The sequence below is a fragment of the Streptomyces sp. NPDC048389 genome (assembly GCF_040706335.1).
Classification (GTDB): Bacteria; Actinomycetota; Actinomycetes; order Streptomycetales; family Streptomycetaceae; genus Streptomyces.
This window is the reverse complement of record NZ_JBEZKP010000022.1, coordinates 57672-100165: the sequence shown is the minus strand read 5'-3', so window position 1 is coordinate 100165 and position 42494 is coordinate 57672. Positions and strand designations below refer to the sequence as shown.

The window sequence follows — 42494 nt, the reverse complement described above, 5'->3', positions numbered from 1 at the left end:
CGAGGTGCCGGCGGGCGTGGGCGCGCAGCTCGGCGCACTGCTGCTCGAGCTCGGCGGCGTGGAGCTCGCGCTGCCGCTCCACCAGGGCGGCCATGTCCGCGGAGAGGCGGGAGGCGGGCACGTCCCACTGCTCGGGCGTGCGGGGCGGGATACCGATCGTCGTCATCACCGGTCACCACCGGCATGCGCCTGGGCGAGCGTCGACACTGCCGGCGCCTCGGCCTCGGCGGGGAGGGGCTGCCCGGTCGTGGCGTGGAGCTCGGCCCACTGGCTGGCGGTGTAGAACTGGCAGGCGCCGATGCGGATGTGGACGCCGTCCCGCTCGAAGTCGGCGGAGACGTGGCGCTCGAACTCGTCGGTCCAGGAGGTGCGGCCGTCCTCGGTTGTGAGGACGACGCCGAAGTGCGCGGCCCAGACCTCGGCGTCGGTCACGGTGGCCGGCTGCAGGCGGACGTACGGCGCGTTCCAGGACGGGTGGTTCGTCTCAAGGCGTACGTCGATCAGTCCGGGCAGGGTGTCGGCCTGCGCGAGGAGCTGCGGCAGGACCTGCCGGATACGCTCCGCGCCCTTGGACATGGCGTCCAGCGCGGCGGCCTGCAAGGTGCTCGTCCGGCTAGGTTCGGTACTCTCAGTGCTCACGGTGATCCTCATTTCTGTTGGTGAGGTGTGCCGTAGGGGCTGTCGCGGACCGTGCCGGGTCCGGACGGCCCCGCTCCTTTGTCAGGCCGCGGCCGGCCTGTTCTTCGCGCGGGCCTTCGCCGACTTGAGGCCCATCTCGGCGAAGTGCTTCTTGCGCAGGTGCTCGGCGACGCGGGCGATCTGCTCGTCCGTTGCGCCGGGGTGGAGCTCGCGCGCCTGCTTCTCAAAGCGGCCGTTCGCCGCGGCTCGCGCCTTCGCCGTCCGGCTCGCCGGGTCGATCGTGTTCGCCCAGCTGGCGTGAGCGCCGAGACGGGCGCGCATCGTGCGGACCTCGGGGTCCATGGGGGTCCCTCCTTCGATCATCACCATCCCCGAACAGGGATGAGATTGGCGTGAAAAGTGCTCGCCGTCGGACGTCTACGGCCTCCGCGATGCGGTTGGCTTCGTCGCTCTCGACGGTCGGGCGCTCCTCGTTGATGAGGCGTTGGATCTTGGTGCTGGAGAGGCCGGTGGCCTCGGCGAGGCTCCGCACCGAGTGACTGACCCCGGCCGACCCGGGGTGCTTCATCAGCCGCTGGAGCAGCTGACCGTCATTGATGCGATACCTGCTGTCGCCCACGTGTGGGTTCCTCCTGTCATCCCTGTTCGGGGATGGGGATAGCTAAGCATAGCGTTGCTCATGTGTCCACACTCCGTGCAGATGCGCCCCGAAGCGTCAACGCGACGGCTTCTTTTCGGACTCTTTGAGCAGGCCAGGTACCCATACGCGTATGGGGGTGTGGACAATGGTAAGGCGGTTAGGTGGCCCTCACTAGGGTGAAGCCGACACACCCTCCATCGGCCGCGCATCTGGGGAGCATGCGATGACCACTGGACCAGAGATTCGACCCGAGACTCTCGCCAGCCTCGTGGCCTCGGTAGTCGATCACGAAGGTGTCACCTTCGCGCAGCTCTCGGAGCGCGCTGTGGACCCGAAGGAGGGGTACAGGCCGAGCCCCAATGTGCTGTGGAAGGTCGCCCGCCAGAAGGGTGTGAAGGTCAATCCGGAATTGGTCCGGGCGATCGCGGCCGGCCTTCGCCAGCCGCTGGAGCGCGTGCAGGCCGCAGCCGCCTACGAGTTCACCGGCCTAGTTGCCGCCTACGTCGACGGTGGCACGTTGCTGCGGGGGCCGGGAACTGAAGCCGCAGGTACGGCCAAGTCCCGTGCGGTGATTGCCGATTGGGACGAAGAGGAATCCGGCGGGACCCAGGGCAACCATTTGAGTGATTGAAGGGTCCAATATTGTGCGCTGCAACGGTGCACGCAGAGTTCTCGTCTGATCGCTATGTGGAACTCGCGTGAAGGCTTAGAGTGATGTGACCTCGCAGAGTTCGAACGCGTGTGCGGATCCGTAATGCCTGGAATCGTACGTCGCGGGATTGGGGGTCGCATGGCTGAGGTGTGCGTCGAGGAGCGGTCCCTCGACGACGGGGTGGTGATGGTCTACAAGGTCTTCGCCCGACGAGTCCGGATGGCGTTCGACCCCGCACGAACCACAGAGGCCGCAGCGTTGGACCTGCTGCGCCTGCAGCTCCCACGCCTCGACGGCGCGATGAACGTCGTCCACCGCGCCGCCACGTAGCACCCGCAGCCCGTGGGGGCCGGCCGTCCGTCTACAGCCGGTCCCCAGGGCTCAAGGTCTTATGGGCCAGCCGCGCCCGCTCGGCACCCGACGAGGCCGCGTACCGCGACAGCATCTGCCGTGACTTCCACCCGGTGATCCGCATCAGGTCGTCCTCGTTGCCGCCGTTCAGCTTCCACAGGTGAGCGAACGTGTGCCGGAACTGGTGCGGGTGGATGTGCGGGATGCCGGCCTCCTTGCACCGGTTTTCGATCATCGTGCCCACCCCCCAGATCGTCATCCTGCTGCCGCGCTTCACGCTCCACCACAGCGCGTCGTCCTTCTCTAGCGTCTTCTTCCGGTGCTTCCCCAGCGCGCGGAGGTAGCGGTCCACAGCGACCGACGTCGTCCGGCCGAACGGGACCGCCCGCTCCCGCCCGCCCTTGCCCAGGACGTAGAAGACCATCAGGTCCAGGTCGAGATGCCCGACGCTGCGCTCGGTCAGCTCGGACAGACGGACCCCGGTGTCGAGGAACAGCATGATGATCGCCGTGTCCCGGCGCTGCTTGAACGAGGTCCCCTTGCAGATCGCCAGAAGTTTCTTCAGTGCGTCGTCCGGAATGACCGGCACCACCACCTCGCCGACCTCCGGCGGCTTCATCGTCCGCATCGGGGAGCGGGTCAGCTCCTCCTCGTTGACGAGCCAGTTGAAGAACGTCTTCAGCGACCGGAAGTGCTGGTGCGCGTTGCCGGCACTGGTCCGCTTGATGAGGTCCGCGATGTACGCCTGGACGTGCTCGCGGTGCACCTCCTCCAGCGAGGTCGGTGCGGGATGGCCCCCCTCGGAGGCGGGCTGGTAGCCGGCCTTCTCGTCCAGGAGGTAGGCGGCGAACGAGTCGCCGGCGCGGCGGTAGATCCGCTGGGTGTTCTCGGAGAGGTTCTGGGATCGCAATGCGCGGATCCATGAGGCCACTTCGGGGTGGAGGTCGTAGCGCGGTGGCAGGTCCTCGGGCTCGAGGAAGCCGGTGGCGACGTCGGACATGATCCCTCCCTGGTTCGCGTTCGGGTACGCGAATGGCTGCTGCTCCGGGTTGCCGGGCTCGGGTTCCCGGGGGTGTTCTCGAACCGTACGCGCGAAACGGGAAGGGGTCTAGGCGCTTGGCCAAAAGCCTCTGTACCTAGCGCTGGAAAGAAAGAAGACCAGCGTTGCCGCTGGTCAACTGGGGTGTGCGCCCCCGGCAGGACTCGAACCTGCGGCCAAGCGCTTAGAAGGCGCCTGCTCTATCCACTGAGCTACGGGGGCCGGTGTGGCGGCCGGTGGCCTGGAGCCCCACTCGGGTGGTCCGTGACCTTGCCGGACACAAGGATAGGGCTCCGATCCCCTTGGCCCGGTTGCTTCACCTGCGTGGCACGATGTGGAGGTTCGGTGAAGCGAACCCGATAATCGCAGGCAGGTGCGATTCACGCATCGCTTTTGACGTCTCGCGCCACGGGTGTTGTGCACTCGTTATGCCTGCGCCCCACTCGTCCCGTGTGTCCCGTCCGCAGGATCGGCGCGCAGAGATCCCCATACGCTTCAAAAAGCCTCCAAAATTGGGCATTCTTCGCTTGTGGTGACCATGGATGCACGGCCTCAGCTCATCGACGCACTTTCCGCCCTGCGCGACCGTGTCGCCGCCGTGCGTCTGCCGCTTCCCCTCGCGGGAGCGCCGAGGGCGCGGCAGACGCGGACCGAACTGCTCGCTCAGCTCGACGACTATCTCGTGCCCCGCCTCAAAGAACCCGAAGCCCCTCTGCTCGCCGTCATCGGCGGATCCACCGGGGCCGGGAAGTCCACGCTCGTCAACTCCCTTGTGGGGCGGCGGGTCAGCGAGGCCGGGGTGCTGCGGCCCACGACCCGCACGCCGGTGCTGGTGTGCCATCCCGACGACCACCACTGGTTCGCGGGAATGCGGGTGCTGCCCCAGCTCACCCGCGTCTGGCTGCCGCCCCAGGAGGAGGCGGAGGAGGACCATCCGCCGCGCAGGACGGGCGGCGGGGCCGCCCCCGACGAGAAGAAGGCGCTGCGGATCGAGACGGCGTCCTCCCTGCCGCGCGGACTGGCGCTGCTCGACGCGCCGGACATCGACTCCCTCGTCGTGGAGAACCGGCTGCTGGCGGGGGAGTTGATCTGCGCCGCCGACGTGTGGGTGATGGTGACGACGGCCTCCCGTTACGCCGACGCCGTGCCGTGGCATCTGCTGCGTACGGCGAAGGAGTACAACGCCACGCTGGTCACCGTGCTCGACCGAGTGCCGCACCAGGTGATCGAGGAGGTGTCGCGGCAGTACGCGGCGCTGCTGACGAAGGCCGGGCTCGGTGAGGTGCCGCGGTTCACCATCCCCGAGCTGCCCGAGTCGGCCGGCGGCGTGCACGGACTGCTGCCGAACACGGCCGTCGCGGGCCTGTTCTCCTGGCTCGCGCACCGCGCGCAGGACCCGGCGGCGCGTCAGCAGGCCATGGGGCGTACGGCCGGTGGTGTGATCGATTCACTCAATGTGCGGATGCCGGAGCTCGCCGCCGCCGTCGCCGCCCAGTACGCGGCGGCCGTACGGCTCACGGGCGCGGTGGAGGAGGCGTACGAGGCGGAGCGCGAGCGGGTGGGGCGGCAGTTGCGCGCCGGCGCCGTGCTGGCCGGTGACGCGCGGACGCGCTGGCGCGGCTACCCGCGCGACAGTTCGGCCGGCGAGCTGCTGGACTCCCTCGTCGCCGGCCTGTCCGCTCTGCTGCAGTGCGCCGTCGCCGCCGCCGACGAGCAGGTCGAGAACGCCTGGCGGCGTGAGCCCGCTGCCGCCGCCGTCATGCCGAACCGCAGGCGCGACGCGGAGGTGGGGGAGCGGATCGGTATGGCCGTACGGCGCTGGCGGCGGGTCCTGGAGGAGCTCGCGGAGGAAGAGGTGCGGGGCATGGAACGCAACGCCGCTCCCGACCCGGAAACGGTGGCCGCCCTGCTCGCGGCCTCGCTCCTGGGCGGACGGCGGGCGCGCGGCGCGGGCGAGCGGCTCGCCGAGCGGATCGGTGCCCAGAGCGCGCTGCGGCTGCGCGACAAGGGCAGCGAGCTGGCGACGACGTACATCGACGACGTACTGAACAGCGAGCGGGAGCGGCGCCTCGCCCCCCTCGACGGGCTTGAGGTGAGCCCGGAACAGCAGGCCGAGCTGATCGCCGCGCTGTCCCTACTGCAGAAGGAGAGGTGACCGGGTGACCGCCATCACCGACGGCCAGAACGAGACCGGTGACCGCTGGGACGACGGTCTGATCGCCCGCCGGGCCGGCGAGCCGCCGGAGGCCGGCGGGGGAGCGGGCGCGGCGACGGAGGAGGAGGCCGGCGGGGGAGCGGGCGCGGCGGCGGAGGGGGCCGGCGGGGGGCTCGACGGGAGCCACCAGGCCGGCGACGACCACCTGCCCATCGGCGGGACCTACGGCGGCCCGCTGCGCGACCGGCTCAACGCCCTGCGCGAGCTGCTGGGCCTGTCGCAGACCCGACTCGACGGCAAGACCCTCGCGGAGGCCGGGCGCGTGCTCGACGAGGCCGCGGCGCGGCAGCGGCTCTCGTCCCGCCACACCGTCGTCGCCATCGCCGGGGCGACGGGGAGCGGCAAGTCGACGCTGTTCAACGCGCTTGCCGGGGTGCGCATCGCCGAGACCGGGCTGCGCAGGCCGACTACGTCCGCGCCGATCGCCTGCACCTGGTCGGAGGGGGCGGCGGGGCTGCTCGACCGGCTCGCCATCCCCGGCCGGCTGCGGCGCAAGCCGCTCGCTGGCGGAGACGGCGACGAACAGCTGCACGGCCTCGTGCTGGTCGACCTGCCGGACCACGATTCGGCCGTCGTACGGCACCGGGAGCAGGTGGACCGGGTATTGGAGCTGGTCGACGCGGTGATCTGGGTCGTCGACCCGGAGAAGTACGCCGACGCGGCCCTGCACGAACGCTATCTGCGACCGCTCGCCGGACACGCCGAGATCACGTTCGTCGTGCTCAACCAGATCGACCGGCTGCCCGGAGAGGCCGCCGACCAGGTCCTCGACGACCTGCGGCGGCTCCTCGACGAGGACGGCATGGCGCTGGGGGAGCACGGCGATCCGGGGGCCACGGTGCTGGCGGTGTCGGCGCTCACCGGGGAGGGGGTGGGCGAACTGCGTGAGATGGTCGGCGTTTTCGTGCGGGCGCGGAGCGCCGCGGCGCGCAGGCTGTCCGCCGACGTCGACGCTGCGGCGGCGAAGCTGCGGCCCGTGTACGTAGCCGACGGGCGGACCGGTCTGGACGAGCGGGCCCGCGAGGACTTCTCGGCCCGCCTCGCGGAGGCCATCGGCGCGACGGCGGCCGGTGAGGCGGCGGAGCGCGAATGGCGCAGGAACGCGGGCCGGGCGTGCGGCACTCCGTGGTTGCGGCTGTGGCGCTGGTACGAGCGCAAGCGCATGCCGGGGGCCGCGTCGGCGGAGCCTCCGGCGCCCACGGAGGAGGAACCGACCGCCCGCCAGCGGGTCGAGCAGGCGGTCCGCACCGTTGCAGAGGAGGCCGCTCGCGGCCTGCCCGCGCCATGGGCGCAGGCGGTACGGGAAGCGGCCGCGCGGGGGGCCGACGGGCTTGCGGAGGCGTTGGACGAACTGGCGGCGCGTGAGGCCGCCGAGACCAGGGGGCGGCCGCTGCGGCCCGCGTGGTGGCCTGCCGCGGTACTCGCGCAGGCGTCGATGACGCTGCTGCAGATCTTCGGCGGCCTGTGGCTGGTGGGCCAGATCGTCGGCGTGCTGGAGCCGGGGCTCATTCCGCCGGTGCTGGTGATGCTCGGAGGAATCGTGGGCGGGCCGCTGGTGGAGTGGGCGTGCGCGGCGGCGACGAAGGGGCCCGCACAGCGGTACGGGCAGGACGCCCAAAGGCGCCTGCACGAGGCCGCCGCCGGGTGCGGGCGGGCGAAGGTGCTCGATCCGGTCGCGGCGGAGCTGATGCGGTACCGGGAGGTGCGGGAGCAGTACGCGGCGGTCTCCGGTTCGGCGAAACCCGGCCCGGGGGCCGTACCGGGAAGGGCGCGTACCCGTATCGGGTGACGGAGTTGTCCACAGCGGCGGACTCTTCCACAGGCGTCGGCGGGATTCTTCCGTCCGGTCCAGCATGGAGACCGGTCGACAGCGATCGGGAACACGAACCCGGACGGGGAGGTGACCGTCATGAACGACACCATGGTGACGGTGGTGGGGAATGTCGCCACGAATGTGGAGTACCGGGAAACGGCCACGGGAGGTATGGCCCGATTCCGGTTCGCGGTGCCGTCGCGGCGGTGGGACCGCCGCAGCGGCCACTGGACGGACGGGCCGACGAGCTTCTACACGGTCTTCGCCTGGCGGTCGCTCGCGCAGAATCTCACCGGTTCCGTCTCGGTGGGAGAACCGCTCCTCGTGCACGGGCGGCTGAAGGTCCGCGAGGAGGAAGCGGACGGCAGGCGGAGGACGTTCGTCGACATCGACGCGCTGGCGGTGGGCCACGATCTGACCCGCGGGACCTCGGCCTTCCGCCGGGTGGCCAGAAGCCGGCCGGAACCGTCGGAGCGGAGTCCGTCGGAGGAAGGCGGTGGGACCGAGGCCCGTAAGGAGCCCGTCGGCGCTGTCCACTGAGGGAAAGTCAGGTAAACCGAGGCGATTGTGCCGCACGCCGGGACCGGGGGGTGAAAGCGGCGATTGGGGGGTGAACTGGCCTGTGGCGATAACGATTTCGAGTCGGAATGGTTATCTGATGGCACGACCGGGCAGCGGGCCGCGTGCCTTCCATAGGATCCCCTGGTACTCACGGGGCACTTGAGTCTGTTGGCGAGACACTCCCCCACGCCTCGCATGCGAAGGGTCTCGCCCGGAGGGGAATTCTGCTGTGACTGCTGTGTTTTCCGCGTCTGCCGTACGCAGGCGGCGCGCTGTTCGTCGTCTTGCCGCAGTGGCGGCCGCGTCCGGTCTGCTGGGCGCCGGCGCCATCGCCGGAGCCGGTGCGGCGGCCGCCGACGACGCCATTCAGCACCAGGGCGGCGCGGTCGCCACGCTCGACGGCCTGCAGAAGGAGGCGTCCGGCGAAGCGGTGCTGCGCATCGACGGCAAGGACAAGAAGATCGTCGCGGGGCTCTTCTCGATGACCGTCGAAGACGGGGGGCAGCTGCAGACCTACTGCATCGACATCCACAACCCCACCCAGGACCAGGCCAAGTACCTGGAGACGCCGTGGGACCAGACGTCCCTGGGCAGTAACGACCAGGCGGGCAAGATCCGCTGGATTCTGCAGCACTCCTTCCCCCAGGTGAACGACTTCGCGGCGCTGGCCAAGAGCGCCGGCATCAAGGATGCCGAGCTCAACGAGAAGAGCGCCGCAGTGGGCACCCAGGTCGCCATCTGGCGCTTCTCGGACGGCGCGGAGGTCACGGCGGTCGACCCGCAGGCGGAGCAGCTCGCCGACTGGCTGGAGGAGTCTGCGAAGGACCTGGCCGAGCCCGAGGCTTCGCTGACCCTCGAGCCGAACGCGGTCTCCGGCAAGCCGGGCGGGCGACTCGGCCCGGTGACGGTCCGTACCGACGCCGGCCAGGCCACGGTGACCCCGCCGGTCGACGCCGCAGCCAGCGGCATCAAGATCACGGACGAGGCCGGGAAGCCGGTCACCTCTGCCGTCGACGGCAGCAAGCTGTACTTCGACGTGCCCGAGGGTGCCGCCGACGGGACGGCGACCCTGGGCGTCAAGGCGAGCATGTCGGTGCCCGTCGGCCGGGCCTTCGCCAGCGCCTCCAAGAGCCAGACGCAGATCCTGGCCGGGTCCAGCGAGTCCACGGTCTCCGCGACCGCCACGGCGACCTGGGCGAAGCAGGGTGCGATCCCCGCGGTCTCGGTCGAGAAGAACTGCGTCGAGGGCGGTGTCGACGTCACGGCGAGCAACAAGGGTGACGAGCCGTTCAGCTTCTCGCTGGCAGGCATCGAGCACACGATTCCGGCCGGGGAATCCCGTACGGTGACGGTGCCGGTCGCCGAGGACCAGGCGTACGACTTCACGATCACCGGTCCGGGTGGCTTCGAGAAGCACTTCAAGGGCGTGCTCGACTGCAAGACCGCGAGCGCCCCGCCGGAGCCGGGCACCGAGACGCCGTCCTCCCCGTCCTCCGAGCCCAGCCCCGCCTCGGCGGGCGGCAGCTCCGCCGGCGTCGAGGGCGACCTCGCCGCGACGGGTGGCTCCAGCGCCACCCCGATGATCGCGGGCATCGCGATCGCTCTGGTCCTGGCCGGCGGCGGCGCGATCTTCTTCCTCCGCAAGAAGAGGGCGACCGGCGTGTGACGCAGTGCTGCGCACTGTGACAACTGGCTGAGAAGAGGGCCCGGCACGAGGAAGACACCCTGCGGCCGGGCCCTCCGCCGTGCCCGGCCCCAAGGTCGCGGCGGTCGCGCGGCCGCCGCCGGCCTGTGCCGGGGTGCGGGTTCCGGCGGGACGCGGGCGCGGTTTCCGTCCCGGGGGCGTGGTACGGCAAGATGGGTGTATCTGCCCACCCACTTCCTGCCGGACGGTTTCTCTTGGCTGAGTACATCTACACGATGCGCAAGACGCGCAAGGCGCACGGCGACAAGGTCATCCTCGATGACGTGACGCTGAGCTTCCTGCCCGGTGCGAAGATCGGTGTGGTCGGCCCCAACGGCGCCGGTAAGTCCACCGTGCTGAAGATCATGGCCGGACTGGAGCAGCCCTCCAACGGCGATGCGTTCCTTTCGCCCGGCTACAGCGTCGGCATCCTCATGCAGGAGCCGAAGCTGGACGAGTCGAAGACCGTGCTGGAGAACGTCCAGGACGGCGCCGCCGAGATCATGGGCAAGCTCAAGCGCTTCAACGAGGTCGCGGAGCTCATGGCGACCGACTACTCGGACGCGCTCTTGGAAGAGATGGGCAAGCTCCAGGAGGACCTGGACCACGCAAACGCCTGGGACCTCGACGCCCAGCTCGAGCAGGCCATGGACGCCCTGGGCTGCCCGCCCGGCGACTGGCCGGTCGTCAACCTCTCCGGTGGCGAGAAGCGCCGCGTCGCGCTCTGCAAGCTGCTGATCGAGGCCCCCGACCTGCTCCTCCTCGACGAGCCCACCAACCACCTCGACGCCGAGTCGGTGAACTGGCTGGAGCAGCACCTGTCGAAGTACGCGGGCGCCGTCGTCGCCGTCACTCACGACCGGTACTTCCTGAACAACGTCGCCGAGTGGATCCTCGAGCTGGACCGCGGCCGCGCACTCCCCTACGAGGGCAACTACTCCACGTACCTCGACAAGAAGGCCACCCGCCTCAAGGTCGAGGGCCGCAAGGACGAGAAGCGCGCCAAGCGGCTCAAGGAAGAGCTGGAGTGGGTCCGCTCCAACGCCAAGGGCCGCCAGTCCAAGTCGAAGGCGCGTCTCGCCCGGTACGAGGAGATGGCCGCCGAGGCGGACAAGATGCGGAAGCTGGACTTCGAGGAGATCCAGATCCCGCCGGGTCCGCGGCTGGGTTCGGTCGTCGTCGAGGTCGAGAACCTGAGCAAGGCGTTCGGCGACAAGGTCCTCGTCGACGACCTGTCGTTCACGTTGCCGCGCAACGGCATCGTCGGCATCATCGGCCCCAACGGCGCGGGCAAGACCACGCTGTTCAAGATGATCCAGGGCCTGGAGGAGCCGGACTCCGGCAAGATCAAGATCGGTGACACGGTCAAGATCTCCTACGTCGACCAGAGCCGCGCCAACATCGACCCCAAGAAGACGCTCTGGGCCGTCGTGTCGGACGAGCTGGACTACATCAACGTCGGCCAGGTCGAGATGCCGTCCCGGGCGTACGTCTCCGCGTTCGGCTTCAAGGGCCCGGACCAGCAGAAGCCGGCCGGTGTCCTCTCCGGTGGTGAGCGCAACCGCCTCAACCTCGCGCTGACGCTCAAGGAGGGCGGCAACCTGCTGCTCCTCGACGAGCCCACCAACGACCTCGACGTCGAGACGCTGTCCTCGCTCGAGAACGCACTGCTCGAGTTCCCCGGCGCGGCCGTGGTCATCTCCCACGACCGCTGGTTCCTCGACCGGGTCGCCACGCACATCCTGGCGTACGAGGGCGACTCCAAGTGGTACTGGTTCGAGGGCAACTTCGAGTCGTACGAGAAGAACAAGGTCGACCGTCTCGGCCCGGACGCGGCCCGCCCGCACCGCGCCACCTACAAGAAGCTCACCCGGGGCTGATGCCGCGCATGGCCCGTCACATCTACCACTGCCCGCTCCGCTGGTCGGACATGGACGCCTTCGGGCACGTCAACAACGTGGTCTTCCTGCGTTACCTGGAAGAGGCGCGGATCGACTTCATGTTCCGGCTGGCACCGGGGGACGGCTCGCCGTCGTTCTCCGGCGGCTCCGTGGTCGCGCGGCACGAGATCGACTACGTGCGGCCGCTGGTCCACCGGCACGAGCCGGTGATCATCGAGTCGTGGGTGACGAAGATCAACGCCGCGTCCCTGACCATCGCGTACGAGGTCAAGGAAGCGGACGATCCCGCGAAGACGGATCCCCCGCAGGTGTACGTGCGGGCCTCGACCGTGGTCGTGCCGTTCGACCTCGAGGCACAGCGGCCCCGGCGGATCACCGCCGAGGAGAAGTCCTTCCTCGAGATGTACCTCGACGACGCGGGCAAGGCCGCCGAGGACGCCCTCGTCGCATGAGCACGCCCATGTCCGTACCGGTGCGGAGTCTGCGGCTCGCCGACGCGAGGGAGGCGGAGGACCTTTCCGCCTTCCTCGCCCGGCTGATCCACTACGACCGCGCCGCCGCGGTCAGGCTGCAGGCCCAGGGGGCGGCGCTCGCGGTGTTCGGGCGTCCCCCGTCCTTCGAGGTCCTTGCCGTCCGCACGGCGCGGCTCGTGGAGCCGGCCCACCTGGACGTCACCGTCTCCGCGGGTGAACTGCTGGAGTCGCTGGGCGGCGAGGAGTTCGTTGTGCCGGGGGCGGTCACCGGCCCGCCGTGGGCGGGCGTTCTCCCGCCGCGCGGCGGCTGGCAAGAACTGCCCGGGCTGCCGGACGTGTCCGCGATGCGGGGCGCGGTCGCGGCGGCCGTCGCCGAGTTCCGTGAGCGGGACGAGGCGCTTCCCGCGGAGCGGCGCACCCGTGCGGAGCGGGACCAAATCGGACGTGAGATCTGGTCGCGCACGGTCGGCGCGACGGGCCTGCCGTTGCGTGCCGTGCACGCGGCGCAGTCGCTCGGATTCCTGAGGCCCGGGATGCCGGTGGAGCTGCTGACGACGGGGGCGTGGCTGAGACTGCGTACGCCTTTCGGGTCGGTCGCGGTCCGTACGGGCGGGCCGCTGGGCTCGCTTCCCGTCAGCCCCAGGCACGGCTGACGCGCCGTCGCACGTGGCCCGGTCCGGGTTACGCCTGCGGGCGCGGCCCGGTCGTGCCATGTGGCGTCCGGGTGCCGTGACTTCGGGCATGGCCCGGTCGCCGCCGGTCGCGTACGGGTGCCGCTCCGGGGGCATGTCCGGTACTGCCTTCCCGTACGCGCCTTGCCCAGGACTTACGACGCCTTACGCCCCGGGCACGCCCCTGCGCGTCCCATTGACGTCCCCGTGCCCCGGGCGGGCCCGTCGCTCCCGCCGGACGGTCCCGCCCCCCGGTGCCGCCCGGTCGGCGTCCCGCGCCCGCCCGGGGGTCGGGTGCCGGGCGGACAGGACGCGCCGACGGGTTGAGAGGGCGGGCGGGAAGGACGGGCAGTCAGTCCGGCGTGTTCACCATCGAGGCCGCCGCATACGTGAGGTAGTCCCACAGCTGTCGCTCGTGCTCCTCTGCGAGCTCCAACTCGTCCAGCGCCGTACGCATGTGCCGCAGCCAGGCGTCGTGGGCGGCACGGTCGACGGTGAAGGGAACGTGACGCATCCGGAGCCGAGGGTGCCCGCGGCGGTCGCTGTAGGTACGCGGCCCGCCCCAGTACTGCATCAGAAAGAGCGTGAGCCGCTCCTCGGCCGGCCCCAGGTCCTCCTCCGGGTACATCGGCCGCAACAGCGGATCCTCCGCGACGCCCTCGTAGAAGCGGTGGACGAGGCGCCGGAAGGTCTCCTCGCCGCCGACCTGCTCGTAGAAGGTCTGCTCCTGAAGCGTCCCGCGCGGAATCTCATTCACGCACCCCATGCTCTCAGACCCGTCGGCCGAGGACCGAGGGCCTAGGACTTCCCGCCCGTGCGGCATGGTGGTTCGCTTCCGGGGCCACCGCGCAGGAAGGTGGACATATGGGCCAGGTAGTGGACCGCTTCGCCGAGCCTGCCGCCGAGGCGAGGCGGTCGATGGTGCGCGAGATCGCGGCAGGGGGAGGGCTGACCGATCCGGCCTGGCGGGCGGCGTTCGAGGAGGTGCCCCGGCATCTGTTCGTGCCCTACTACTTCACCGCCCGGGCCGGGACCTATGAGCGCCTGTGGTGCGAGGACCCCGACCCCGGGCGCCGTGCCAGGTGGCTGCGCGGCGCGTACACGGACGAGCCGCTGGCCACGCGGCTGCGCGACGGAGATCTTGTGTCCTCCAGCAGCCAGCCGTCCCTGATGGCCCTGATGCTCGACGCGCTCGAGGTCGCCGACGGAGACCGCGTCCTCGAGATCGGCGCCGGAACCGGCTACAACGCGGCGCTGCTCGCGCACCGGCTCGGCGACGCGGCGGTCACGACCGTAGACCTGGACCCGGACATCACCGAGTCCGCCCGTGTGCACCTGGCGGCCGCCGGCCACCATCCCGCCGTGGTCACCGGCGACGGCGCGCGCGGCTGCCCCGAGCGCGCCCCCTTCGACCGCGTCATCGCGACGTGCGCCCTGGCGTCGGTGCCGTCCGCCTGGCCCGCCCAGTGCAACGACGGCGCCCGCATCGTCACGCCGCTGTCCACCGGGATCATCGTCCTGCGGGTGCGCCACGGCTCGGGCGGCCGCACTGCCGAGGGGCGTTTCCTGCCCACGTCGGCGTACTTCGTACCGCTGCGCGGCGGTACCGTGCCCGCAGAGGTGCGAACCGGTGGCCTGCCCAGGGGCGTGACCGACAACGATCTCTTCCGCTTCCTCCTGAGCCTGAGCGCGGGGGCGCTCGACCCACGCGAGGCGCTCGCCCTGTGGGAACGGGAACACCGCCCCGAGCGCGAGCGCTTCGGGGTCACGGTGAGCGGCCGGCGGCAGTGGGCGTGGCTGGACGATCCCGAGGGGCCCTACGTCTGGCCGCTCGGACCGACAGGCGCCTGAACGGGCTCCGGTCTCCGCACAGTCCGCACACGCCGCACGCGTCATTGGGGCATCCGGACGGCGTCATCGGCGCCTGAACGCGTTTCACCGCGCCTGGACACGTCTGATGGCGGCTGGACGCCGCTGACCGTTCCTGGACGCGTCTGAACGCTCACGGCGCGCGCCGCGTATCCATGGCTGTCGGCAGCAGGATCGCCGCCGCCGCGGTTGGACGTCAGCCGCGGCGGACGGTGATCGTCGTCCAGGCGCCGACGTGCACCCGATCGCCGTCGTTCAACGGGACGGGGACGTACGGCTGGATCGGCTCCTCGGCGCCGTTGAGGGTGGTGCCGTTGGTCGAGTTCTGGTCGACGACGGCCCACGATCCGTCCGGCTGCTGCACCAGCACCGCGTGCTGGTGCGAGACACCCGGGTCCTCCGGCGGCACGGACAGGTCGATGTCCGGCGACTCGCCCGTCGACTGACGGCGGCGCCCGATGGTGACCTGCCCCCCGGTCAGCTGCAGATGCTGCTCCGGGGAGTACGCGGGCAGGTTGAGCCCGCTCGCCTCGGGGCCGCTGCGCTGCATCATCGCCATGAAGTACGCGCGGTCCGGCCCGACCACGGCCGTCCAGCCCGCCGGCGCGGCGTCGGGCCGGGGGCTCTGCGGCTGACCGGGGTACGTGTCCTGCATGCCCGGGCCCTGCTGGTGCCGGCCGGGCACCGACTGCTGCGGGAACGGCGGCGGACCCTGATGACCCTGCGGCCCCTGGTACCCCTGCGGCTGCTGATGACCCTGGCCCTGCGGTCCCTGGCCCTGCGGTCCCTGGCCCTGCGGTCTCGGCGGGGGCGGGGACGAAGGCGACTGGGCACGGGAGGGCGGGGGCAGCATCCAGTCGTCGCCGCCGGTCTGCTGGGGCTGCGGCGGCGCGGGCGGCGCCGGCTGCTGGAAGGCGGGTGGTGCCGGAGTTCCGGACTGCTGCTGGAACGGTGGCGGCGGAGGCGGCGGACCGCCCTGCGGCTGGAAGGCCCCGGGCTGCTGGTGACGGTGGTCGCCGGGCTGCTCCCGGCTCAGCGGCTCCGCGGGCCGGTTCGTCTGTGAGGGCCGCGAGCCCTGGTACTCGAACGGATCACGCTGCTGAGGCTGCGGCGGTGGAGGAGGGCCCTGCTGTGCCGGTGGAGCGGGCGGCCCCGGCTGCGACTGGAACCCGGGCGGGAGGTTGAGCCCGCCCTGCGGCTGGGGCGGCGCCACGGGCGTGTACGACGTCGCCGTGTGCGTGAGGAAGTTGTACCGGCACTCCTCGCAGAACGGGGCCATGGCCTCGCGCGGGGTGCGGCACTGCGGGCAGAGCTCCGCCTGGGCCGTGGCATTCGGATCGGCCGGGCCGGGATAGCCGTAGCCGGGCGGCGGAGGCGGCGGTACGGCCCCCGAGGGAGCGCCGGCAGGAGCCATGCGGTGGCCGCAGACCTCGCACCAGTCGTCGGAACCCGACTGGTGTCCGTTCGGGCAGGTCGGCATGTCGGCGCTTCCCCCTCTCCTCATCCGGCCCGAGGGCCGCTCACTACGTGTTCGTGCGTGGTTACTTCTTGACGCGAACGGTCTTCGTGGAGCGCGTTTCGAGAGTCATCTCGTCCGCGTCCGCGACCTTCGCCTTCAGTCGCACAGTACCCGTCGCCGCATCGACGACGTCCACCACCTTCGAAAGCAGTTTCGCAGTGTCCTCGTTACCGGAACGCGCCGCCAGCTGGACCGCGCGGCCCAGTTTCGCGGTCGCCCCGCCGAAATCGCCCGACTTCCGTGCCTCGAGGCCCTGCTGGATCACCTGCGCCAGCTCCGCCTGTCCCGTGTAGTGCGCAACCTGCGGATTGATCGCGGTCGAGGCGGCCGCGTCGTCAGTCCACACCGCCCGTACGAGCCCCTGTGAAAGAACGTCCGGAGCGCCGCCGTCCGCGGCCGGTATGACCAAAGAGACCCTTGCCGCGAGCATCTCCTGACCGATTCCGGCCTGCGGCACACGTACGCATATGTGGTAGTCCCGGGACTCGTCGCCCCAGGAGCCGGTCGGATGGTCGACTGCGCGCGGGCCCGCCTCCGTGCGCCGCCCGGTGAGGTCCTCGACGGTCGGCGCGACCTGCTTGACGAAGGCGATCTCGACGCCGACCGGTGTCCACAGCCGAAGCGCGACGTCCGCGACCTCCTTGCCCATCGCGTCCTCCATCATCCGCGTGAAGTCAGCGGACAGGCCGCCGGGGTCGGCGACGATGTCCGCCGTGCCGAGAAGCGCGGAGGCGATGCCTGTGACTTCTTTCACCTCCCAGTCGGTGCCGACCCCGCGGGCGTCACAGGTGAAACGGCCCGCGCACGCGTCGAGGGCGGCGCGCAGCTCCTCGGGCGGCTCGTGCTCGTTGCGCCCGTCGGTGAGCAGGATGCCGTGCCGGATCGCCAGGTGGCCGGAGGACAGCAGCCGGCCGGCCAGGCGCAGCCAGGTGCCGATCGCCGTGCCACCGCCGGCCGTCAGCGTCCGCAGCGCTTGCTTGGCCCGGGCCCGGGTGGCCGGGTCCGCGACGGCGAGCCGTCCCCCGCCCGGATACACCTCGAGTGCTTTGTGGGTGCCGGCGACCACCGCGAAGGCGACACCGTCCCGCAGGGTGTCGACCGCCGCGGCCGTCGCCTTCCGCGCGTTGCGGAGCTTCTCCGGCGGGTAGTCCATCGAGCCCGAGCAGTCGACCATGATCACCACACCGGCCGTCGGCTCCCCGTCCGCCACGGTGGCGGCGGGCGCCGACCCCTCCCGCAGTGGCACCCCGCCGGCGGTGCCGCCGCCGGTCGAGGTGACCGTGACGATCGCGTTGACCTCGCGGCCGCCCTCCGGGAGGTATTCGTTCTGGTACACCTCGACCGAGAACCGCGGCACCTGGGACTTGGAGAAAACGGCCATCCGATGGGCTCCTTGTGACTCCGCCCGGGCAACGGGAAACGCCTGCGCCGGCAGGGTGGGCAGGGCCGGCGTGCGGCGGTCGACGGTGACGGGCAGCGGTGGGCGGTGACTGATGGCGTGCGGTGACGGGCGGCGGTGGGCGGTGGTCGACGGTGACGGGCGGTGGCGGGCGGAGCGGTCGCGGCGGTGAGCCGGCCGGGTGGCCGGCTCTGACCGGGCGACCCGGCCGGACCCGAGGCCGGGTCAAGCCGTGCCGTAGGCCGATCCTGCCCCTTGCCGCGGTACGGCGAACGGCAGTACCGCCACTGTTACGTTGTCGTGGCCGCCGCCGTCGAGGGCATGGCCCACCAGCATCTGCGCGCTGTGCAGCGGCCGTTGTGACGCGTCCGCGGGGATGGCCCGGGCCATCTCCTCCGCCGCCTCCGCGTAGTTCCACAGCCCGTCCGTGCAGACCACGACCACGCCGGAGCGGTCCGGCTTGAACGCGGCCGTGTGCGGCTCGAGTTCGTACGCGTCGGCGCCGAGCCAGCCCGTGATCGCGTGGGCCCGCTCGTCCGCGTACGCCTCCGCTTCGTTCATCAGGCCGGCCGCGACCATCTGCGCCGCCCACGAGTCGTCCTCGGTCAGCCGCGCCGGCGGCCCGGAACGGTCGTCGGGGACCCAGTAGGCGCGGCTGTCGCCGACCCAGCCGACGATCAGCAGTTCGCCGGCCGCCACCGCGCCGACGATGGTGCAGGCGGGCGCGTTCTGATGCCGGTGGGGGTCGTCGCCGGGGCCGTGCTCCGGCTCCTCCGCCAGCGCGTTGACCGCTTCCGCGGCGGCCACGATCGCCTCGTGCATGGCCTGCTGCGGGTGTGTGCCCCGGGGCAGCGCCGCCAGCAGCCGTTCGTTGGCTGCGCTCGCCGCGGCGGCCGACGCCTCGTCGGGGCGGGTGGCCGACGACACTCCGTCGCAGACCACGGCGACGACGGCCGGGGAGCCGTCGGGAAGGTCGGTCGACGAGACGGCGAACGAGTCCTCGTTGCGGTGGTGTCGCAGGCCCCGGTCGCTGACCGCGGCGACGGGGCCGATCTCCTGCTCCATGTGGTCGCGTTCGCGGGGCTGGGCGTGGCCGCAGTGCTCGCAGTAGCCGTCGGTGTCGACACGGCCGGAGCGGCAGGCCACGCAGAGCTTGGCCACGGGCGGTGCGGCGGCGAACCCCGGCGCGCCCGCCGCTCGCGGATCGGCGGTGGGCGAGGGGGCGGGAGCGGGATCGACGGTGGGTGCGGTATCGGGAGCGGGAGAGGAAGCCGGGGACGGAGCGGCGAGCTCGAAGTCACCGGAGGGCGGGTTGTCGAACCGCACGACCGGGGTGGGCGGGCGGCCCCCGCCGGGGCCGTCGGGGGCGGCGGATCCGTCGTCCGCGGCCGCGCCCTCACCGGCACGCTCGTGCTCGCCGTGGCCCGCAGGGCCCGCGGCAGCCGCGATGTGCCCCGGGCCCGGCCCGGCGCTCCCGTCGGGGCGGGCGCGCTCGTGACCCGAGTGACCGGCGTGATCCGAGTGACCGGCGTCAGCGGCATGAATCGCGTGACCGTGCGCGGAGGGATCGGCCGGGCCGACGGCGGCAGGCCCGGTCGACGGAGGCAGTTCGCCGCCGTCGGAGTCGGTGCCGGGAACGTCGGCGGCACGTTGCGTCGGGGTCGGCGTGCCCGTCGTGTCGGTGCCGGTGGCCGCGGGCCAGTCGACCGGGGTACCGATGGCCACGGTCGGGCGGTCCTGCGCCACGGCGGGCACGGCCGACAGGTCGTACCCGCACGCCCCGCAGAACCGGTCGCCGGGCTCCAGAGGTTCGTCGCAGCCGGGACAGGTCGACCCGCCGGCCGGCTGGTGCTGTTGCGCCATCAATCACACCCACGTCCGAGGGCGGTAGCGGTTGGCCCGCTCCACCAGCTCTATCCGCTCCTCGCCGCGCTGGGCGAGCCGGGCGAGCGCCCGGAAGGAGCGTTCCAGCCCGAAGCGCAGACCGCGTTCGTCCAGTGCGCTCCCGAGCAGTGCGCTCGGTGCGTGCGGAACGGACGGCCCGCTTCCGGGACTTCCGGAGAGTACCCAGTCCAGCGCGATGCCGAGTACCTCTGTGGACAACTGCTCGCGCCGCACCGGGTCGAGCCCGAGCTCGTCGAGGGCGGCGACCTGCGCGGCAGCCGCCGACAGGTCCTCCAACAGCGGTTCGTGGGCGGGGCGTCGCCGCAGCCTCGCCCGTACGGCCGCCACTCGCGCCGCCGTGTAGTGGATCGACGCCTCCGGCACCGACTCCAGTGTCCGTACGGCTCCGGTGCGGTCGCCCGCCGCGAGCTGGACCCGGGCGAGTCCGAACGCCGCGCTCACATGGCTCGGGTCGGTCGTCCACACCAGGCGGTAGTAGTCCGCCGCGTTGTCCAGCTGGCCGAGCACCTCCGCGCACAGGCCCAGGGCCAGCTTGGGCGCCGGCTCGCCGGGGAACGCGTCGTAGACCGCGTCGAAGGACACGGCCGCCGCCGCGTGGTCGCCGGTCACCAAAGAAATGACGCCCCGGTACCAGACGACCCGCCAGTCGTCCGGCTGCCGGGTCTCCAGGGTGGCCAGCGCCGTCGTCGCCGCCAGTAGGTCGCCCGTCTCCAGGCGGGCACGCAGTTCGCGCAGCCGGATCTCGGGGGAGCTCGCGGCCGCCGTGTGCAGCGCGGCGATCAACTCGGCGGGTGCCGCGGACGTCAGCCCGGCGAGGAGGCCCGCGTTCGGGTCGCTCGGGTCGACGCGGGGCAGAGGCAGCGCCAGCGCGTGCGCCCGCACGTCGAGCCGGGCAAGGTACGGGTCGGGGGCCGGGCCCTCCGGCGGTGCGTCCGGTGCGAGGGCCTCGGCCGCACGGGGCGCGGGAACCGCCGCGTACGTTCCGGCGGCCGGCGGCTGCGCGGCTGCCTGCGGGGCGGCAGCGGCCGCGCCGGGAGCGGGGCGCCCGCCGCGCGCCGTGGCGGACCGCGTACCGAGCCGCGAGACGTCCTCCGCGTGGTCGGCGAACAGCTCCGTGTCCGTCACCCGCAGCTCCGGGCCGAACAGCGTCGACACGGCCGGGCGCGGGCGGCCCGTCTGCAGGGCGACGACCTCCCTCAGCACCCCCGTCAGCTGCTCGGCCATCTCCTGCGCGGAGGCGAACCGCCGTCCCGGGTCCGGGTCGGTGGCCCGTACCAGAAACCGGTAGAACGACTCGTACGTCCGCAGGACCTCGATGTTCTCGGGGTCCGGCAGACAGTCGACGAACACGTTCGTGTAGCCCTGGAAGTCGAACGTCAGCACGGCGAGGGTCCGCGCCACCGTGTAGAGATCGGAGGCCACGGAAGGGCCGGCGTCCGCGACCTCCGGGGCCTGGTAGCCCACCGTGCCGTAGATGGCGGATTCGTCGTCGTCCATCCTGCGGACCGCGCCCATGTCGATCAGCTTGAGCCGGTCCTGCTGCTGGATGGCGTTGTCGACCTTGAAGTCGCAGTACAGGAGGTTTCTGCTGTGCAGATGCCCGAGGGCCTCCAGCGCCTCGATGCCGTACGCGCACGCCTGCTCGACCGGAAGCGGGTCACGGCGCCCGTCCGGGCCACGCCGCTCGTTGGCGAGGTCCTTGAGCGACTTGCCGCCCACGTACTCCATGACGATGTAGCCGTCGAGAGAGCCGGTGCGCTGGTCGAGATGCTCGACGAAGTTGTAGATGCGGACGATGTTGGAGTGCTCGATCTCCGCGAGGAAGCGCCGCTCGGAGATCGCGGCCTCCATCGCGTCCTGATCGCCCGTGTCCAGCAGGCCCTTCAGCACCACCCACCGGTCGGAGACCGCCCGGTCCACGGCCAGATACACCCAGCCCAGACCGCCGTGGGCCAGGCAGCCGACCACCTCGTACTGGCCGTGCACGACGTCGCCGCCGCTCAGCTTGGGCACGAACGAGTAGGGGTGGCCGCACTTGGTGCAGAAACCCTCCGTGCGTCCGGGCCGGTCGCCGCGCGCCCGGCCCACGGGAGCTCCGCAGTCCGAACGTGAACAGAACCGTTTGCGCTCGGGCACCTCGGGGCTGGCCATGACGGCGGAACGAGGGTCGGGCCGCGGCACGTCCGGCACGGTCACCAGCCCGGCACCCAGCCGGTTGCGCGTCGAGGAGGCCGTCGACGAGCCGGAGCTGCGGACCGAGACCGAAGGGGCCGAGGTGCTGCTCCCGGTCAGCGAACGCGACAGCCGGCCCGAAACCGACCGGCGCGACGACGACGAACGTGCGGACGTGCGGGAAGAGCGCGAACCGCTGCGCGCGGAGGAGGGATCGCGGCCGCCGCCGGCGATGCCGGTCGGTGGTGAGGTGACCATGCCGGTGGGCGACGAGACCGCGGGGGCGAGGCCGCAGATGCCGCAGTACAGCTCGCCGCCGCCCATGTCCTCGTACGAGCCTTCACAGCCGGGGCGCCGGCACTCTCTGATCTCGCTCATGAACCCTCTCTGCGGTCGGTGGGCCCCGACTCCTGTGCGGCCTGCCGCGGCACCAGGACTTCCGCCGTGGCGTGCTGATAGCGCAGGACGGCCTGCTCCGCGGCGCGCAGATCGCACGGCGCGCTCCACAGCATCCGGCGCGCCGCGTCGTACCGCTCGATGAGGAAGGGGTCCTCCGCCATGCCGTGGCGTGCGACCTTGGCCTTGTAGGCGTCCAGACGGCCGCGCAGCTCGGCGCGGACCGCCAGGGGTGCGGTGACGGCCGTCAACGACTCCCGGGCGCGCCGCAGTTCGTCCTCCGCCTCCTGCTCCAGTGACTCGAGCAGCGGTGAGAGCCGGTGCCACTGCGCGTGCCTGCGGTACTCGGCGGCCATGGCGAGACGCTCCTGCAGCGCGGTCGGCGGGCCGCTGACCGCGGGCACCTCCGACGCGGCGATCTTGGCGAGGACCTCCCCGCGTGCCGCGCGAGCCTCCGTCAGGGTCCGGTCGGCGCGGGAGAGCAGGTCGCGCAGCCGCATCAGCCGCTCCTCCGAGTCCTGCCGGACCTGGAGCACCGCCTCGATCTCGCGGCGCACGTCCTCCAGGGCGCGTGCCGCCCGGTCGTAGCGGACCGTGTCCGGCCGCCCGCCCCCGGGCGCGGCACTCCCGGGGCCCGGCCGCCAGAAGGCAAGCGGATCCGACACCACCTGTGCCCGCAGTGTGGTCAGCTCGTGGGTGATGGACTCCAGTTCGTCGCCGGAGGGGTGTTCCCCGGGCCGCACGCCCACGGAGTGCGCGAGCGAAAGGGTGCGCCGCAGTTCGGCGGAGAGCAGGTCGATACGGGCGGGAAGCGCCGACCACACGGCGTCGGCGGCCACCACCATGTCCAGGGACGACGCGTAGAGATCGTTCATCCGGCTGACGAGTTCCTCGAGGGTGAACTCCTCCGCCAGTCTGGCCGGTCCGTCGATCTGCTGCCCGGTGCCGGCGGCCGGGCCGGCCACGGTGACACTGCGGCCGCGCAGCCGCTCGGTCAGCTCGGCCAGATCCTCCCGGCTGGACCAGCGCCTGCGGGCACGGAGCTCACGGATGTCGTTCAACGCGGCGCTGTAGGCGTCGAAGTAGAACCAGAGCAGGGAGATCTGCTGGTCGGCGGCGGCCCAGCGGTCCTTGGTCACACCGGTCAGCTCGGCGCCCTCGAGCAGCCTGCGGCCCGCGTGGTCCTGGAGCGCCAGCAGCGAAGTCTCCACCGCCTCGTGCTCCGCGCCGAGGCGTGCCAGCGCACGGTCCACCTCGTCCCGGTCCATCACCGGTCCGTGCGGTCTCCCCGCCGAGCCGGGGAAGGGTCCCGCGACGCCCATTGATCACCTCTCCGTTCTTCTCGTCGCCTGCGTCGTGCCCATGGATGTCTGCCCGCCTAGTCCGCCCGGTACTTGGGCTGCGGTGGGCCCGTTATGCCCGGCAGGTCGGCCGCGAGCCAATCGTCGTACGCCTTCTTCCAGGCGCTCTTGCGGTAGTCGACCAGGACCTGGTTGATCCGGCGCACCAGGTCGTCGTTGCCCAGCTTGGTGGCCACGCCGTAGTACTCGGTGGTGAAGGGCTTGTCGCCCTTGAGCTCCACCGCCGGGTCCTGGGCGGCCTGGCCGGCCGCCAGGGCGTTGTCGGTGACGATGGCGTCCACCAGGCCCTGCTGGAGCCTGACCAGGCAGTCCAGCTGGTTGGGCACCGTGTACAGGTCCTCGTCCTCCGGCAGGCCGTCGTGCTCGTCCTTGAACGTCGCGCCGAAGCTGTTCCTCTCCAGCGCCTCGTACGCGGTCGAGCCCTCCGCCGAGCAGATCCGCTTGCCCGTGAGCGACTCGTCGTACCCGGTGATCGTCGAGCTCTTCGGGGCCAGCACCTGCTGGCCCGCCTGGAAGTACGCCGTGGAGAAGGCGACCTGCTCGACACGGCCGCAGCTGATCGTCATCGTGCGCACCACGATGTCCACCGTGCCGTTCTCGAGGGCCGGGATGCGCTGGTTCGTGGGTATGGCGCGGAAGATGACGGCGTCCGGGCTGCCGACGACGTCCTTGGCGATGGCGCGGGCGAGATCGATGTCGAAGCCCTCGAGGCCCCTGGTGACCGGGTTGCGGTAGCCCCAGCGGTAGCTGTTCTGGTCGACGCCGACGATCAGCTTGCCCCGCTCCTTGATCGCCTCGATGGTGGGCCCGTCGGCGCTGGAGGGAGTGAGGGACGCCTCAGGGGCCTCGCAGCTTTCCGCCTTGGCGGAGACGGCGGAGGCGGCGGCCCGGCCGGGGCCCTCCGTCAGAAGCTCCGCGCCGCCGCGGGACAGCGGCAGCAGGGTCGCGGCGGCGATCAGCGCACAGGCGGCGGCCATTGAGGCGACGCCGCCCCAGCCGCGCAGCCGGCGCGGAGTGCGCAGGCCGCGCCGGGCGCGCCGGTCGCTCGGACGTGCCTTCGTGTCCGACATCGCTCCCCCTCTCACCGGTACTCCGAAAGCCTGCGGTTGATCCCCAGCACGGCGCCCGCCGCGCCGAGCACACCCAGGGCGAGGGCCCCGGCCGGCAGCCCCGACAATGCCCCGCGACCGTCCTTCGCCGCCTCGGTGAACTCGCGCTGTTCGTGCGCCAGCGCCTTCTTCAGTGCGGCATCGACCTTGTCGAAGGAGGCGCCGGTGGAACCCTCGGCGCCGATGACCTTGCGGACCACACTGTCGTAGTCGCCGGCCCGGTCGGTCCGTGCGACGTCCTTGTGACGCTCCCGCCACTCGGCCACGGCCGAGATCGCGGCCTTCACAGGCGCGCGGCCCGCGCTGTCGTCGGCGAGAAGCTCCGCCCGGTGCAGCTGCTCGCCGAGCTGCTTCATGCCGGTGGCGTAGTCCGTCTCGTACTTGTCGCTCTTGCCGTCGTTGGTGAGCACCGCACCGCGCGCCACCACGGTCAGGTTCTCGTTGGCCCGGGCCTTGAGCGAGTTGATCCGGGCGTCGCCCAAGACCTTGAGGGACTGCTGGCCGTGCAGATCGGCGTCGTTCAGGTGGGCGCGGGCGACCGTGTGGCCCACGCCGAGCCAGAGCAGCAGGACCGTGGACGCCGCCGTCGCCGCGACCAGGCCGGGGCTGAACACCCGGTTGGTGCTCCGGTAGTTGCGCCGCTGCACCCACACCAGGGCTCCGATCGCCACGACGCCGGCCCCCAAGGACAGGACGGGCCGGAACCGGGCGTCCTCGTCGTCCTGTTCGAGCCTCGCCGTCTCCGCGTCGTACAGCTTCTGGGCGGCGGGCAGCAGCTCCCTGGACATCCGGTCGTTGGCGAAGCGGAGATAGGCGCCGCCCAGCGGCCGGCCGAGCCGGTTGTTGGCCCGGGCGGTCTCGATCAGCCCCGTGTAGCGCGGCAGGGCCTCGTTCAGCAGGGCTATCTGCTGTCCCGACTCACTCGAACCGTCGGTGTTCGCCGCAGCCTTGACGAGCAGCCTGGACGCCAGGGCGATGTCGTCGTCATACCTCTTCGCCACCTCGCGCGGCTCCTCGATTCCTGCCAGGAAGCCGCTGGAGGCGGCCGTGTCCGCGTCGGCGAGCGAGCGGTAGATCGAGGCGGCGTCGGCGCTCAGCGGCTGACTGCGGCTCACCACGTCGTCCGCGGCGTCCGCCCGGGCGGAGATCTCGAACGCCGTCACCGCGCCGAACGCCACCACCAGCACCGCCAGAACGGCACCGATGATCTGCAGCCGCCCCGGCTCCGTCGTCGCCGCGGCGCGCAGCCTCCGGCGACCCTCGGCCCACGCGCCACGCACCAGGGGCGGCTGGGCCGACGGCTGCGCGGGCGGCGCCTGGTGCGGAGCCGGCTGAGGCGCTGTGCGCACATGCGGCGGGTGTGTCACGTGACCTCCCCCTTGGTCGCTGACGTCGGCCCGCTCCCGGCGGGTCCTGGGACTGCTCCCGGCCAGAAGTATGGCCGCAGGGGACTCTCTCACACCACAATCGACCCGATCTTGCTACCGGCGCGGACGCCGACCGTCGCCCTCCTCGCACATTCCCCACCGTGCCCCCACCATGAATACGAGTCCCGGCCTTGATCGGTTCCCGGGGCCGGACGCGGAACATCGTTGTCACGGCAGACCGGTGACGCCACGCCGGCCGCCGCCACCACCTCACGACCGCCTGGCTCCACGACATCCTGACGGTAAGGCAGCCCGATCTCACGTCGGTCCGGCCTCACGTCGGTCCGGCCTCACGACGGCCTGACGGCAGGGCACGCAGGGGCACGACAGGGGCACGGCGCCGCCGCGCCCCGGAAGGCGCGGGCGGCGTCGTCCCGCGGCGGGACGACTCACGCGTAGTGCAACCGCAGCGCCTCCCGCGCCTCGGGCGGGGCCCCGATGCGGTCCAGCCCCAGCAGCGCCGCCCCCAGCACCGGCGCTGCCGTCACGACCTCGGCGACCGCCTTCGGTGCCCGGACCGCGAGCAGTTCGCGGATGTGCCCCTCCAGTTCGGGGTGGCGGGCGGCCAGCACGCTGCCGCCGAGCAGCACCGGTGCCTCCTCGCCGAGGAGCCCGAGCCGCCCCAGGGCGACGGTCGCCATCGCCACGACCTCCTCCGCCTGCCGGTGCACCAGTGACCGGGCCACCGGATCGCCGTCCGCGCTCGTGGCGAAGAGCACGGGAGCCATCTCGTGCCTGCGCGCGGCCGCGACACGGCCCAGATGCAGTGCCTCGATCAGCGCGTACACCGAGTCCAGACCGAAGTGCGCGGGCAGGGCGGCGGCCAGTGCCGTCGGCTCTCCGCGCCCGTCCTCCGCCCGCGCCGCGTGCCACAGGGCCTCGTCCGCGAGACCCCCGCCGCCGCCCCAGTCCCCGGAGATCCTCCCGAGTGCGGGAAAGCGGGCGGTGCGGCCGTCGGGCAGCATGCCGACGCAGTTGATGCCCGCGCCGCACACGACGGCCACCCCCCGGGGCTCGTCCACCCCGGCTCGCAGAATCGCGAACGTGTCGTTGTACACCTGGGTGGTGCGACCCCAGCCCCGGTCGTGCAGGACGGTGGTCAACTGCCGCTCCTCCACCGGCAGGTCGGCGTTGGCGAGGCACGCGGAGACATGCCCGACCGCACCGGTGATCCCACCCCTTGCCGCGGCCTCCGCGACCGTGGCCGCGAGGGCGTCGATCGCCGCCGTGACACCGGCCTTCTGCGGCTGGAAGCCAGGCCCCCGGTTCGAGGCGAGCACGGAGCCGTCGGCGCCGACGAAGGCCACGTCGGTCTTGCTGTTCCCCGCGTCGACGGCGAGGACCGTCGCGGAATGTCTCGCCCGGTTCCCCCCGGAGGAATCGGTCATGCCCACGCGAGGTGCTCCCGGTTGTGCGCGAGCAGCCGGTCGGTGAGCTTCTCGGCGTACTCGTACTGCCCGACCAGGGGATGCGCCAGCAGTGCCTTGAAGACCCGCTCGTGCCCGCCGCGCAGCGCCGCATCCAGGGCCAGGTCCTCGTAGGCGGTCACGTTCGCGATCAGCCCGGCGTACAGCGGGTCGGGTCCGCGCACCGGGAGCGGGGCCGCCCCCTCGGTGCCCACGGCGGCCTGCACCTCGATGACGGCGTCGTCCGGCAGGAAGCCGAGCGTGCCGTTGTTGTACGTGTTCACCACCTGGTGCGGGGATCCCGCACCGCTCAGCAGCGAGGCGGCGAGGTCCACGGCCGCCTCGGAGTAGAAGGCGCCACCGCGCTTGGCGAGCAGCTCCGGCTTCTCGTCGAGCTGCGGGTCGCCGTACATCTCCAGGAGCCGCTTCTCCATCTGCGCGACCTCCGCGGCCCGGGACGGCTTGGTTCGCAGCTCCCGTACGACCTCGTCGTGGCCGTAGAAGTAGCGCAGGTAGTACGAGGGGACGGCCCCGAGGCGCTCGATCAGCTCCCGCGGCATACGAAGGTCACCGGCGACGGCGTCACCGTGTTCGGCGAGCAGCCGCGGCAGGACGTCCTCGCCCTCCGGGCCGCCGAGCCGGACGGCGGTCTCCCAGGTGAGATGGTTGAGGCCGACGTGGTCCAGATGGATCTCGGAGGGCACCGCGTCCAGCAGCGCGGCGAACTTCCGCTGGAAGCCGATGGCGACGTTGCACAGCCCGACGGCCTTGTGTCCCGCCCGCAGCAGTGCACGGGTGACGATGCCCACCGGGTTGGTGAAGTCGATGATCCAGGCGTCGGGGCTGGCCCGGCGCACCCGTTCCGCGATGTTCAGGACGACCGGGACGGTCCGCAGCGCCTTGGCGAGGCCGCCCGCGCCGGTGGTCTCCTGGCCGACGCAGCCGCACTCCAGCGGCCAGGTCTCGTCCTGTTCGCGGGCGGCCTGTCCGCCCACGCGCAGTTGCAGCAGGACGGCGTGGGCGCCCGCGACGCCCGTGTCGACGTCCGAAGTGGTGATGATCCTCCCTGGATGGCCCTGTCTGGCGAAGATGCGGCGAGCGAGGCCGCCGACCAGTTCGAGCCGGTCGGCCGCGGGGTCGACGAGTACGAGTTCCTCGATCGGGAGGGTGTCGCGCATCCGCGCGAAACCGTCGATGAGTTCGGGGGTGTAGGTGGAACCGCCCCCCACGACAGCGAGCTTCATGAACTGGCCTTTCTAGCCCTTCACTCCGGTCAGGGTGATGCCTTCGATGAAGGCTTTCTGCGCGAAGAAGAAGACCACGATCACCGGTGCCATGATCATCAGCGTGGCGGCCATGGTCAGGTTCCAGTCGGTCTGATGGGCGCCCTTGAAGGACTCCAGGCCGTAGCTCAGGGTCCAGGCGGCCGGGTTCTCCGAGGCGTAGATCTGCGGACCGAAGTAGTCGTTCCAGCAGTAGAAGAAGTGGAAGAGGGCCACGGCGGCGATGGCCGGTCTGGCCATCGGCAGCACGATCCGCACCATCGTGCGGAACTCGCCGCAGCCGTCGATCCTGGCGGCCTCCGTGTACTCCTTGGGGATGGTCAGCAGGAACTGGCGCAGCAGGAAGATCGTGAACGCGTTGCCGAAGGCGAACGGGATGATCAGCGGCCAGAGCGTCCCCGCGAGGTCCAGCTGCTTCGCCCAGAAGAGGTACATCGGCACGATGACCACCTGCGGCGGCAGCATCATCATCGCGATGACGAGCATCATCACCGCATTCCGGCCCCGGAAGCGGAACGTGGCCAGCGCGTACGCCACCGGAATGCTGGAGCCGACGGCGAGTAGGGTGCCGAGTCCCGCGTAGAGCAGGGTGTTGCGCCACCAGGTGAGGAACCCGGGGGTGTTCCACACGGTGGCGAAGTTCCCCCATTCCCAGGTGCGCGGCCACAGGTCCCGGGTCAGAGCCTGGTCGTCGCTCATCACCGCGGTCAGGAACACGAAGACGAACGGCAGCAGGAAGAACAGTGCGGCGGCGATCGCCAGCGAGTGGACAGCGATCCACTCCAGTGCCGCATGCCGCCGTGCCGCCCGCCGGGCGCCGGTGCTCCCGCCGCCGTGAGCGCCCGGCTTGTGGACGCGGGCGCGGGCAGGGGTCGGTGTCATGGTGGTCATCGCTCAGTCCTTGGCCGACATGAAGCCGGAGCGCCGGCGCATCAGGAACGCCGTGAACGCCATGGCCAGGACGAACAGCACCAGGGCGACCACACAGGCGGCGCCGGTGTCGAAGCGCTGGAAGCCGAGGTTGTAGACCGTCTGTGGGACGGTCAGCGTCGTCTTGTCCGGGTAACCGGGTTCGAACTGCTGCCCGGAGCCGCCGATGACCCCGCTCGCCACCTTCGCCGCCACCAGCGGCTCCGTGTAGTACTGCATCGTCGCGATCACGCCGGTGACGACGGCGAAGAGCACGATCGGCGAGATGTTCGGCAGTGTGACGTAGCGGAACCGGTGCCATGCCCCGGCGCCGTCCAGCTCCGCCGCCTCGTACTGCTCCTTCGGCACGTCCAGCAGCGCCGCCATGAAGATCACCATCAGGTCGCCGATGCCCCACAGGGCCAGGATCGTCAGGGACGGCTTCGACCAGGCCGGGTCGTTGAACCAGCCGGGTGCGGGGAGCCCGATCCCTTCCAGGATGGTGTTCGCCGGTCCGGTGCCCGGATTGAGCAGGAAGACGAAGGCCATGGTGGCGGCGACCGGCGGGGCCAGGTACGGCAGGTAGAACAAGGTCCTGAAGACTCCGGGCCCCGTCTTGATCTTCGTGATCAGCAGCCCGATGCCGATGCCGAACAGGACCCGCAGCGACACCATGACGGCGACCAGCCACAGGGTGTTGCGCAGCGCCGGCCAGAAGAAGGGGTAGTCGTTGAAGACGTACGACCAGTTCTTCAGGCCCACCCACGTCGGTGGAGTGAACCCGTCGTACCGCATGAAGGAGAAGTAGACCGTCGAGACCAGCGGGTAGACGAAGAAGACCGCGAAGCCGATCAGCCAGGGCGAGAGGAAACCCAGCGTCCGCAGGGTGGATCCGCGGCGCTTGGACCGCAGTGTGCGGGCGGCGGGGTGGAGGGCGGTGGCGGCCATCAGCGGGCCTGCTCGTTGTCCTTGTCGACCTGGGCGTCGGCCTTGCGCAGGCCGGCGTCGAGGTCCTTCTCACGGCCGGCCTCGTAGCGAACCCCCAGATCCTGCGCGGTCAGCAGGAACGCGCCGCCGTTGACGGAGGACGGGGCGTGGGCGCTCTTCGGGTGCTGGGCGATGTCCACGAACGTGCGGTACAGCGGGTCGTCGTTCAGCTTCGGCGACTCCAGCGCCGCCGTGGTGGAAGGGACGTTGTGGATGGCGTTGGCGAACGAGACGACCGCCTCGGTGTCGGTGGAGAGGTACTTCACCAGCTCCCAGGCCGCGTTCTGCTTCGTGCTGACGTCTGCGATCCCGAGGATCGTGCCGGACAGACAGCCCTTGCCGTAGTCCGCGGCCCGGTCGTCCGGGACGGGGAAGGGCGCAGCGCCGATCTCGAAGTCCAGGCCGGCGTCCTCGGCCATCTTGCCGCGCCACTCGCCGTCGAGCTGCATGGCGACCTGGCCGGTGTGGAAGGGGTGCTTGGGGCCCCACTCGTCGCCGAGGCCGGTGCGGAACCTCTCCAGCTTCCGGTAGCCGCCGAGTTTGTCGGCAAGGTTCTTCTGCCAGGTGAACAGGGCCTTCGCGGCGGGGTCCTTCGCCAGGTTGGACTTGCCCCGGTCGTCGAAGTACTGGACGCCGAACTGCGAGGCGTAATGCTCGAAGGTCGTCTCGTAGCCCTGGAAGTTGGGCATGAAGCCGAGCTGTTCGTAACTGTCGCCCTTGGTCCTGGTGAGTTTCCGGGCGACCTCGTCGAACTCGGAGAGCGTCTTCGGCGGCGCGGTGACGCCGGCCTCCTCGAACGCCTCCTTGTTGTAGTAGAGGCCGTACGCGTCACCCAGCAGCGGCACCGCGCACCGGTCGCCCTCGTGCTCGGTGTACGCGGCCATCTGCGGCAGGAAGGTCTTTGCCGGGTCGATCCCCGACTTCGCCAGGAACGGCTCCAGGTCGGCCAGCGCGCCCGTGGTGCAGAACCGGCCCACGTTGTCGGTGGTGAAGGAGGAGACGACGTCCGGCGCGTTCGAACCACCCGCCCGCAGCGCCTGGTTGAGCTTGTCGTCCGTGATGCCCTTGACGGCCTTGACCTTGATGTTCGGGTGCTTCTTCTCGAACGACGTGATGTTCGCCTCGATCGCCTCGACCTCACCGGGCGCGGACCAGCCGTGCCAGAAGGTGAGCGTGGTCCGCGCGTTCGGATCGTCCGTGGCGCCGCTGCCGGTGGATCCCGTGCAGGCCGTGGCGAGAAGCGATATCGCGGCGGTCGCGGCCAGCGCGACACCCGTGGTCCGGCTGTTCTTGGGCATGACGATGTCTCCCTGTGACAAGGACGGGTCGGGGGAAGGGGAGAAACAGGATCCGGGGAGGAACAGATGCGGGGCAGAGGAACCGGTGTGCCGGTGGGTCGTCGGTTCAGCGGGAGGTGTCGAAGACCTCGTCGCGGGTGGTGGCCAGCGCGCTTTCCAGCGCGCCGCGCAGAACGGGCCGCCGGCGTACGGACCCGAGAACGAGACGCGGGCGGGACGCGGCCAGCTCGGTCAGCTCCGCCTGGACACGCGCCCGCAGTGGCTCGCCGCCCGCGGCGACGGCCTCGCCGGACAGCACCACCAGCTCCGGGTCGAGTACGGCCACCATGGAGGCCAGGCCGGTCGCGAGTCCTGTCGCGTACGCGTCGAGCAGCTGCCCGTACGCCCCGGAGTCGATCTCCGCGGCCCTGGCCACCAGCGCCGTCGCGACCTCGGCGTGTGTACCGCCGCCGATCTCCTCGGGGGCGAGGCCCAGGTCGCGGGCCAGCCGGGGGAGTGCCTGGGCACCCGCCAGTTCCTGGAAGCCGCCGCTGTTCGCCTTGGTCACCCGGCGCACCAGCGGGGTACCGGGTACGGGCAGGAAACCGACCTCGCCTGCGCCGCCGGTGAAGCCCCGGTGCAGCCTGCCGTTGATGACGACGGCGGCGCCGAGACCTTCCTCGTTCCACAGCAGGACGAAGTTCTCATGGCCGCGGGCGGCGCCGAGGCACTGCTCGGCGACGGCGGCGAGGTTGACGTCGTTCTCGTACTCGACGGGCATCGGCAGAGCGGCCGCCAGCTCGCCCAGGAGGGTGGGGGAGTGCCAGCCGGGCAGGTGGGAGGCGTACCGCAGCCGTCCGGTGGACGGGTCGAAGGCGCCGGGAGTGCCGATGACGAGGCGGTGGACGTCCGCGCGGGTCAGGCCGGCGGCCTTGACCGCCCCGTCGAGCGCGTCGGTCACCTGCCGAACGACGCTGTCGGCGCGCCGGCCCGGGGTGGGCAGCTCGAACTCCCCGACGGCCGCGCCCGCCACGTCGGCGACGGCGGCCCGGATGCGCTCCGGGGTGACGTCCAGACCGGCGGCGTGCGCCACGTGCCCGTTGATCGCGTACAGCTGGGCGCTGGGGCCGGGCCGCCCCTCCGTGGTGCCGGTGACGACGACGAGGCCGGCTGCCTCCAGCCGGGCCAGCAGCTGGGAGGCGGTCGGCTTGGACAGACCCGTCAGCCTGCCGATCCTGGTCCGGGAGAGAGGGCCGTGTTCCAGCAGCAGATCGAGCGCGGCACGGTCGTTCATGGCGCGCAGTACACGCGGGGTACCGGGCGTGGTTCCGGCCACGACGGCTGCACCTGCCTCTCGGATCGGCTTCTCGGAGCTGGGACTGTTAGGAAAGTTTCCTATCGCCCTGGGACGAAAGTAGGCCGCACGTCGGGCGCCCGTCAATGGCAAACGCCTCCCGGGCAACGGAAGCGTTGCCCGGGAGGCGTGGTGCGTCAGTCTTTCCGGCCGGGCGGCCGCGCCGCAGGGGCCCGCCCGGCGGGCCGGTGTCGGCCCGCGTTCACTTCGAGAGGTTGGCGGGTGGGGTGATCGGCGAGGCGGCGATCGACTGCGGCGACCGCTCCGACGCGAAGACCGACGGGGCCGCCATACCGGCGGTCGGGTCGGCGGGGGACTCCTCGGCCTGCTGCGGCAGCCCGCCGACGATACGGATGCCCGCCTCGTCGAACGCCCGCTTGATCCGCCACCGGATCTCCCGCTCCACGCCCAGCGCCTTGCCCGGCATCGTCTTCGCGGAGACACGGAACGTCATGGAGTCCAGCAGTACCTCGGTCAGGCCGAGAGTCTCGAGCGGGCCCCACATCTGCTCGTTCCACGGCTCGTCCTTCGCCAGGCCGTCCGCGACCTCGGCGATGACCGTCTTGACGTGGTCCAGATCCTCCGAGGGGTGGACCGTGATGTCGACGGTCGCCGTCGCCCAGCCCTGGCTCAGGTTGCCGATCCGCTTGATCTCGCCGTTGCGCACGTACCAGATCGCGCCGTTCTCGCCCCGCAGCTTGGTGACCCGCAGACCCACCTCGATCACCTCTCCCGAGGCGACACCGGCGTCGATCGAGTCACCGACCCCGTACTGGTCCTCCATGATCATGAACACGCCGGAGAGAAAGTCGGTCACGAGATTGCGCGCGCCGAAACCGATCGCGACGCCCGCCACGCCCGCGGAGGCCAGCAGTGGCGCCAGATCGATCTCGAAAGCGCCGAGAATCATCAGGCCCGCGGTGCCGAGGATCAGGAACGAAGCGGTCGAGCGCAGCACGGATCCGATGGCCTCCGAACGCTGACGCCGCCGCTCCGCGTTGACCAGCAGACCCCCGAGCGTCGTGCCCTCCACGGCCTGCGCGGAGCGGTTCATCCGTGCTATCAGCTTCGTCAGCGCCCGGCGCACCAGCATCCGCAGCACCAGGGCCACCACGAGGATCAGCGCGATACGCAGCCCGGTGTTCAGCCAGATGGACCAGTTCTCCTCCACCCAGCCCGCCGCGCTCTCCGCGTGCTTCGCGGCCTCGTCGAGGGTGACGGGGCTCGGCGAGGGGTCGGTTTCCAGCACGGCGGACGACCAGGAGGACCAGAAGGCGGTCAAGGGAGGAACCTCCAGCTTGCGATGACAGATCAATAACATTAGCCGGGCATCAGGGCTTCTCCGGCGCCTTCCGGACCCGAGAGACGCGACTCACCACCGCCTGCCGGGAAGAGCGCGTCACCCCTGTGGCGGAAAACACCTCGAGCCCGTTACGCATACGTGGTGGCGCAGAAAGCGGCGATGAGTGGAAACTGATGGCAGATCGTCCCGGCGCGAGCCACGCGCCGCCGGCGTACAAGGAGGCATCCACCGTGCCGCACGTCCTGGTCCTCAACGCGTCGTACGAGCCCCTCGGCGTCGTACCGCTCCGCCGCGCGCTCGTCCTCGTACTGGAGAACAAGGCTCTCTGCCTCGAGGAGTCCGGCGCCTTCATGCACAGCGCGACCCGCGTCATCGCCGCGCCCAGCGTCGTGCGACTCAAACGTTTCGTGCGGGTCCCCTACCGGGGGCCCGTTCCTCTTACCCGCAAAGCGCTCTTCGCCCGCGACGGCGGGCGCTGCATGTACTGCGGTGGCATCGCAACCAGCGTCGACCACGTAGTCCCACGCAGCCGCGGGGGCCGGCACGCGTGGGACAACGTGGTGGCCGCGTGCCGCCGCTGCAACCACGTCAAGGCCGACCGGCACCTGCGCGAACTCGGCTGGCGGCTGCGCCACCAGCCGGCCCCGCCGAGCGGACTCGCGTGGCGCATCATCGGGACGGGCCACCGGGACCCGCGGTGGCTCCCGTACCTCCAGCCGTACGGGGCGGACGACGCGATCACCCGCATCGACGGCATATCGGCCTGATACGGCGCCCTCCCCCTACCCGCATGTCGGTACAGCGGGATGGGGCGGGTGGGAAAGGGTCAGGCCGGCGGTGCCACCCCGTACGCCTCCACCGAGAACAGCGAGTACCCGAACTCCGTCGCCCGCTCGTCCCCCTGCACCCGGATGAACCGCGTGTCCTTCGCGTCCATGCCGACCGACTCGCGCCCGCCCCTGCCGTCCGCGACCGTCGCCGCGGTGCGCCAGACCCTGCCGTCGGCGGAGACCTGGACGCGGTACCGCGTCGCGTACGCCTCCTGCCAGTGCAGCCTGACCTGGCCCACCCGGGCCGGGCGGGGCAGTTCCACCTGCCACCAGGCGCTTGCGCCGGCCGGCGACGACCAGCGGCTGCCGGCGTCGCCGTCGATCGCCGCGGCGGCCGGGAAGTCGGGCGTCTCGTCGCCGGACGAGGACGCCTTCGCGCCCGCCTGCCGCGCCAGGTCACCGCCCGCGGTCGGGGGAACGGCGCGCACGGTCAGCGTGCGCTCCTGGCCGGCGAACGAGAACGGCACCCGGTACTCGCCCGCGGGGGTGTCCTTGGGCACGGTGACCTCGACGGGCACCGTGGTGCGCTGCCCGCGCGGCACCGTCGTCCGCTCGGGGACGGTCACCTTGATGCCGGCCGGTGCCTTCGCGGTGAGCTCGCCGCGGACCTCGGCCGGGCGCTGCGCGGTCAGCCGGACGCCTGCGCGCTGCGGCTTGCCGCCGATCTCCGCGTCGGTCGTCTCACGGACGAGGTCCAGCCCGGCCGCCGGTTCGTCCGCGAACCACGGCACCAGGGAGCGCACGGCCGGCCGGTCGCCCCCGGACGTGACGCGCACGGCGTCCACCCGCAGCCCGCCGGCGTCGGCCTGGGTCCAGCCGCCCGCCGACAGCGGCCCGAGCGAACGCCACCCCTCGCCCGGGACGTGCACCTCCAGCCGTCCGGCCGCTTCGGCGGACCGGGAGGAGCCGCTGACGGGCGCGGTCATCGCGATGACGGCGGTGAGCGGGCGCGGCCGTTCCAGGCGTACGACGTCCTCGCCGGGCTTGCCGGCCGTCGCCTGGCCGGCACCCGTCCATGCCCGCGACTCCTTCACCGCCCGATCCAGGAACGGCGCCAGCACGCCCTTGCCGACCGTGGCACGGCCGGCCGCGGCTTCCGCGCGCAGCGGTTCCAGCGCCAGCGACGCGCGCCACGCGGCCTCGCCGTCGCCACGGCTCTGCGCCTGGAGCATGTCGACCGCCAGCTCGCCGGAGTGTCCGTAACGTGCCAACTGGGCGAGCCAGGGCCGTACTTCCGCCGCAAGTCGCCCGTCCGCGGTGTCCGCCAGCCGGTCCGGCGCGCGGCGCATCACCGTGAACGCCGCACGCAGGGCGGTCGCGGCACGGTCCCTCGCCTTGGTGTCGGCCGTGGCGCGGGCACGCCAGAACTCGTCCAGCAACGGCCGCAGGTACGCCGACTCGCCGTCGGGGCTCAGGATCGACGACGTGTCGTTGCCCGCGAGCGCGTGCAGCGCCTCCCTGGCCTCGGCGTCGCCGCCGGACAGGTCGTCCAGTGCGGCCTGCCAGGACTGCTCGGGCCGGTAACCCTTCGGGTTCCAGGCGTAGTCGGCGGCGGTGAACAGCGGGATGCGGGAGGCCGCGGCCTGTTCCATCGCGTTGGCGAGCAGCGCGGCGGAACCGGTGGCCACGGCGGGCTCCCGGCCGGTGTAAGGGCCGAGGAATATCCGGTCCTGCGCGTAGTCGTTGACGGGGTAGTTGTCCATGGTGACCAGCGGGTGCTCGAAGGCGTCCCGCGCGCCCGCCAGTTCGCGGCCGGTGATGGTGCGCGGCACTACACCGACCCCGGTCCAGGCCACGCTGACGGTGCCGTCCAACTGCTCCGCCAGCGCCCGCCGGTAGTCGGTGGCGCCCTCCTGGTAGAACTCCGTCGGCATCACCGACAGCGGTTCCGCCTCCGGGTGCCGCTCCGCCAGGTGACGCGCCACCAGGCCCGCGACCCGCGCGTGCGCCCGTGCCGCCGCCTCCGGGCCGGAGCCGAAGGTCCCCGCGTCCTTCGAGCAGTGCCACTCGCTGTAGCTGACGTCCTGGAACTGCAGCTGGAAGGCGCGGAAACCGAGCGCCCACATGGCGTCGATCTTCCGGGTGAGCGCCTTCACGTCCGCGTCGTCGGCCAGGCACATCGACTGCGCGGGCGCGACGGCCCAGGCCAGGGTGACGTGGTTGCGGCGCGCCCGTTCGGCCAGTTCGCGGAACTCGGTCCGCTGGGCCGCGGGATACGGGTCGCGCCAGCGGGCCTGCCGGAACGGGTCGTCGCCGGGGGCGTAGAGATAGCGGTTCTGCTTGGTGCGCCCCATGAAGTCGAGCTGCGCCAGCCGCTGCTCGCGGTCCCAGGGCTGCCCGTAGAACCCTTCGGTGGTGCCGCGCACGGCGGCCCCCGGCCAGTCGCGCACGACGACGCCCGCGACGGTCCCCCGGTCGATGAGCTGCCGCAGGGTCTGCACCGCGTGGAAGAGGCCGTCGTCGCCGACGCCGTCGAGGGCGACGGTCGGGCGGCCCGCGACGCGGCCGACGGCGAGCCGGTAGCCGCCGGAGGGAAGGTCGGCGCGCTCCGGCGCGCGCAGGGCGCGCAGGGCCGACGCGGCCTCGCCGCCGCCGAGGTGCACCACGGGGCCGCGTCCCGGCAGCGCGGTGTGCACGGTCCGTACGCCGGCGGAGTGCAGCAGCTCCTTCAGCAGTCCGGTCGCGTACGGGTCGGCGGAAGGGCCGGCGGCGACGGTCGCTTCGTCGCCGAGCCGCACCGCCTCTCCCTGGGCGCGCAGCGACTGCGGGCGCGGCCACACGGCCGGGGGTGCGGCGGGCTCCTGAGGGTCCTGCGCGCTGCCGGCGGGGGAGCCGGGCTCCTGCGGCTGGAGGGTCGCGCCGTGTGCCGCTCCCGCCCCGCCGAGAAGGCCGCCGATGACCGCTACGGCGACGGCTGCCGCTGTACGTCTCCTGGCCCCGAGCCGCACGGCTTTCTCCCCTCGTCGTCCCCCTGCCATTCCGGTCGGTTTCGAGCCCACCATCACCACCGTCGGAGTGTCAATGCGCGTGGCCGTTGTGCGTCTTTTGCCGGACGTGGTGAATGATCGGAGGCAACTGCCGGACGGGGGGCAGAATGTGACACGGAACACGTCGACCGATCGTGTACGTCTGCGGTTCCGCCTGCTGGGTAGGGCTGCTGTGACCCCTCATCTCTGCTTGGAGTGATTACCGTGGCCGCATCCGCCCACCTGCTGCTCTCCGCCCTGTCCAAACAGGTTCCGGGACAGCTCCCCGGCCCGTCGAAACCGGCACCGAGCGCCTGCCCGCTCGACCACGAGGTGCCGCTCTCCAGCGAGCCGTGGCTCGCCTATGACGCTCCTCTCACGAGCGAGCCGCCGCTCGCTCACGCCGCCCCTCTCACCAGCGAGCCCCCGCTCGCCGACATCGCGCCCCTCACGAGCGAGCCGACCGCCCACGGCACGGCAGGCGGTGCGGAGTCGCCAGGGGTCTGAAGGAGTCCGCATGGGCCTTGCCCGGCTTGCCGAGCTGCACGGAGTCGCCACCGCGTTCTCGCCCGCCAGGGGCGTCACCGCCGCAGTCCCGGATGCCACCGTCGTGGCTGTTCTCGCCGCGCTGGACGTCGACGCGTCCACACCCGAGGCGGTACGCGCCGCGCTGGAGCGCGCCGAGCGGGCCGCCGCGGAGCGGCTGCTGCCGCCGACGGTGGTCGTGTGGCGGGGCGCCGACGGCGGACGGCCGGGGATCCCGTCGGCACTGACCGGCCTCCCGGCCGCCACGAGGCTCCGCCTGACCACGGAGTCGGGCCGGGAACTCGACTGGACGGCCCCCGCGCCCCGGGGCGCGGGCCCTGCCGGTCCCCCCGTGGAGCACGAGCGGACGGCCCCCGAACCCCGCGCCCCGGGCCCGGCCCGTCCTTCCGCGGAGCAAGACCCAACGGCCGCGCCGCCCCCGGCTCCACCCGGGGCCGGAGCCCCGGCGGCCGCGGCTTCCACGCGAGGACCCGGGCCGGGGGCCGGCGCGGACGTCGCGCCGTGGCCGCAACTGCCGCTCGGTGTGCACCGGTTGCACGCCCAGGCGCCGGACGGCCGCTCCGCCCGTGTCACTCTCGTCGTCGCCCCGGACCGCGCGCCGGTCCCGGGCGGGCGTTCGCACGGATTCCTGGTACAGCTCTACTCGCTCCTGACCGCCCGCTCCTGGGGCATGGGTGATCTCGGTGATCTCGCCGAGCTGGCCGCCTGGTCGGGCCGCTCCCTCGGCGCGTCCTTCGTCCAGGTGAATCCGTTGCACGCGGGTGTGCCGGGCGCCCCCACCGACCCGTCCCCGTACCGCCCGTCCTCCCGGCGCTTCCCCGACCCCGTCCATCTGCGCATCGAGGACGTCCCCGAGTACGCGTACGCGGACCCGGCGTCCCGGCGGCGCCTGGAGGAGCTGCGCGACGAGGCGGCGGAACTGCGGGAGTCGGTACTGGCCAAAGGGGCGTTGATCGACCGGGACGCCGTCTGGGAGCTCAAGCGCGAGGCGCTGGAGATCCTGTACCGCGTCCCCCTCGGCCCCGGGCGCCACGCCGCCTACTGCGCCTTCCTCGCCGAACAGGGCCGGGCGCTGGAGGACCACGCCACCTGGTGCGCCCTCGCCGAGGTGTACGGCCCGCAGTGGCACGACTGGCCGCCCGCGCTGCGCGACCCCCGCTCCCCGCTCACCGCGGCGGCCAGGACCGAGCTGACCGACCGCGTCGACTTCCACAGCCGGCTGGTCTGGCTGACCGACGAGCAGTTGGCGGCCGCCGGCCGCGCGGCGCGAGAGGCCGGCATGGAGGTCGGGATCGTCCACGACCTCGCGATCGGTGTGCACCCCGGCGGTGCCGACGCCTGGGCACAGCAGGACGCGTTCGCCGCGGGGATGTCGGTCGGTGCCCCGCCCGACGCGTTCAACGCCCACGGCCAGGACTGGGGGCTGCCGCCCTGGCGGCCGGACGCCCTGGCCGCGTCGGGTTTCGCCCCGTACCGGGGCCTGCTGCGCGGCATTCTGCGCAACGCGGGGGCGCTCCGCATCGACCATGTGATGGGCCTGTTCCGGCTCTGGTGGGTGCCGGCCGGCAGCCCGCCCACCGAGGGGGCCTACGTCCGGTACGACGCGGAGGCGATGCTCGCGGTCCTGGTCCTCGAGGCGCACCGAGCGGGCGCCGTCGTCGTGGGCGAGGACCTCGGCACCGTCGAGCCCGGCGTGCGGGAGGCCCTCTCCCGGCGGGGCGTGCTCGGCACCTCCGTGCTCTGGTTCGAACGGGACTGGGACCGCGACGGGCGCCCGCTGCCGCCCGGGGAGTGGCGCGAGGGCTGCGTCGCCACCGCCACCACCCACGATCTGCCCTCCACGGCGGCCCGGCTCACCGGCGGCCATGTGGAGCTGCGTCACCGGCTCGGACTGCTGGCCCGCCCCCTGGAGGAGGAGCGCACACGGGACGCGGCCGACGTGACCGAATGGCTCGGCCTGCTCTCCGGTCTCGGTCTGCTGCCGGAGGGCCCGGAGGACGAAGAGGGCGCGATCCGGGCCGTGTACCGGTACCTGCTGCGCACACCGGCCCGGATGGTCGGCATCTGGCTGCCGGACGCCGTGGGCGACCGCCGCCCGCAGAATTTGCCGGGCACCTGGGACCAGTATCCGAACTGGCGGCTGCCCGTGTCCGACGCCGAGGGGCGGCCGACGAGTCTGGAGGAACTGGCCGCCTCGCCCCGTCTGCACCGCCTGCTGGAGGTCTTCACGGCCCGTACGGCACCCCCGGACGCGCGGCCGTCGTAGCCGTTCGCTACGTTGGGGACCGTGGACAAGAAGAACGCCTTGCGCACCGGCGCTGTCGCGGCCGGTACGACGCTGATGATGCTGCTCATGTCGTCCCCGGCACTTGCGCTCACCCGGGACGACGGCGACGACCCCGGTCCCGGCCTGAGCGTGGCCGAGACGCTCGGCCTGTACGTGGTGGCGCCGCTCGTCCTCTTCGCGGTGATCGCCGGCCTGGTGATGGTGCTCGACAAGTCCAGGAAGCAGAGCTGACACAGGACTGACGCGTCCTGAGGGCGCCCGGGGTACGTATCGCGCCCGGGGCGCCTTTGTCGTGCCCGGCCGCCCCGCCTCCTGGCGCCATCGTTCAGTTTTCCTTCAAACAAGTGTCGAAACGTTCGATGGACCTGATGATTCCTCCCGTGTGACGGTTGATCCGACTGCCGGCGAGGCCCACTGAGGGCGGAGGAGACACAGGACGGCCGTGACGACGAAGGCGCGAGACGCGGATCCCACCGAAGGGAGAGAGGTGGTCCGCCGCGCGCGGCGCCGTCCGGAGTGGTGATGCGCGCCCTGGGGGCCGGCCGGCCCCGCCGTCCTGTGGTGACGGCGCTCCGGCGCGGCTCGGAGCCGGCGCCGGAGTCTCCAGGGTGCTGACGCCCTGCGGGAGGCGGCAGCGGAGCGGGCGGCGTGATGCCGCTGCGAGGTCAGGAGTCCCGAGGGAGCACCGTCATGGGCATCCGGTCCGGATGGGCCACCGCGGAGGCGACCTCCTTCGGCGTGTGGCCGGGCACGGGACGAAGCTGCCAGCGGGCCAGGACCGTTGCGAGCGCGATGGTCGCCTCGGTCCACACGAATGCGTCACCGATGCACTTGCGGTTGCCCGCGCCGAACGGGATGTACGCCTGACGCGTGATGTCGCCACGGCGTTCCGGCAGCCAGCGATCGGGATCGAAGCGGTCCGGGTCGTCGTACAGCGCAGGGTCCCGGTGCATCGCGTAGAGGCTGAAGCCGACTTCGGTGCCCGTGGGCAGGAGATGCCCGCCGAGTTCGACGGGCGCCGTGGTCCGGCGCATCAGCATGGTGACACCGTGCAGTCGGATCACCTCGTCGAGGACGCGGCGCACCGCCTCCAGCTTCGGGACGTCCTCGACGGTGACCGGCCGGTCTCCGACGACCTCCTTGATCTCGGCCACCAGCTCCGCCTCGACGCGGGGGTGGGCGGCCAGCTGGTGGAACGTCCAGGACAGCGTGGATGCCGTGGTCTCCGCGCCGGCGAAGAGGATGGTGCTGAGTTCGTCCCGCACCTCCGTGTCGGAGAGGGACTCGCCCGTCTGCGAGTCGCGGGCGGCGAGCAGGACGGACAGCAGGTCGTTGTGCTCGCTCGGCCCGGAACTGCGGGTGGTGGCGACGACGTCGTCGATCACCGAGCGCAGCCGCGCCGCCGCCGCGTCGAACTCCCGGTTGGGGCGGATCGGGAAGCGGTCGAGGAACTTGGGGGACGCCGCCCGTATCAGCAGGTTCTGCAGGACCACCGGCAGGTTCTCGCGGATCGCGATCACCGCCAGCTGTCCGATGTCCGTGGAGAACAG

General features: G+C 71.9%; 35 protein-coding genes and 1 tRNA gene (1 of these 36 only partly in view). 14 read left to right on the top strand and 22 right to left on the bottom strand.

Annotation, left to right across the window (positions count from 1 at the left end; all coding sequences use genetic code 11):
• Positions 1-165: 165 nt before the first annotated feature.
• The 3 genes from AB0903_RS17735 to AB0903_RS17725 form a co-directional block, all read right to left on the bottom strand.
• Positions 166-639 carry a hypothetical protein gene (locus tag AB0903_RS17735; protein ID WP_366703704.1) on the bottom strand — a complete coding sequence of 158 codons (474 nt, stop codon included), beginning with the start codon at positions 637-639 and terminating at the stop codon, positions 166-168.
• Between the two features lie 81 nt (positions 640-720).
• Positions 721-981: a hypothetical protein gene (locus AB0903_RS17730; RefSeq protein WP_366703702.1), complete on the bottom strand. Its 261-nt coding sequence runs from the start codon at positions 979-981 to the stop codon at positions 721-723.
• Entirely contained in the window at positions 863-1207 is a 345-nt protein-coding gene (locus tag AB0903_RS17725) for a helix-turn-helix transcriptional regulator (protein ID WP_366703720.1), read from the bottom strand. Before AB0903_RS17725 ends, AB0903_RS17730 begins: the two co-directional genes overlap by 119 nt.
• 295 nt (positions 1208-1502) lie before the next feature.
• On the opposite strand from AB0903_RS17725, the gene AB0903_RS17720 reads away from it, so the two are divergent.
• Both AB0903_RS17720 and AB0903_RS17715 read left to right on the top strand, forming a co-directional pair.
• Entirely contained in the window at positions 1503-1910 is a 408-nt protein-coding gene (locus AB0903_RS17720) for a hypothetical protein (protein WP_366703700.1), read from the top strand.
• A gap of 159 nt (positions 1911-2069) precedes the next feature.
• Positions 2070-2261 (top strand): hypothetical protein, encoded by a 192-nt coding sequence (locus AB0903_RS17715; RefSeq protein ID WP_366703698.1) that lies wholly within the window; start codon positions 2070-2072, stop codon positions 2259-2261.
• Between the two features lie 31 nt (positions 2262-2292).
• On the opposite strand, the gene AB0903_RS17710 is transcribed toward AB0903_RS17715, so the two are convergent.
• Complete coding sequence (locus AB0903_RS17710) at positions 2293-3282, bottom strand: tyrosine-type recombinase/integrase (RefSeq protein ID WP_366703696.1); 990 nt, start codon at positions 3280-3282, stop codon at positions 2293-2295.
• Positions 3283-3470: 188 nt separating this feature from the next.
• Positions 3471-3543, bottom strand: a tRNA-Arg gene (locus tag AB0903_RS17705).
• A gap of 316 nt (positions 3544-3859) precedes the next feature.
• Here AB0903_RS17705 and AB0903_RS17700 point away from each other — a divergent pair.
• The 7 genes from AB0903_RS17700 to AB0903_RS17670 all read left to right on the top strand — a co-directional run bounded on the left by AB0903_RS17700 (position 3860) and on the right by AB0903_RS17670 (position 12621).
• Positions 3860-5476, top strand: a complete 1617-nt coding sequence (locus AB0903_RS17700; protein WP_366703694.1) for a dynamin family protein — start codon at positions 3860-3862, stop codon at positions 5474-5476.
• A 4-nt stretch (positions 5477-5480) separates the two neighbouring features.
• On the top strand, positions 5481-7325 hold the full coding sequence (locus AB0903_RS17695; protein WP_366703692.1) for a GTPase: 1845 nt from the start codon (positions 5481-5483) through the stop codon (positions 7323-7325).
• Positions 7326-7445: 120 nt separating this feature from the next.
• The gene (locus tag AB0903_RS17690) at positions 7446-7889 is read left to right on the top strand and encodes a single-stranded DNA-binding protein (RefSeq protein ID WP_366703690.1); all 444 of its coding nucleotides are present in this window, start codon (positions 7446-7448) and stop codon (positions 7887-7889) included.
• A 313-nt stretch (positions 7890-8202) separates the two neighbouring features.
• Positions 8203-9576, top strand: coding sequence for an LAETG motif-containing sortase-dependent surface protein (locus AB0903_RS17685; RefSeq protein ID WP_366703688.1), 1374 nt, complete (start codon positions 8203-8205; stop codon positions 9574-9576).
• A gap of 233 nt (positions 9577-9809) precedes the next feature.
• Complete coding sequence (gene ettA, locus AB0903_RS17680; protein WP_366703686.1) at positions 9810-11474, top strand: energy-dependent translational throttle protein EttA; 1665 nt, start codon at positions 9810-9812, stop codon at positions 11472-11474.
• Positions 11475-11482: 8 nt separating this feature from the next.
• Positions 11483-11947, top strand: a complete 465-nt coding sequence (locus AB0903_RS17675; RefSeq protein WP_366703684.1) for a thioesterase family protein — start codon at positions 11483-11485, stop codon at positions 11945-11947.
• Between the two features lie 8 nt (positions 11948-11955).
• Positions 11956-12621 (top strand): hypothetical protein, encoded by a 666-nt coding sequence (locus AB0903_RS17670; RefSeq protein ID WP_366703718.1) that lies wholly within the window; start codon positions 11956-11958, stop codon positions 12619-12621.
• Positions 12622-12991: 370 nt separating this feature from the next.
• Here the strand turns inward: AB0903_RS17670 and AB0903_RS17665 are convergent, their stop codons facing one another.
• Positions 12992-13396, bottom strand: coding sequence for a globin (locus AB0903_RS17665; RefSeq protein WP_366703682.1), 405 nt, complete (start codon positions 13394-13396; stop codon positions 12992-12994).
• Between the two features lie 107 nt (positions 13397-13503).
• On the opposite strand from AB0903_RS17665, the gene AB0903_RS17660 reads away from it, so the two are divergent.
• Positions 13504-14490, top strand: coding sequence for a methyltransferase domain-containing protein (locus AB0903_RS17660; RefSeq protein ID WP_366703680.1), 987 nt, complete (start codon positions 13504-13506; stop codon positions 14488-14490).
• 214 nt (positions 14491-14704) lie between these two features.
• Here AB0903_RS17660 and AB0903_RS17655 read toward each other — a convergent pair whose 3' ends face one another.
• From AB0903_RS17655 to AB0903_RS17590, 14 genes are all read right to left on the bottom strand, one after another.
• Complete coding sequence (locus AB0903_RS17655) at positions 14705-15988, bottom strand: FHA domain-containing protein (RefSeq protein WP_366703678.1); 1284 nt, start codon at positions 15986-15988, stop codon at positions 14705-14707.
• A gap of 61 nt (positions 15989-16049) precedes the next feature.
• Positions 16050-17408 carry a VWA domain-containing protein gene (locus AB0903_RS17650; protein WP_366703677.1) on the bottom strand — a complete coding sequence of 453 codons (1359 nt, stop codon included), beginning with the start codon at positions 17406-17408 and terminating at the stop codon, positions 16050-16052.
• A gap of 243 nt (positions 17409-17651) precedes the next feature.
• Positions 17652-19289: a protein phosphatase 2C domain-containing protein gene (locus tag AB0903_RS17645; protein ID WP_366703675.1), complete on the bottom strand. Its 1638-nt coding sequence runs from the start codon at positions 19287-19289 to the stop codon at positions 17652-17654.
• Positions 19290-19292: 3 nt separating this feature from the next.
• Positions 19293-21881, bottom strand: coding sequence for a tetratricopeptide repeat protein (locus AB0903_RS17640; RefSeq protein WP_366703673.1), 2589 nt, complete (start codon positions 21879-21881; stop codon positions 19293-19295).
• Complete coding sequence (locus AB0903_RS17635; RefSeq protein ID WP_366703671.1) at positions 21878-23221, bottom strand: hypothetical protein; 1344 nt, start codon at positions 23219-23221, stop codon at positions 21878-21880. The genes AB0903_RS17640 and AB0903_RS17635 overlap by 4 nt, the downstream gene beginning before the upstream one ends.
• Before the next feature lie 56 nt (positions 23222-23277).
• Positions 23278-24330 carry a glutamate ABC transporter substrate-binding protein gene (locus tag AB0903_RS17630; protein ID WP_366703669.1) on the bottom strand — a complete coding sequence of 351 codons (1053 nt, stop codon included), beginning with the start codon at positions 24328-24330 and terminating at the stop codon, positions 23278-23280.
• Positions 24331-24341: 11 nt separating this feature from the next.
• On the bottom strand, positions 24342-25652 hold the full coding sequence (locus AB0903_RS17625) for a hypothetical protein (protein ID WP_366703716.1): 1311 nt from the start codon (positions 25650-25652) through the stop codon (positions 24342-24344).
• Between the two features lie 533 nt (positions 25653-26185).
• Positions 26186-27184: a BadF/BadG/BcrA/BcrD ATPase family protein gene (locus tag AB0903_RS17620; protein WP_366703667.1), complete on the bottom strand. Its 999-nt coding sequence runs from the start codon at positions 27182-27184 to the stop codon at positions 26186-26188.
• Positions 27181-28446, bottom strand: coding sequence for a 6-phospho-beta-glucosidase (locus tag AB0903_RS17615; RefSeq protein ID WP_366703665.1), 1266 nt, complete (start codon positions 28444-28446; stop codon positions 27181-27183). The genes AB0903_RS17620 and AB0903_RS17615 overlap by 4 nt, the downstream gene beginning before the upstream one ends.
• Before the next feature lie 12 nt (positions 28447-28458).
• Entirely contained in the window at positions 28459-29367 is a 909-nt protein-coding gene (locus AB0903_RS17610) for a carbohydrate ABC transporter permease (protein ID WP_366703714.1), read from the bottom strand.
• A gap of 12 nt (positions 29368-29379) precedes the next feature.
• Positions 29380-30342 carry a sugar ABC transporter permease gene (locus AB0903_RS17605; RefSeq protein WP_366703663.1) on the bottom strand — a complete coding sequence of 321 codons (963 nt, stop codon included), beginning with the start codon at positions 30340-30342 and terminating at the stop codon, positions 29380-29382.
• Positions 30342-31679, bottom strand: a complete 1338-nt coding sequence (locus tag AB0903_RS17600) for an ABC transporter substrate-binding protein (RefSeq protein ID WP_366703661.1) — start codon at positions 31677-31679, stop codon at positions 30342-30344. Before AB0903_RS17600 ends, AB0903_RS17605 begins: the two co-directional genes overlap by 1 nt.
• A 106-nt stretch (positions 31680-31785) precedes the next feature.
• Complete coding sequence (locus AB0903_RS17595) at positions 31786-32994, bottom strand: ROK family transcriptional regulator (RefSeq protein ID WP_366703659.1); 1209 nt, start codon at positions 32992-32994, stop codon at positions 31786-31788.
• Between the two features lie 220 nt (positions 32995-33214).
• Positions 33215-34294 carry a mechanosensitive ion channel family protein gene (locus AB0903_RS17590; RefSeq protein WP_366703657.1) on the bottom strand — a complete coding sequence of 360 codons (1080 nt, stop codon included), beginning with the start codon at positions 34292-34294 and terminating at the stop codon, positions 33215-33217.
• A 251-nt stretch (positions 34295-34545) separates the two neighbouring features.
• Here AB0903_RS17590 and AB0903_RS17585 point away from each other — a divergent pair, with 251 nt between their 5' ends.
• Positions 34546-35082 (top strand): HNH endonuclease, encoded by a 537-nt coding sequence (locus AB0903_RS17585; protein ID WP_366703712.1) that lies wholly within the window; start codon positions 34546-34548, stop codon positions 35080-35082.
• A 59-nt stretch (positions 35083-35141) separates the two neighbouring features.
• On the opposite strand, the gene AB0903_RS17580 is transcribed toward AB0903_RS17585, so the two are convergent.
• Positions 35142-38093 (bottom strand): beta-N-acetylglucosaminidase domain-containing protein, encoded by a 2952-nt coding sequence (locus AB0903_RS17580; RefSeq protein WP_366703655.1) that lies wholly within the window; start codon positions 38091-38093, stop codon positions 35142-35144.
• Positions 38094-38336: 243 nt separating this feature from the next.
• Here AB0903_RS17580 and AB0903_RS17575 point away from each other — a divergent pair, with 243 nt between their 5' ends.
• The 3 genes from AB0903_RS17575 to AB0903_RS17565 are packed head-to-tail and all read left to right on the top strand — an operon-like array spanning position 38337 to position 41175.
• Positions 38337-38618, top strand: a complete 282-nt coding sequence (locus AB0903_RS17575; RefSeq protein ID WP_366703653.1) for a hypothetical protein — start codon at positions 38337-38339, stop codon at positions 38616-38618.
• 10 nt (positions 38619-38628) lie between these two features.
• Positions 38629-40923, top strand: coding sequence for a 4-alpha-glucanotransferase (gene malQ / locus AB0903_RS17570; protein ID WP_366703651.1), 2295 nt, complete (start codon positions 38629-38631; stop codon positions 40921-40923).
• Positions 40924-40944: 21 nt separating this feature from the next.
• A complete protein-coding gene (locus AB0903_RS17565) occupies positions 40945-41175 on the top strand; it encodes a hypothetical protein (protein ID WP_366703650.1) in 231 nt (76 codons plus the stop codon).
• 434 nt (positions 41176-41609) lie between these two features.
• Here AB0903_RS17565 and AB0903_RS17560 read toward each other — a convergent pair whose 3' ends face one another.
• Positions 41610-42494: the 3' portion of a cytochrome P450 gene (locus AB0903_RS17560; RefSeq protein ID WP_366703648.1), read on the bottom strand. It continues 474 nt past the right edge of the window; the window shows 885 of its 1359 coding nt (coding positions 475-1359); its start codon lies off the right edge, out of view — the gene reads right to left on this strand; the stop codon is at positions 41610-41612.

What these genes read in the sequence shown, in the direction of transcription:
- AB0903_RS17730 (WP_366703702.1), bottom strand. Translation starts at nt 981, where the DNA reads ATGGACCCCGAGGTCCGCACGATGCGCGCCCGTCTCGGCGCTCACGCC.
- AB0903_RS17725 (WP_366703720.1), bottom strand. Translation starts at nt 1,207, where the DNA reads ATGAAGCACCCCGGGTCGGCCGGGGTCAGTCACTCGGTGCGGAGCCTC.
- AB0903_RS17720 (WP_366703700.1), top strand. Translation starts at nt 1,503, where the DNA reads ATGACCACTGGACCAGAGATTCGACCCGAGACTCTCGCCAGCCTCGTG.
- AB0903_RS17715 (WP_366703698.1), top strand. Translation starts at nt 2,070, where the DNA reads ATGGCTGAGGTGTGCGTCGAGGAGCGGTCCCTCGACGACGGGGTGGTG.
- AB0903_RS17710 (WP_366703696.1), bottom strand. Translation starts at nt 3,282, where the DNA reads ATGTCCGACGTCGCCACCGGCTTCCTCGAGCCCGAGGACCTGCCACCG.
- AB0903_RS17700 (WP_366703694.1), top strand. Translation starts at nt 3,860, where the DNA reads ATGGATGCACGGCCTCAGCTCATCGACGCACTTTCCGCCCTGCGCGAC.
- AB0903_RS17690 (WP_366703690.1), top strand. Translation starts at nt 7,446, where the DNA reads ATGAACGACACCATGGTGACGGTGGTGGGGAATGTCGCCACGAATGTG.
- AB0903_RS17675 (WP_366703684.1), top strand. Translation starts at nt 11,483, where the DNA reads ATGGCCCGTCACATCTACCACTGCCCGCTCCGCTGGTCGGACATGGAC.
- AB0903_RS17670 (WP_366703718.1), top strand. Translation starts at nt 11,956, where the DNA reads ATGTCCGTACCGGTGCGGAGTCTGCGGCTCGCCGACGCGAGGGAGGCG.
- AB0903_RS17660 (WP_366703680.1), top strand. Translation starts at nt 13,504, where the DNA reads ATGGGCCAGGTAGTGGACCGCTTCGCCGAGCCTGCCGCCGAGGCGAGG.
- AB0903_RS17655 (WP_366703678.1), bottom strand. Translation starts at nt 15,988, where the DNA reads ATGCCGACCTGCCCGAACGGACACCAGTCGGGTTCCGACGACTGGTGC.
- AB0903_RS17650 (WP_366703677.1), bottom strand. Translation starts at nt 17,408, where the DNA reads ATGGCCGTTTTCTCCAAGTCCCAGGTGCCGCGGTTCTCGGTCGAGGTG.
- AB0903_RS17645 (WP_366703675.1), bottom strand. Translation starts at nt 19,289, where the DNA reads ATGGCGCAACAGCACCAGCCGGCCGGCGGGTCGACCTGTCCCGGCTGC.
- AB0903_RS17640 (WP_366703673.1), bottom strand. Translation starts at nt 21,881, where the DNA reads ATGAGCGAGATCAGAGAGTGCCGGCGCCCCGGCTGTGAAGGCTCGTAC.
- AB0903_RS17635 (WP_366703671.1), bottom strand. Translation starts at nt 23,221, where the DNA reads ATGGGCGTCGCGGGACCCTTCCCCGGCTCGGCGGGGAGACCGCACGGA.
- AB0903_RS17630 (WP_366703669.1), bottom strand. Translation starts at nt 24,330, where the DNA reads ATGTCGGACACGAAGGCACGTCCGAGCGACCGGCGCGCCCGGCGCGGC.
- AB0903_RS17620 (WP_366703667.1), bottom strand. Translation starts at nt 27,184, where the DNA reads ATGACCGATTCCTCCGGGGGGAACCGGGCGAGACATTCCGCGACGGTC.
- AB0903_RS17615 (WP_366703665.1), bottom strand. Translation starts at nt 28,446, where the DNA reads ATGAAGCTCGCTGTCGTGGGGGGCGGTTCCACCTACACCCCCGAACTC.
- AB0903_RS17610 (WP_366703714.1), bottom strand. Translation starts at nt 29,367, where the DNA reads ATGACACCGACCCCTGCCCGCGCCCGCGTCCACAAGCCGGGCGCTCAC.
- AB0903_RS17605 (WP_366703663.1), bottom strand. Translation starts at nt 30,342, where the DNA reads ATGGCCGCCACCGCCCTCCACCCCGCCGCCCGCACACTGCGGTCCAAG.
- AB0903_RS17600 (WP_366703661.1), bottom strand. Translation starts at nt 31,679, where the DNA reads ATGCCCAAGAACAGCCGGACCACGGGTGTCGCGCTGGCCGCGACCGCC.
- malQ (WP_366703651.1), top strand. Translation starts at nt 38,629, where the DNA reads ATGGGCCTTGCCCGGCTTGCCGAGCTGCACGGAGTCGCCACCGCGTTC.